This window comes from Bacillus sp. THAF10, assembly GCF_009363695.1.
Classification (GTDB): Bacteria; Bacillota; Bacilli; order Bacillales; family Bacillaceae_I; genus Sutcliffiella_A.
This window is the reverse complement of record NZ_CP045403.1, coordinates 4,037,573-4,087,834: the sequence shown is the minus strand read 5'-3', so window position 1 is coordinate 4,087,834 and position 50,262 is coordinate 4,037,573. Positions and strand designations below refer to the sequence as shown.

General features: G+C 39.8%; 47 protein-coding genes and 4 tRNA genes (1 of these 51 running past the window's edge). 46 read left to right on the top strand and 5 right to left on the bottom strand.

Annotated elements, in window-relative coordinates:
* Window positions 1–1,146: 1,146 nt before the first annotated feature.
* The 11 genes from rpmH (at window position 1,147) to FIU87_RS20775 (ending at window position 12,198) form a co-directional block, all read left to right on the top strand.
* On the top strand, window positions 1,147–1,281 hold the full coding sequence (gene rpmH, locus FIU87_RS20825) for a 50S ribosomal protein L34 (RefSeq protein ID WP_078378436.1): 135 nt from the start codon (window positions 1,147–1,149) through the stop codon (window positions 1,279–1,281).
* Window positions 1,282–1,500: 219 nt separating this feature from the next.
* Window positions 1,501–1,842, top strand: coding sequence for a ribonuclease P protein component (rnpA, locus tag FIU87_RS20820; RefSeq protein ID WP_152446697.1), 342 nt, complete (start codon window positions 1,501–1,503; stop codon window positions 1,840–1,842).
* Between the two features lie 259 nt (window positions 1,843–2,101).
* Window positions 2,102–2,884, top strand: a complete 783-nt coding sequence (gene spoIIIJ, locus FIU87_RS20815) for a YidC family membrane integrase SpoIIIJ (protein ID WP_152446348.1) — start codon at window positions 2,102–2,104, stop codon at window positions 2,882–2,884.
* The gene (gene jag, locus FIU87_RS20810; protein WP_152446347.1) at window positions 2,881–3,522 is read left to right on the top strand and encodes an RNA-binding cell elongation regulator Jag/EloR; all 642 of its coding nucleotides are present in this window, start codon (window positions 2,881–2,883) and stop codon (window positions 3,520–3,522) included. Before spoIIIJ ends, jag begins: the two co-directional genes overlap by 4 nt.
* A gap of 869 nt (window positions 3,523–4,391) precedes the next feature.
* The gene (gene mnmE, locus FIU87_RS20805) at window positions 4,392–5,780 is read left to right on the top strand and encodes a tRNA uridine-5-carboxymethylaminomethyl(34) synthesis GTPase MnmE (protein ID WP_152446696.1); all 1,389 of its coding nucleotides are present in this window, start codon (window positions 4,392–4,394) and stop codon (window positions 5,778–5,780) included.
* A 17-nt stretch (window positions 5,781–5,797) separates the two neighbouring features.
* Entirely contained in the window at window positions 5,798–7,687 is a 1,890-nt protein-coding gene (gene mnmG, locus FIU87_RS20800; protein WP_152446346.1) for a tRNA uridine-5-carboxymethylaminomethyl(34) synthesis enzyme MnmG, read from the top strand.
* Between the two features lie 27 nt (window positions 7,688–7,714).
* On the top strand, window positions 7,715–8,431 hold the full coding sequence (gene rsmG, locus FIU87_RS20795; RefSeq protein WP_152446345.1) for a 16S rRNA (guanine(527)-N(7))-methyltransferase RsmG: 717 nt from the start codon (window positions 7,715–7,717) through the stop codon (window positions 8,429–8,431).
* Between the two features lie 85 nt (window positions 8,432–8,516).
* The gene (gene noc / locus FIU87_RS20790; protein ID WP_152446344.1) at window positions 8,517–9,362 is read left to right on the top strand and encodes a nucleoid occlusion protein; all 846 of its coding nucleotides are present in this window, start codon (window positions 8,517–8,519) and stop codon (window positions 9,360–9,362) included.
* Window positions 9,363–9,756: 394 nt separating this feature from the next.
* Window positions 9,757–10,518, top strand: coding sequence for a ParA family protein (locus FIU87_RS20785; RefSeq protein ID WP_152446343.1), 762 nt, complete (start codon window positions 9,757–9,759; stop codon window positions 10,516–10,518).
* The gene (locus FIU87_RS20780; protein ID WP_152446342.1) at window positions 10,511–11,359 is read left to right on the top strand and encodes a ParB/RepB/Spo0J family partition protein; all 849 of its coding nucleotides are present in this window, start codon (window positions 10,511–10,513) and stop codon (window positions 11,357–11,359) included. The genes FIU87_RS20785 and FIU87_RS20780 overlap by 8 nt, the downstream gene beginning before the upstream one ends.
* A 134-nt stretch (window positions 11,360–11,493) precedes the next feature.
* A complete protein-coding gene (locus FIU87_RS20775) occupies window positions 11,494–12,198 on the top strand; it encodes a DUF554 domain-containing protein (protein ID WP_152446341.1) in 705 nt (234 codons plus the stop codon).
* 43 nt (window positions 12,199–12,241) lie between these two features.
* Here FIU87_RS20775 and yyaC read toward each other — a convergent pair whose 3' ends face one another.
* Complete coding sequence (gene yyaC, locus FIU87_RS20770; protein WP_152446340.1) at window positions 12,242–12,871, bottom strand: spore protease YyaC; 630 nt, start codon at window positions 12,869–12,871, stop codon at window positions 12,242–12,244.
* A gap of 136 nt (window positions 12,872–13,007) precedes the next feature.
* Between yyaC and FIU87_RS20765 the strand changes: the two genes are divergently transcribed.
* The 31 genes from FIU87_RS20765 (at window position 13,008) to FIU87_RS20615 (ending at window position 43,535) form a co-directional block, all read left to right on the top strand.
* Window positions 13,008–14,021 carry a YkvI family membrane protein gene (locus tag FIU87_RS20765; protein WP_152446339.1) on the top strand — a complete coding sequence of 338 codons (1,014 nt, stop codon included), beginning with the start codon at window positions 13,008–13,010 and terminating at the stop codon, window positions 14,019–14,021.
* A gap of 69 nt (window positions 14,022–14,090) precedes the next feature.
* Window positions 14,091–14,987, top strand: coding sequence for a mechanosensitive ion channel family protein (locus tag FIU87_RS20760; RefSeq protein WP_152446338.1), 897 nt, complete (start codon window positions 14,091–14,093; stop codon window positions 14,985–14,987).
* Window positions 14,977–15,189 carry a DUF951 domain-containing protein gene (locus tag FIU87_RS20755; protein ID WP_152446695.1) on the top strand — a complete coding sequence of 71 codons (213 nt, stop codon included), beginning with the start codon at window positions 14,977–14,979 and terminating at the stop codon, window positions 15,187–15,189. The genes FIU87_RS20760 and FIU87_RS20755 overlap by 11 nt, the downstream gene beginning before the upstream one ends.
* A 131-nt stretch (window positions 15,190–15,320) precedes the next feature.
* Complete coding sequence (locus FIU87_RS20750; protein WP_152446694.1) at window positions 15,321–16,946, top strand: SLC13 family permease; 1,626 nt, start codon at window positions 15,321–15,323, stop codon at window positions 16,944–16,946.
* Window positions 16,947–17,298: 352 nt separating this feature from the next.
* On the top strand, window positions 17,299–18,399 hold the full coding sequence (gene ychF / locus FIU87_RS20745) for a redox-regulated ATPase YchF (protein WP_152446337.1): 1,101 nt from the start codon (window positions 17,299–17,301) through the stop codon (window positions 18,397–18,399).
* Window positions 18,400–18,851: 452 nt separating this feature from the next.
* Entirely contained in the window at window positions 18,852–19,142 is a 291-nt protein-coding gene (rpsF, locus tag FIU87_RS20740; protein WP_152446336.1) for a 30S ribosomal protein S6, read from the top strand.
* A gap of 45 nt (window positions 19,143–19,187) precedes the next feature.
* Complete coding sequence (ssb, locus tag FIU87_RS20735; protein WP_152446335.1) at window positions 19,188–19,691, top strand: single-stranded DNA-binding protein; 504 nt, start codon at window positions 19,188–19,190, stop codon at window positions 19,689–19,691.
* 65 nt (window positions 19,692–19,756) lie between these two features.
* Window positions 19,757–19,996, top strand: a complete 240-nt coding sequence (gene rpsR, locus FIU87_RS20730; RefSeq protein WP_047969622.1) for a 30S ribosomal protein S18 — start codon at window positions 19,757–19,759, stop codon at window positions 19,994–19,996.
* Between the two features lie 146 nt (window positions 19,997–20,142).
* Complete coding sequence (locus FIU87_RS20725; RefSeq protein ID WP_152446334.1) at window positions 20,143–21,081, top strand: YybS family protein; 939 nt, start codon at window positions 20,143–20,145, stop codon at window positions 21,079–21,081.
* A 25-nt stretch (window positions 21,082–21,106) separates the two neighbouring features.
* Window positions 21,107–23,077 (top strand): DHH family phosphoesterase, encoded by a 1,971-nt coding sequence (locus FIU87_RS20720; RefSeq protein WP_152446333.1) that lies wholly within the window; start codon window positions 21,107–21,109, stop codon window positions 23,075–23,077.
* A complete protein-coding gene (gene rplI, locus FIU87_RS20715; protein WP_152446332.1) occupies window positions 23,074–23,523 on the top strand; it encodes a 50S ribosomal protein L9 in 450 nt (149 codons plus the stop codon). Before FIU87_RS20720 ends, rplI begins: the two co-directional genes overlap by 4 nt.
* A 62-nt stretch (window positions 23,524–23,585) precedes the next feature.
* Window positions 23,586–24,953 (top strand): replicative DNA helicase, encoded by a 1,368-nt coding sequence (gene dnaB / locus FIU87_RS20710; RefSeq protein WP_152446331.1) that lies wholly within the window; start codon window positions 23,586–23,588, stop codon window positions 24,951–24,953.
* A 303-nt stretch (window positions 24,954–25,256) separates the two neighbouring features.
* Entirely contained in the window at window positions 25,257–26,549 is a 1,293-nt protein-coding gene (locus FIU87_RS20705; protein WP_152446330.1) for an adenylosuccinate synthase, read from the top strand.
* A 461-nt stretch (window positions 26,550–27,010) separates the two neighbouring features.
* Window positions 27,011–27,086 (top strand) — tRNA-Lys (locus FIU87_RS20700).
* A 5-nt stretch (window positions 27,087–27,091) separates the two neighbouring features.
* Window positions 27,092–27,166: transfer RNA gene (locus FIU87_RS20695), tRNA-Glu, on the top strand.
* A gap of 18 nt (window positions 27,167–27,184) precedes the next feature.
* A tRNA-Asp gene (locus FIU87_RS20690) sits at window positions 27,185–27,260 on the top strand.
* Window positions 27,261–27,287: 27 nt separating this feature from the next.
* A tRNA-Phe gene (locus FIU87_RS20685) sits at window positions 27,288–27,360 on the top strand.
* 1,203 nt (window positions 27,361–28,563) lie between these two features.
* Window positions 28,564–30,051, top strand: a complete 1,488-nt coding sequence (locus FIU87_RS20680) for a peptidoglycan DD-metalloendopeptidase family protein (protein ID WP_152446329.1) — start codon at window positions 28,564–28,566, stop codon at window positions 30,049–30,051.
* 373 nt (window positions 30,052–30,424) lie between these two features.
* Window positions 30,425–31,126, top strand: coding sequence for a response regulator YycF (gene yycF, locus FIU87_RS20675; protein WP_152446328.1), 702 nt, complete (start codon window positions 30,425–30,427; stop codon window positions 31,124–31,126).
* A gap of 5 nt (window positions 31,127–31,131) precedes the next feature.
* On the top strand, window positions 31,132–32,967 hold the full coding sequence (walK, locus tag FIU87_RS20670) for a cell wall metabolism sensor histidine kinase WalK (protein WP_152446327.1): 1,836 nt from the start codon (window positions 31,132–31,134) through the stop codon (window positions 32,965–32,967).
* Window positions 32,964–34,292, top strand: coding sequence for a YycH family regulatory protein (yycH, locus tag FIU87_RS20665; RefSeq protein WP_172971146.1), 1,329 nt, complete (start codon window positions 32,964–32,966; stop codon window positions 34,290–34,292). The genes walK and yycH overlap by 4 nt, the downstream gene beginning before the upstream one ends.
* Before the next feature lie 3 nt (window positions 34,293–34,295).
* Window positions 34,296–35,087, top strand: coding sequence for a two-component system regulatory protein YycI (locus FIU87_RS20660; RefSeq protein WP_152446325.1), 792 nt, complete (start codon window positions 34,296–34,298; stop codon window positions 35,085–35,087).
* 6 nt (window positions 35,088–35,093) lie between these two features.
* Window positions 35,094–35,888, top strand: a complete 795-nt coding sequence (locus tag FIU87_RS20655; RefSeq protein ID WP_152446324.1) for an MBL fold metallo-hydrolase — start codon at window positions 35,094–35,096, stop codon at window positions 35,886–35,888.
* Between the two features lie 97 nt (window positions 35,889–35,985).
* Window positions 35,986–37,233, top strand: a complete 1,248-nt coding sequence (locus FIU87_RS20650; RefSeq protein WP_152446693.1) for a S1C family serine protease — start codon at window positions 35,986–35,988, stop codon at window positions 37,231–37,233.
* Window positions 37,234–37,505: 272 nt separating this feature from the next.
* Window positions 37,506–37,697: a CxxH/CxxC protein gene (locus FIU87_RS20645; RefSeq protein ID WP_152446692.1), complete on the top strand. Its 192-nt coding sequence runs from the start codon at window positions 37,506–37,508 to the stop codon at window positions 37,695–37,697.
* A gap of 83 nt (window positions 37,698–37,780) precedes the next feature.
* The gene (gene rlmH, locus FIU87_RS20640) at window positions 37,781–38,260 is read left to right on the top strand and encodes a 23S rRNA (pseudouridine(1915)-N(3))-methyltransferase RlmH (RefSeq protein WP_152446323.1); all 480 of its coding nucleotides are present in this window, start codon (window positions 37,781–37,783) and stop codon (window positions 38,258–38,260) included.
* A gap of 724 nt (window positions 38,261–38,984) precedes the next feature.
* Window positions 38,985–39,383, top strand: a complete 399-nt coding sequence (locus FIU87_RS20635) for a hypothetical protein (protein WP_152446322.1) — start codon at window positions 38,985–38,987, stop codon at window positions 39,381–39,383.
* Between the two features lie 779 nt (window positions 39,384–40,162).
* Window positions 40,163–40,546 (top strand): helix-turn-helix domain-containing protein, encoded by a 384-nt coding sequence (locus tag FIU87_RS20630; protein WP_152446321.1) that lies wholly within the window; start codon window positions 40,163–40,165, stop codon window positions 40,544–40,546.
* Between the two features lie 5 nt (window positions 40,547–40,551).
* Complete coding sequence (locus tag FIU87_RS20625; protein WP_152446320.1) at window positions 40,552–41,382, top strand: ImmA/IrrE family metallo-endopeptidase; 831 nt, start codon at window positions 40,552–40,554, stop codon at window positions 41,380–41,382.
* Window positions 41,379–42,029, top strand: a complete 651-nt coding sequence (locus tag FIU87_RS20620) for a hypothetical protein (protein ID WP_152446319.1) — start codon at window positions 41,379–41,381, stop codon at window positions 42,027–42,029. The genes FIU87_RS20625 and FIU87_RS20620 overlap by 4 nt, the downstream gene beginning before the upstream one ends.
* A gap of 204 nt (window positions 42,030–42,233) precedes the next feature.
* Window positions 42,234–43,535, top strand: a complete 1,302-nt coding sequence (locus FIU87_RS20615) for a hypothetical protein (RefSeq protein WP_172971144.1) — start codon at window positions 42,234–42,236, stop codon at window positions 43,533–43,535.
* A 647-nt stretch (window positions 43,536–44,182) separates the two neighbouring features.
* Here FIU87_RS20615 and FIU87_RS20610 read toward each other — a convergent pair.
* The 3 genes from FIU87_RS20610 to FIU87_RS20600 all read right to left on the bottom strand — a co-directional run bounded on the left by FIU87_RS20610 (window position 44,183) and on the right by FIU87_RS20600 (window position 46,489).
* The gene (locus tag FIU87_RS20610) at window positions 44,183–44,980 is read right to left on the bottom strand and encodes a TIR domain-containing protein (RefSeq protein WP_152446317.1); all 798 of its coding nucleotides are present in this window, start codon (window positions 44,978–44,980) and stop codon (window positions 44,183–44,185) included.
* 368 nt (window positions 44,981–45,348) lie between these two features.
* Window positions 45,349–45,837, bottom strand: a complete 489-nt coding sequence (locus FIU87_RS20605) for a hypothetical protein (RefSeq protein ID WP_152446316.1) — start codon at window positions 45,835–45,837, stop codon at window positions 45,349–45,351.
* Between the two features lie 361 nt (window positions 45,838–46,198).
* Window positions 46,199–46,489 carry a nucleotide pyrophosphohydrolase gene (locus FIU87_RS20600; protein ID WP_253905605.1) on the bottom strand — a complete coding sequence of 97 codons (291 nt, stop codon included), beginning with the start codon at window positions 46,487–46,489 and terminating at the stop codon, window positions 46,199–46,201.
* 559 nt (window positions 46,490–47,048) lie between these two features.
* Between FIU87_RS20600 and FIU87_RS20590 the strand changes: the two genes are divergently transcribed.
* Both FIU87_RS20590 and FIU87_RS21175 read left to right on the top strand, forming a co-directional pair.
* Window positions 47,049–48,272, top strand: a complete 1,224-nt coding sequence (locus FIU87_RS20590; protein WP_253905483.1) for a YHYH domain-containing protein — start codon at window positions 47,049–47,051, stop codon at window positions 48,270–48,272.
* A 10-nt stretch (window positions 48,273–48,282) separates the two neighbouring features.
* Complete coding sequence (locus tag FIU87_RS21175) at window positions 48,283–48,447, top strand: hypothetical protein (RefSeq protein WP_172971143.1); 165 nt, start codon at window positions 48,283–48,285, stop codon at window positions 48,445–48,447.
* 508 nt (window positions 48,448–48,955) lie between these two features.
* On the opposite strand, the gene FIU87_RS21695 is transcribed toward FIU87_RS21175, so the two are convergent.
* Window positions 48,956–49,108: an ion channel gene (locus FIU87_RS21695; RefSeq protein ID WP_152446690.1), complete on the bottom strand. Its 153-nt coding sequence runs from the start codon at window positions 49,106–49,108 to the stop codon at window positions 48,956–48,958.
* 315 nt (window positions 49,109–49,423) lie between these two features.
* On the opposite strand from FIU87_RS21695, the gene FIU87_RS20580 reads away from it, so the two are divergent.
* Window positions 49,424–50,218, top strand: coding sequence for a MerR family transcriptional regulator (locus FIU87_RS20580; RefSeq protein WP_152446314.1), 795 nt, complete (start codon window positions 49,424–49,426; stop codon window positions 50,216–50,218).
* Window positions 50,205–50,262, top strand: partial view of a C45 family autoproteolytic acyltransferase/hydrolase gene (locus tag FIU87_RS20575; protein WP_152446313.1) — the beginning only. 971 nt of this gene lie beyond the right edge of the window; only the first 58 of its 1,029 coding nucleotides appear in the window; its start codon is at window positions 50,205–50,207; its stop codon lies off the right edge, out of view. Before FIU87_RS20580 ends, FIU87_RS20575 begins: the two co-directional genes overlap by 14 nt.

Genomic DNA, 50,262 nt, shown 5'->3' with positions numbered 1-50,262 from the left:
TCTAGATCCCCCTTTCTTTCTGTAAGTAAATAAAAAAAAGTGCTTATCTGTACAAGTTTTGTTCAACAAACTCTTTGTTAGAAAAACACCTGTTGTATGTTTATTCATGTGTATACTGTGTAAAAGATATAATATAGTAGAAAAGTAGTTTTCGACAAAAAACCACCCCTGTGGACAAATACTTACACACACCCTTGGATAACTATCCACATCTTATCCACAATCTGTGGACAACCACTTTTTGACTACAGGTTTATACAGAGTGAAAACACAAATATAATATCAAAAAAAACCTTATGTTGCAATTGCTTTTTCGTATTATCCACAATCACAACAACTTGTGGAGAAAAGTTTTCCACAACACAAGATACTGTGTAAACCTTGTCGATAACTGTTGTGGATGACGAAAAAACTCGAAAAAAGTTATTCACACCCTCCAAAAAACCTTCATGCATTTTTTTATGGAAGATTAGAGAATTTCTGTCTAACAAGATGGTGATCCATCAAAAGGTTCGGTTTCTCATTGGTGAAATGTCATTAGTGGAATGTAAATAGAGATCAAAGGTTTTTAGCGGGTTGATTGAAAAAGAGGAAGGGGAGAAATTTTTCAGTGCTTGTCGAATGGCCAATAATAATGTAAGTTGGACAATAAATATGAAGAGACGGACAATATATTGCTACGCAGCACCGCTAGTTACACGAAAAGCACGCCAACACAATCGCCAAGCACATCAAAAATGCCAGTTTACCCAAAAAGTTTGCTCATGGAGCGCAAAATGCTGATAAAAAAGTCATAAACAAGCTTTTTCCATAATTTTTTCTTGCTGTCCACAACTTCCAGTGGAGGCTCTAACATTAGTCCTTGCATAAGCTTAGCCTCGTGCGGAATTCTACTGCGTCTTTTAGGAACCAAAAAATAAGGGTTGCTTTGTGAGCCGTGGGAATTTATACTAACTAATGGGAAGTTGACATTCCGATAGTATATTCTCTATAATTATAAAGACTGTCTGTAGAATATTGTTTTAGATAGGAAAGCAAGACTTTCCAAGAAGAAGTGCTGAAAAACGTCTTATAAATGTCCTAACGATCATATAGCGGTGTTTTTCACTCACAATTGAAGGGTATCCTCAGGGAGGTGTCATAGTAATGAAAAGAACGTTTCAACCAAATAAGCGTAAACGCAGCAAAGTCCACGGTTTCCGTGAGCGCATGAGCTCTGCAAACGGCCGTAAAGTTCTTGCTCGTCGCCGTCGTAAAGGAAGAAAAGTATTATCAGCATAAGACCACTGAATGTCAGTGGTCTTTTTTATAGTTAAGGAATGTAAATAGAAAAATATAGTGAATTATTGGTTCAAAAGTAGTTGCGTCCAGTTCCATGCGCCAGCGACTAGCAAAACGGGCGCATTGCACTTTTGTTCATATTTCGGTTATTTTTTTGTTTAAAGTTAGAAAGAATGGAGTAGAAGCTCTATTTTTATGTAAAACAGGAGGAGGCACATGGTGAGGAAAGAGCAGCGAATTAAAAAGAATACAGACTTCCAACATGTGTTCCGAAAAGGAAAATCAATGGCAAACCGGCAATTTGTTGTCTATGCGGTGAAAAAGGAAGAACAAGATACATATAGGATTGGGCTTTCTGTTAGCAAAAAGATAGGAAATGCTGTGATGAGAAACCGCATCAAGCGACTAATAAGGGAAGCTGTTCATGCATCGAAGGATAAAATACCTGCTGGGGTGGATTTGGTGATTATTGCCCGAAAGCCTACAACAGAAATGAGCTTAGAAGAAATAACGAAAAGCTTGCAACATGTGTTGAAAAGACTTCCGCCACTATCAAAGTAAGCGTAAATGTGTTGGAAGTGTGACATATATTCAATTTGCTTGGCAAAAGTGATAGGATATAATAGGAATGGACTATTTTCGCAACAATGTTACTTCGGCGTATCTAAAAAAACCTGTAAACAACGTTGCTGTCGTGCTCTTTTCGTTGTGATAGATTAAAAATGGTGGCAAAATTTTTTGTCATTAAGGTTAAAAAAGTAATCTTCTAGAAATGAGCATAAGAATTATTTTTTTTGTGGAAAAAAGGAGGAAAAAGAGGTTGAAGAATCGAATATGGCTACTGATGGCCCTCATCGGACTTGTAGTCTTTCTTACAGGCTGTACAGAAATCAACCAGCCAATTACGAAAGAAAGCGAAGGCTTCTGGAACGAATACGTGGTTTATCCACTTTCTTGGCTAATAACGTACTTTGCGAACTTGTTAAATGATGACTATGGTTTATCTATTATTATTGTTACGCTTTTAATTAGATTTGCGATCCTTCCATTAATGATTAAACAAACGAAGAATGCCAAAGCAATGCAGGCACTACAACCTGAGATGAAAGCTCTTCGTGAAAAATATAGCTCTAAAGATCAAAAAACACAGCAAAAGCTCCAACAAGAAACAATGGGACTATTCCAAAAGCATGGAGTAAATCCTTTAGCGGGATGTTTCCCATTACTTATTCAAATGCCAATATTAATCGGGTTCTTCCATGCGATTACTCGTACAACAGAGATTGCGAACCACAATTTCTTATGGTTTGACCTTGGCGATCCAGATCCATTCTTCCTATTACCTGTAATTGCTGGTATCACAACATTCATTCAGCAAAAGATCATGATGGCTGGTATGGATAACAACCCGCAAATGGTGATGATGCTTTGGATTATGCCAATTATGATCGTCGTATTTGCAATTAACTTCCCAGCAGCACTTTCCCTATACTGGGTAGTCGGTAATATCTTTATGATTGTGCAAACATACTTTATTAAAGGACCAGAGCTGAGAAAAGCGAAAGAAGCAGCTGCTGGAACTGCAGGAGGAACGAAAAAGTGAAAGAAATAACTGCAACTGGTCCAACAGTCGAGGAAGCCGTTCAATCTGCTTTAGCTCAACTAAACACATCAAAAGACCGTGCAGAAATTACTATCGTTGAGGAAGGCAAAAAAGGGCTCTTCGGATTGTTTGGCTCTAAACCGTATATCGTTACTGTCAAATTGAAGCAAGACCCTGTAGAAGAATCAACGAATTTCCTTAAAAAAGTTCTAACTGAAATGAATATTGTCGCGGAGCTTGATGTCAAAGTCGATGGCCGCAACATTTTCATGGGCATCAGTGGAGAGAAGACGGCACTTGTCATTGGCAAAAGAGGACAAACCCTTAACTCCCTGCAATATTTAACACAAATCGTTGCTAACCGTTATTCCGATCAATATCTATCCGTCACGATCGATGCAGAGGGGTATCGGGAAAAAAGAAGAGAGACTTTGGAGCAACTTGCAGAACGCCTGGCACAAAAAGCGCTTAAAACGAAGCAAGATGTGCATCTAGAGCCAATGCCTTCGTTCGAACGGAAAATCATGCACGCCATTCTTTCATCCTATTCGGATGTAGAAACCTATTCCGTCGGCAAAGAACCAAACCGCTCCCTCGTCATAACTCCAAAAAAAGCAATGCTAAACAAAGTAAAATAAAGTAGCTAAAGGAGCTGTTTAGAAAGTCATTAATTAGTTGACTTTCTGAACAGTTCTTTTTTTGTTAACTGGGTGTAAAGACGCTGGTAATTTCCGCAAAATGGCTCCGCGTCCTGCGGGGCGATGCTGGAGCCTCCTCAGGCTTTGCCCTGTGGGGTCTACAGTCAATCGCTTCATTCCCGCGGGAGTCTACGCCTTTTGCTCCAATCACCAGCTAGAAACTTCTTTAGATATTTAAGCCTCCAAATGCCACTTATTCAAATTGAAAACCCTCTAATCGGTACACTTCCTTATTATGATGTAAGAAAAAATCAAAACAATTATTGGAGTCGCGTCCTTTAGTCTTTTTATGTATTTTAAATTGACCATTCCAACTTTCCTTTGACCTTAGAATATGTTATCTACTTAGGCCACTTGTTTGCCTGTGAAGAGCTGAGTTAATGGTGATTGTTTGATTAGAATGCACTTTTAAGCTGATGATTGGAGCAAAGGCGCCGACTCCTGCGGGGAAAGAGCGGCAGGGTGGAGACCCCGCAGGCATAGCCGAGGAAGCTTCACGCCGCCCCGCGGAAAGCAAGCCATTTGCGGAAATCATCAGCGGTGATTAAGCTCCAACCTTTCTTAAGATAGTATTCCAGCTATACATTTTGATATAGAAAAAAGAAGAGGGAGAGTTTTATTGTTATTCACATGTGGATAAGTTAGAATAAAAACAAAGAAAAAGACTGGACGGGAAATAATTTGTGGATAACTGTCGAACAGCAATACTTTCAAACAAACTAAAATTATGCTAACCTTAATTAGTTATAAAAACAGACATAATGCTCAGTTCAATAGATGAATTTTTTGAAAAAATGGAGGTGAATGAAATGTATGAGTTCGATACAATTGCTGCGATTTCCACACCGATGGGGGAAGGAGCAATTGCTATTGTAAGACTAAGTGGGGAGGAAGCCTTCCGAATTATCGATGAAATCTTCCAAACTCCCTCATCAAAAAAAATGTCAGATGCTACCTCTCATACAATTCACTACGGTCATATCGTGGATCCGTCATCCGGAAAAACTATAGAAGAAGTGATGGTTTCTGTTATGAGAGGACCAAAGACCTTCACAAGAGAAGATGTAGTGGAAATTAACTGCCATGGTGGGCTAGTTTCCGTCAACAAATTACTTCAGCTAGTTTTAAGCCGAGGAGCACGCTTAGCAGAGCCTGGTGAGTTTACGAAAAGGGCTTTTTTAAATGGACGAATCGACCTTTCTCAAGCAGAGGCGGTTATGGATTTAATTCGAGCAAAAACCGACAGAGCCATGAACGTTGCTCTAGGTCAAATGGAAGGACGGTTATCACGTTTAATCCAAAAGCTTCGTCAGGAAATCCTAGAAACGCTCGCACATGTAGAAGTGAATATTGATTATCCTGAATATGACGATGTGGAGGAAATGACCCATCAGCTACTATTAGAAAAGTCCTCTTATGTAAAAGTAGAGCTCGAAAAGCTATTACAAACCTCTCAACAGGGTAAGATATTAAGAGAAGGACTTTCCACGGTCATTATTGGAAGACCAAACGTGGGAAAATCCTCGCTTTTAAACAGCTTGGTGCATGAAAACAAAGCAATTGTCACAGATATTCCAGGCACCACACGTGATGTGATTGAAGAATACGTCAGTGTTAGAGGAGTACCACTTAGACTTGTTGATACGGCTGGTATTCGGGAAACAGAGGATATTGTCGAGCGAATTGGCGTCGAAAAGTCGAGGGAAGTATTGAAAAAAGCGGACCTGATTTTGCTTGTATTAAACTACAATGAAGAGTTTTCTCAAGAGGACAAGCAATTGTTTGAAGCGGTTAAAGGAATGGATGTTATTGTCATTATCAATAAAACAGACCTTCCGCAGCAAATTAACCTTGATGCAGTAAAAGAAGCAGCTTCCTCTCATACCGTTATCACGACCAGCTTAAAAGAGGAGCAAGGAATTGACGAATTAGAAGAGGCGATTTCCTCGATGTTCTTCCAAGGTGACCTAGAAGCAGGGGATTTAACCTATGTTTCGAATACTCGACACATTGCCTTGATCACGCAAGCACAGCAGGCGTTAGCAGATGCCATTGAAGGAATGCATAGCGGAGTGCCAATAGACATTGTTCAAATAGATTTAACAAGAACTTGGGAAATACTAGGGGAAGTTATCGGGGATGCGGTTCATGAAAGTTTAATTGACCAGCTGTTCTCGCAATTTTGCTTAGGTAAATAGAATAGGAGGGAACAAACATGGAATATCATGCAGGTTCCTATGATGTAATAGTAATCGGAGCAGGTCATGCCGGGGTAGAAGCGGGCCTTGCTGCAGCTCGACAAGGAGCAAATACATTAATGGTTACCATTAACCTTGATATGGTAGCGTTTATGCCGTGTAATCCATCTGTTGGAGGCCCGGCAAAGGGTATTGTCGTGCGGGAAATCGATGCCCTTGGTGGAGAAATGGGACGAAATATTGATAAAACCCATATCCAAATGCGCATGCTTAACACCGGAAAAGGTCCGGCAGTTCGGGCACTACGAGCACAAGCAGACAAATTTCTCTATCAGCATGAAATGAAGAAAACGTTGGAAAATGAAGAGAATATTACATTACTTCAAGGCATGGTAGAAAAGCTTGTCGTCGAAGATAATGTGTGCAGAGGGGTTATCACGCAAACTGGTGCTCGTTATGATGCGAAAACAGTGGTAATCACTACTGGTACGTTCTTGCGTGGGAAAATCATCTTAGGAGAGCTTCAATACTCTAGTGGTCCTAACAATCAACAGCCATCCATTACGCTCTCGGAGCATTTAGAAGAGCTAGGCTTTGATTTAGTTCGATTCAAAACTGGGACACCGCCACGGGTAAATAGTGCTTCCATCGATTATAGTAAAACCGAAATTCAGCCAGGAGATGATGTGCCGCGTGCCTTCTCCTATGAAACAACCGAATATATCACCGACCAGCTACCATGCTGGCTCACCTATACGAGTGCAGAAACCCATCAGCTTATTGATGATAATCTGCATCGCTCTCCAATGTATTCTGGAATGATTAAAGGAACAGGACCAAGATATTGTCCTTCTATTGAAGATAAGGTGGTCCGTTTTAACGACAAACCAAGACACCAGATCTTCTTAGAGCCAGAGGGAAGAAATACACAAGAGGTTTATGTTCAAGGTCTTTCCACCAGTCTACCAGAGGATGTGCAGCGGAAAATTCTTACGACCATCCCGGGTCTGGAGAATGTTCGGATGATGCGTGCCGGGTACGCCATTGAATATGATGCAATCGTGCCGACTCAACTATGGCCAACGCTTGAAACGAAGAAAGTGCAAAACCTTTACACGGCAGGTCAGATTAACGGAACCTCCGGCTATGAAGAAGCAGCGGGTCAAGGGATGATGGCAGGTATTAATGCAGGGAGACGTGCCCTTGGTAAAGAAGAAGTCATCTTAAGCCGTTCGGATGCCTACATCGGTGTCTTAATTGATGATCTTATCACAAAAGGAACGAATGAACCGTACCGTCTCCTAACCTCTCGAGCGGAATACCGCCTATTGTTACGTCATGATAATGCGGATCTCCGTTTAACAGAGCTTGGGCATGACATCGGCTTAATCTCTCCAGAGCGGTTTGCAAGATTTGAACAGAAAAAGAGGCAAATCGAAGCGGAAAAAGAACGTCTGCAAGCGATCATCATTAAACCAAATGAACAAGTGCAGACCATGATTAAAGAAGCTGGTGGAAGCGAGCTGAAGGATGGGATCCGTGCAGCAGACCTTCTCAAGCGTCCGGAAATGAACTATGAGCATATCCGTCAAGTCGTACCAGCGGAACACGAAATTACGGCAGATGTTGCCGAACAAGTGGAAATTCAAGTGAAATACGAAGGCTATATTCAAAAATCTCTTCAACAGGTAGAGCGCTTAAAGAAAATGGAAAACAAAAAGATACCAGAGAACATCGATTACGATGATATTCACGGGTTAGCAAATGAAGCACGACAAAAGTTGAAAGAGGTTAGACCTTTATCGGTGGCACAAGCATCAAGAATTTCAGGTGTAAATCCTGCCGATGTATCCATTTTGCTTGTCTATTTAGAACAAGGTCGCATTGCTAAAGTATCCAACGAGTAAACCACAGGACAGAAAGGATACGAAAACATGAACAAAGAGCAATTTATTTCCATGCTGAAGGAGAAGGGCATTGACCTTTCTCCTACTCAGCTTTCTCAATTTGATACATATTTCAGACTGCTTGTAGAGTGGAATGAAAAGATGAACCTTACTGCTATTACAAAAGAGGAAGAGGTTTATTTAAAGCATTTTTACGACTCTATTACCGCAGCCTTTTATGTAGATCTAACAAAAGAGCAAACAGTATGTGATGTTGGAGCTGGAGCAGGCTTCCCAAGCATTCCCCTTAAAATTTGCTTTCCGAATCTGCATGTAACCATCGTAGATTCCTTGAAAAAAAGAATTACCTTCTTGGAGCATCTTGCCTCAGAGCTTGGATTAACCAATGTTCAATTTGTTCATGACAGAGCAGAAACCTTTGGACAAAACCCAGCCTATCGCGAAAAGTATGATCTAGTTACTGCAAGAGCGGTGGCGAGATTATCCGTCTTAAGCGAGCTCTGTTTACCGTTAGTGAAGCCAGGCGGCACCTTCATTCCAATGAAAGCAGCCGCAGCGAACGAGGAACTTGAAAAAGGCAAAAAAGCACTGCAAATCCTGGGAGCAAAAATGGAAACGATCCACTCCTTCTTACTCCCAATTGAAGAAAGCGAAAGAAATATTCTCATCATCCAAAAAACAAAAGCAACACCAAAGAAATACCCACGAAAACCAGGAACACCAAACAAACAGCCGTTAGAATGAAAAATTTTTAGGTGGCAAAAAAAGGACTTTATCGTAAGAAAAGCGAATTAGAAAATAGGGATTCTATCCATAAGGTGGTGGAACTATGAAATCTCCGTTCTCTCGTTTTTTTGGTATTGGGGAAAAGGAAGAACAGGAAATAGTAGAAAAAACAGATCATGAAAAAATAATGAAAATTGCTGTCAAAGACATCGTTCCAAACAGATACCAGCCCCGCACGGTTTTTGTTGATGAAAAAATAGAAGAGCTATCACAAACCATCCGAACACACGGCATCATTCAGCCTATCGTTGTTCGTGAGTTCGAAAACAGCAAATATGAAATTATTGCCGGGGAGCGCCGTTGGAGAGCAGTACAAAAGCTTGGCTGGGAGAGTATCCCTGCCATTGTGAAGGAATTTAATGATGCAGAGACGGCATCTGTTGCACTAATTGAAAACCTACAGCGTGAAGAGCTTTCCGCGATCGAGGAAGCCATTGCCTACTCTAAATTACTCGAACTGCATAATTTAACGCAGGAGGCCCTTGCCCAAAGACTTGGAAAAGGCCAATCCACGGTAGCGAACAAGCTGCGCCTTTTAAAACTTCCTTCTGAAATTCAAGATGCTCTCTTGCAGAAGAAAATTACCGAACGCCATGCTCGTGCGCTCATTCCACTAAAGCAACCAGAAAAGCAAGTTGCCGTGTTAGCGGAAATTTTGGAAAAGCAGTTAAATGTAAAGCAAACAGAAGAACGCGTCGTGAGAATACTAGAGAGCGCTAATCCAAAGCCTAAACCAAAACGCAAAGCATTCAGTAAAGATATGCGAATCGCCATGAATACCATAAGGCAATCCTTGACGATGGTAAACGACAGTGGCATTAAGCTTGATTCCCAGGAAGAAGAAACCGAAGAGTACTATCAATTTACTATTCGTATCCCAAAGAAATAAAAAATCCCGTTAATCCGGCTTTTTCATTCCTTGTAAGCTAGTAATCTAGTATAAGGAATAGAAATCCGGATTTTTGTTTTTCTTCTTATTTATTTCCCGAGAAACATTCTTCGACAAGATTCCTTTATATCCGACGAACGTTCTTCGCTTACGCTTTGATTTTATTTATCGGCTGTCTACGCTAACTTTGTTGCTCAGCTTATAGTAAATACTTCCGTAATCAACGTAGCTGTCGTGCAGAAAAAGTCCTAGAGCCGACTTTTTCCTCGTTCCTAGCAACAATCTTTTAGAAAAGAGCCTAATTATCAAAAACAAGTTAACTTTCTGTAAATTCGTGATAAAATAAGGAAGAAATAGAGTAAAAGTATGTTCTTTTTTGAAGGCAGGTGACAGCATGGGCAGAATTATTGCTATTGCTAACCAAAAAGGTGGAGTTGGTAAAACAACCACATCGGTTAACCTCGGCGCTTGTTTAGCCTATATAGGAAAAAAAGTGCTTTTAGTAGATGTAGATCCACAAGGAAATGCCACAAGTGGTGTGGGTGTGGAAAAAGCTGAAGTGAATCAATGTATTTATGATATTTTAGTAGAGGATGTGGAAGCGAAAAAGGCTATCCTTCCTACTAAAGTCGAAAACCTTTCGATAATCCCGGCAACGATTCAGCTCGCTGGGGCAGAAATAGAGTTAGTACCAACTATTTCCAGGGAGGTTAGGTTAAAGCGAGCTTTAGATGATGTGAAGCATCTTTATGATTACATAATTATAGATTGCCCGCCATCTCTGGGCCTTTTAACGATCAATGCCTTAACGTCATCAGATGCCGTTGTGATCCCAGTGCAGTGTGAATACTATGCACTTGAAGGGCTGAGTCAGCTTTTAAATACGGTTCGTCTTGTGCAAAAGCACTTAAATAAAGACCTTATGATTGACGGCGTCTTATTAACCATGCTGGATGCGAGAACAAACCTCGGAATCCAAGTGATTGAAGAAGTGAAAAAGTATTTCCAGGATAAAGTATACCGGACGATTATTCCCCGCAATGTTCGTCTTAGTGAAGCACCTAGCCATGGAGAGCCAATTATCATTTATGATCCAAAATCACGTGGAGCAGAAGTTTATTTAGATCTAGCAAAGGAAGTGGTGACACATGGGTAAAGGATTAGGTAAAGGGATCAATGCTTTATTTCCATCCATTGAAGCTTCCAAGGAAGAAGCCGTTCAAGAAGTAAGTATCAAGGATATTCGCCCCAATCCGTATCAGCCACGAAAATACTTTGAACCAGAAGCAATTGAAGAGTTAAAAGAGTCCATAAAACAGCATGGGATTCTTCAGCCGATAATTGTTCGAAAAAGTATTAAAGGCTTTGAGATTGTCGTTGGGGAACGTCGCTATCGAGCAGCAAAAGCTGCAAAATTAACTAAGGTTCCTGTGGTGGTCCGCAACCTAACAGAGCAACAAATGATGGAACTGGCCTTACTTGAGAACCTGCAGCGGGAGGACCTTACTCCTATTGAGGAAGCTTTTGCCTATCAGTCATTGATGACAAAGCTGGAACTTACTCAAGAGCAGCTAGCTAGCCGACTTGGAAAAAGTAGACCTCATATTGCAAACCATGTTAGGCTCCTGTCTCTTCCGAAGTTTGTCCAAGATCTAATGAATGATGGCAAGCTATCCATGGGTCATGGCCGTGCCCTACTTGGCCTTAAAGGAAAAGAGAAAGTAAAGCCTGTGGTAGAAAAAGTGTTAAAAGAGCATTTAAATGTTCGACAGCTCGAGCAATTCATTCAACAGCTTAATGAGAGTGTTTCACGTGAAACGAAGAAGGAGCCTGAGAAAAAGGATATTTTTCTTCAAGATCAGGAGTCTATTTTGCGAGAACGTTTTGGCACCTCAGTTTTTATTAAGCGCACCAAAAACAAAGGGAAAATTGAAATTGAATTTTTCTCTGAGGATGACCTGAATCGTTTGTTAGAACTGTTAGGACAATCAGAATAAGAATAGATGAAAGCAGACCACCTGATAAGTGGTTTGTTTTTTTGAAGTTGTAAATAGAAAATGTTAAAAATGCGTGTTGATAATGGAAGAGATCAACAGCGTCTCGAAAAGAGTAAAAGAAAAGAGGCTTAAAAGTGGTATTATTAGGAACCATTGTGAATGGAATATGCATTATTCTCGGCACCTTGATTGGGAAGCTTTTTACTCGAATCCCAGAAACGACAAAAGAGACCGTGATGAAGGTAATTGGGCTTGCGGTATTTTTACTTGGTGCTCAGATGGGCTTTAAAAGTAATGAATTTTTAATCGTCATCATTAGCTTGGTGGTCGGCGCTGTAATCGGAGAAGGCTTAAAGCTTGATGACAGGCTGAATAACCTGGGTCATTGGCTTGAGCGCAAAATGGGAACAAATCATCAGCATGGATCAGTGTCGAAAGGGTTTGTGACAGCTACACTTATTTTTGTGATTGGAGCAATGTCTGTGGTCGGCTCGCTTGATAGTGGATTAAGGGGCGACCATCAGGTGCTTTACACAAAATCGATTATCGATGGCTTTACGAGTATTGTGCTTACTACCACACTTGGCATTGGCGTCTTGTTTTCCGCCATTCCTGTAATGCTTTATCAAGGTGGTATCGCCCTGTTTGCTACCCAGATCGATCAGTTTGTCCCTGCCGATTTACTCGGACAACTCATTTCTGAAATTACCGCAACAGGAGGCGTGATGATTATGGCCATTGGGCTGAACATTATTGGCGTTACCGTTATTCGAGTGGCCAATCTGCTGCCAGGTATATTAGTTGCGGCCACACTCGTTTCCATCCTTTATGTCTTTTGAATATGGACTGCCCTCATAGGGGTAGTCCTTTTTTTGTTTGCTCTCATTCTTGTACCTGGGTAAATGGTGGTTCCATATCCTTTTGTGTGAGGATTTCTTTATGCTGCACAAAACGATCGAGCTCCTGGATGGAATCGGATATGACTGTGGCCATTTTCATGACGAGGCTCAGCCTTGTGTTTTGTAGAACAAAAAACTCCATGAAGCCACTCACATTGACAATCCCTGTTATATGAATATCACCAACTGGAGGCAAATCTTTCTTCACTCCGGCACCAGGCATGACCGGACCTTCTCCTATCGTTAGCTGCCCGACACTTTTTAATCTGCCGAGACAGGCATCAATGGCAATGATAAAAGGGTGGAGATGCTTTGTTTGAATAAAGGTAAGCTTTTCTTCTAAATTAACGGCATGAATAGGCTCATCAAGTGTGCCATATACATGTATATGATTAAGCTTTTTATCTGCGAGCTTTGTTCCGACAAGTGGTCCTAATGAATCTCCGGTGGAACGGTCTGTCCCAATACAAACAATCACAACGGGACGATAGATGCGGCTTGTAGGAAGATAGGATTGCAAGGTCAATGCAAGTTCTTTGTAGGCATTGACTTCTTCGTGAGCAATACGAAGATTGCCTCCCTTCTTGTCAAAAAAATTAGATTTAAGATTCATAGGTTCCACTCCTTCATAATAGTAGTAACAGTATACGACTATTGATGGGAAACTATACGTCTACTTTTCGAATTTGATGATTTCGATGATTAGGTAAGATTTGAAATTTTTTCAGGCAATTCAGGAGGGTGAAGCTATGTGGAAAAGTGGTTTTCGCTGGATGTTTTTAATATTAGGAACTGTAATTGGGGCAGGATATGCGTCTGGTCGTGAGCTTTGGGAATTTTTTGGTGCAGAAAGCGGACTGGCTATTCTTTTGTTTACGATTTTCTTTATCATTTCCTGCTATGTGATTCTCCAAATTAGCAAGGAAGAAAAAACCGAACACTTTTCCCCTGTCCTTACAAGGCTTGTTGGAAAAAGAGCCTCCTATTTTTATAACATCATCATGGTGGTTTATCTTTTTACCACAACCATTGTTATGCTTGCAGGTGGTGGATCGGCCCTACAGGTGTTTTCTGTTCCATACTGGGCTGGGATTGGGATTATTAGCGTTTTATTAATTCTATTATTTACATTTGATGTCAAAGGCATGGTAACTGTAAATATAGTAGTGATCCCTATCATTATTATCTCGCTTGCTTACATTATGGTGCAAACCGTTTTAGAACAACCCGATGCGATGACGACTTTTGTGATGAAGCAAAGTAATTGGCCAGCTGGCTTTACCTTCACCGCGCTGAATATTTTGCCGCTTGTGGCGGTGTTATCTGCGATAGGAAGAGAAGTGGAAAGCAAAGGTGAAATGATCGTTGCAAGTGTTGGGAGCGGGGGAATTTTGGGTGTGATCTCGCTATTTTACAACCAAACTCTCATTTCCGTCCAAAGCAAGCTGACCCTTTTTGAAATACCTCTCTTTGCAGTGATTCAAAGCTACCCTTTTTATGTGCTATTCTTTATGACTATTTTGCTCTGGGTTGCCATTTATACAACGGCTGCTTCTGGGTTGTTAGGGCTTGTGACACGGTTTCGGAATGCCGTTTCCCTCCCGCTTTGGGCACTTTGCCTCGTTTTTGTTGCCCTAATGATCCCGTTCACTGCCGTAGGTTTTTCCGTTCTTGTTGCAATACTTTACCCACTATTTGGCCTGCTCAATCTATACCTGCTTGTCTGCATTCTTCTCTATCCGATAAAAAATCGGGAAAATTAAAAACATCCTGTTCGGGATAAGCTATGAAAAAATGAGACTAACCAAAAAACGTAAGAAGAGGGAATGAGCATGGAAATCATAAATCGCGGGATAGAGCAAATGATCGCTTCTGTAGGCGAGGAGAAGCTCTGGATTTCAATTGGGGAAGGGATCGTAAAAATCGTTCTTATTATCCTCGTAGCTGTCATTATTATAAAAATAGGAAAAGCACTTATTTCTAACTTTGTGAAGCTTCGGGAAAAAGGACCGATTCGAATTTCAGAGCGACGAGAAAATACCCTCCTAAGGCTGTTGAAAAATATCCTCACGTATGTGGTGTATTTTGTAGCTTTGGTGATGATATTAGAGGTTATCAATATTGATGTCAGGGCACTTTTAGCAGGAGCGGGAATTGTTGGACTTGCTGTCGGATTTGGCGCGCAAAATCTTGTGCGGGACATCATTACGGGCTTTTTTATTATATTTGAAGATCAATTTTCCGTAGGGGACTATATTCGTACCGGGACTTTTGAAGGCTATGTAGAAGAAATTGGCCTGCGTACCACGAAAATAAAAAGCTGGACAGGAGAATTGCATATCCTTCCGAATGGCAGTATTGTAGAATTAACGAATTTTTCGATTCATAACAGTGTGGCTGTTGTAGATGTAAGCATTGCCTATGAAGGGAAGGTCGATGAAGCAGAGCGGGTTATTTTAGAACTGCTTGAGGAGCTCCCGGAAAAATACACCGATATAATGAAGGTTCCGGAGCTTCTAGGAGTACAAACGCTCGGTAATTCCGAGGTGGTGCTTCGCATTGCCTGTGAAACATTGCCTATGCGCCATTGGTTTATTGGTCGCGCTCTCCGTAAAGAAGTGAAAAATCGCTTGGATGAGGCTGGGATTGAAATACCATTTCCACGTCTTGTCCTTTATAATAGAGGAACAGAGAATGAAAGATTGGAGGGGGAAGATGATGGCAGATAAAGAGTTTGGATTAAATGATGTCGTCGAAATGAAAAAAGCCCACCCGTGCGGAACAAATCGTTGGAAAGTAATTCGGATGGGAATGGATATTCGCATCAAGTGCGAAGGCTGCGACCATACCGTCCTCATGCCAAGAAAAGAATTTACGAGGAAAATCAAAAAAATATTGGTAAGACATGAAAACGGAGAGCTGTCATCTTAGACGGCTCTCTTTTACGTTAAATAGATAAAGCTTGACTAATTTTTCAGATTGTTTATACTGTTCCGTAACATTCGATAAGTGGTTCTTAGAGTAAAATGACACCGCTTTCACCTGGGATTAGGAGGGGTATGATGCAAAAATCAATCGTCAAGCAAGCTTGGGATTTAAGCTGGGAATCGCATGAAAAAGTAAAGCAGCTCTTATTTTTCTCCACTATGAAACAACAGGCTAACAACGAAGATCAACCGCATGAGCCAAGAGCTTTAAAGGAGCGGAACAAACCTTTCAAGACACCTCAATTGATTGGGCTCCTACTAGGTCCGTTATTGTTTGCGTTAACCATGCTGTTTTTCACACCAGATGACCTTTCGTATAGTGGCAGAGCGGTTTTAGCCACGACTCTTTGGGTAGCAGTATGGTGGATAACAGAAGCAATACCTATTCCTGTAACCTCTCTCTTGCCATTAATCCTGCTGCCCTTAACAAAAGCCTTAGAAGAAGATGTGGTTGCTTCCTCTTATGGAGATCCGATTATATTTTTATTTCTGGGTGGTTTCTTAATTGCCCTTGCAATGGAAAAATGGAATTTGCATAAGCGGATAGCTATTTTAATCGTTTCGTTGATCGGGACAAGCCCAAAACGAATAGTGCTTGGCTTTATGGTTGCCACAGGCTTTTTATCGATGTGGGTTTCTAATACTGCTGCTGTGATGATGATGATACCGATCGGAACAGCGATTTTATACCAAGCGGCATCGAATGCAAAAAAAGCCGAAAATCGTCATTTGAATCTCAAAACCTTTGAAAAATCGATTATTTTTGGAATTGGCTTTGCAGGAACCATCGGTGGACTGGGAACCTTAATTGGAACGCCTCCTAATATCATCTTAGCTGCTACGGTTAATAAGCTATATGGCATCGAAATTTCCTTTGCCGAGTGGTTGATATATGCCGCTCCTGTAGTCATCATACTGTTAGGTTGCACCTGGTATTATCTTGTAAACATTGCCTTTCCTGTGAAATTTAAAGAACTACCTGGGGGCAAAGAGCTAATAAAAAATGAACGAGAGCAGCTTGGAAAAATGAGCATGGAAGAAAAAGCAGTGCTCGCTATCTTTGGTTTTGCTGCATTCATGTGGATTACCCGAACGTTTTTATGGGTAGACCTTATTCCTGGTATCAGTGATGCAATGATCGCGATACTTGCAGGAATACTGCTATTCTTGATTCCTTCAAGCAGCGGAGGAAAGCTTCTGGATTGGAGTGTGTCAAAAGAGCTTCCGTGGGGAATTCTCTTGTTATTTGGTGGAGGTCTTGCTATTGCCGCTGGCTTTAAGGAGTCTGGTCTTGCGGATTGGGTCGGACAACAGTTGACCTTCCTAAATGGGCTAAGCTTTATCCTTATTGTCATTTTTACTACACTCTTTGTTTTGTTTTTAACCGAGATAACCTCTAACACAGCAACGGCAACTATGATTTTGCCGATATTGGCATCGCTTGCCCTTGCCTTAAACGTTCATCCATTTGCCTTGATGGTACCAGCTGCGATGGCAGCTAACTGTGCCTTTATGCTTCCGGTAGGAACACCACCCAATGCCATCATTTTCGCCACAGAAAAAATTACCATTAGCGACATGGTACGGGCTGGTTTTTGGATCAATATTTTAAGTGTAATCGTGATTGCTACTGCGGTCGTTGTAATGCTGCCAATCATCATGGATATTAATTTGACGGTATTTCCGAACAGTTTAAAATAAAAAGTGTTAGAGACACTGATGATAATATAAAGTTGTTTTTAACTGTTGATTGGAGCAAAAAGCGTAGACTCCCGCGGGAATGAAGCGATAGACTGGAGACCCCACAGGGCGAGGCCTGAGGAGTCTCACAATTCGCCCCGCAGGACGCGGAGCAATTTGCGGAAATGAACAGCGGCGTATAACAGAGACTAAAATAATGATGCGTGAAAATCCGTAAACCTGCGAAAAAACAACGGCCAAAATCGTTTTTTGCAGGTTTCTTCCTTTTATAAACAACTTGTCTTTTCCTCCCATTCTATCTATAATTGGGAAAGGTTTAAATATGTGTTTACGGAAGTAAGGAGTGGATAAAATGGCTTTAACAGCAGGTATCGTTGGTCTTCCAAACGTAGGGAAATCAACGCTTTTTAATGCGATAACACAAGCGGGGGCAGAAAGTGCCAACTACCCGTTCTGTACGATAGATCCAAACGTCGGGATTGTAGATGTTCCAGACGAGCGTTTGCAAAAATTAACGGAGCTTGTAAACCCGAAGAAAACTGTTCCAACTCACTTTGAGTTTACGGACATCGCAGGAATTGTAAAGGGTGCAAGTAAAGGAGAAGGCCTTGGAAACAAGTTCTTGTCCCACATCCGTCAGGTGGATGCAATTTGTCACGTGGTCCGTTGCTTTGCCGATGACAATATTACGCACGTGTCAGGTGGCGTGAACCCAATCAATGACATCGAAACCATCAACCTCGAGCTTATCCTCGCTGACCTTGAGTCAGTAGACAAGCGTTTAGAGAGAGTTGGAAAACTGGCGAAGCAAAAAGACAAGGAAGCTGTCTATGAGCATGAAGTGCTTGTAAAAGTAAAAGAGGCGCTGGAGAACGAGCAGCCTGCGCGTACAGTAGAAGTAACAGATGAGCAAGTTAAATACTTAAAGGGTATGCATCTTTTAACAAGCAAACCTGTTCTTTATGTTGCTAACGTAGGAGAAGAGGATGTAGCCGATACATCTGACAACGAATATGTGCAGCAGGTGCGTGAATTTGCTGAAAGAGATAATGCAGAAGTCATTACTGTTTGTGCAAAAATCGAGTCAGAAATCGTCGAACTTGATGCAGACGAAAAAGCAATGTTCTTAGAAGAGCTTGGAATTAAAGAATCTGGTTTAGATCAGCTTATTCGTGCCGCTTATAACCTTCTTGGACTTGCAACCTACTTTACAGCTGGTGTACAAGAGGTACGTGCATGGACATTCCGTACTGGCATGAAGGCACCGCAATGTGCGGGAGTTATTCATACCGACTTTGAGCGCGGCTTTATTCGTGCCGAAACGGTCTCCTATGAAGATTTACTTGCTGCAGGTACGCATAACGCTGCCAAAGAAGCAGGAAAGGTTCGTCTGGAAGGAAAAGAGTACATCGTAAAAGACGGCGACGTGATTCATTTCCGTTTTAATGTGTAAAATGGTTTAAAGAACGTGGAGTGGTCAGAAGGTCAACTAATGTTGACTTTCTGGTCAACTTTTCTTCAACCTTGTGGTGATTTTTAAGGGGAAAATGAATCATTTCGGTTTTTTGCCCAGGAGCGTCGGTATATTATAATGAAAATTAATAAGAAAACAGCTTGTTTTGCCTAGAGTTCGTGCCGAAATGACGTTAGTTCGTGCGGAAATGGTCCGAGTTCGTGCCAAAACTACCCGAGTTCATGCCAAAACACACCAAGTTCGTGCCAAAATAAAAATCCCCCTTTCAACCACTCTTTTTCCATCAAGACCGATAACCACCAAACACCCAAAGGACATGTTTGCAAATTGCCCTGTGTTCTGATATAATTCTAATTTGTGAGTAATGATTATTTATAATTGATTGCTCCTTGCCCACATTGGGCCGTTTAGACCAAAAGGAGGTGACTGTGATGAGCAAGTACGAAATTATGTATATCATCCGTCCAAACATTGAGGAAGACGCTAAAAAAGCTCTTGTAGAACGTTTCAACACGATCTTAACTGACAACGGTGCAGATCTTTCTGAAGCAAAAGAGTGGGGCAAACGCCGCTTAGCTTACGAAATCAATGATTTCCGTGACGGCTATTATATGCTTGTAAACGTAGCTGCTGAAGCTGCTGCTGTTCAAGAATTCGACCGTTTAGCTAAAATCAGCGAAGACATTATCCGTCATATCGTTGTGAAAAAAGAAGAAAACTAATCGTGGTCCTCTTAATGGACGTCGTCGCAGGGAGGAGTGGTTCTGATGTTAAATCGCGTAGTATTGGTCGGCCGTTTAACGAAAGACCCTGAATTGCGCTATACCCCAAGTGGAGTGGCGGTTGCTACTTTTACACTAGCAGTTAACCGTACGTTCTCTAATCAGCAGGGCGAACGCGAAGCTGATTTTATTAACTGTGTTGTTTGGAGAAAGCAAGCAGAAAACGCAGCAAACTACTTGAAAAAAGGAAGTTTAGCTGGTGTGGATGGCAGGCTGCAAACACGCAATTATGAAGGCCAAGATGGAAAACGTGTATACGTAACCGAAGTAGTGGCAGAAAGCGTTCAATTCCTTGAGCCTAAAGGTTCAGGTGGTGGAAATGCTCCTCGCCCTAATCAAAATCAAGGCTATGGTTCATCATCTTCGTTTGGGTACGATCAGAACCAACAGCGCAACAATAACAACAACCAAGGTTATCGTGTTGATGACGATCCATTTAAAAATGATGGCCAGCCAATAGATATATCTGATGACGATTTGCCGTTCTAAGAACTTAGAAGGAATCGTTTCATAATAGCTCGAAAAAAAATCCAAAGAAATCGAGGTGAATTATAATGGCAGGTGGACGCAGAGGTGGACGTAACAAGCGCCGTAAGGTTTGTTACTTCACAGCAAACGGAATCACGCACATCGACTACAAAGAAATCGATGTTCTTAAAAAGTTCGTTTCTGAGCGCGGTAAAATTTTACCACGTCGTGTAACAGGAACTAGCGCGAAATACCAACGTAAATTAACGATCGCGATCAAACGCGCTCGTCAAATGGCTTTACTACCATACGTATCTGGTGAGTAATACCATATAAAAAGGAAGGCAGTGAGAGATAATCTTGCTGCCTTCCTTTTTGCTAGCCATAATTGTTCGTAACATTTGATTGTTATAGATTCTTAAGGATAAACTATACATATTGTGAAGTTAACCAGTTAGTGGAGGGATAATTAGTGAAGGAAGCAAAACATATAACCGAAGGAGCAATTATGCTCGGCATCTTTACTCTCTTAATGCTGATGACGCTTTATGTTCCTCTCATTGGACTCATCACCTTTTTGGCAATGGCTGCCCCTATTGTCATTTTCACTGTCAGAAACGGATGGAAAGTGGGAATTTGGCTCCTCATCCCTGCGGCAATTTTGAGTGTTCTCTTAGGCTCTCCGCTGGCATTAGTTTTAAGTATACCGGCAAGTACAGTGGGCTTAATAATGGGGCACCTAATCTCTCAAAAGGCAAATCGTTATGCTATTTTAGGAGCGGCCACCGGCGTCTACCTGATTAATTACATCATTGCTTATGTGGTGGCCATTGTACTATTTAATATTGATATCATGGACATGGTAAATGCATCTGTCAACGAATCGATAGAGGCATCTGTTGCCATAGCTACTGCGTTAGGACAAGAAAATGCCGAAAAAACGATGGAAGCAATGAAGAATATGGTAAAATATACAAATTACCTGCTACCAGCCTTGTTTGTCCTTACTTCCATTACGCATGCGTATTTCACGCAATTAATCACGGTTTTTATCGTCAAACGCTTGAAAATAGAGGTTAGCTCCTTTCCTCCGTTTCGGGAATTGCAGCTGCCAAAGAGCTTGCTATGGTACTATCTTTTGGTCCTACTTATTTCGTTTACACAGCCAGAGGAAGGCAGCACCATGTTTATGGCGATTCTAAACCTAACCTTTATTCTTACGCTTTTATTGACCGTTCAAGGCTACTCATTCGTGTTTTTTTATTGTCATAAAAAGGGTATTCATAAAGCATTACCGATAACGGTTTTAATATTATCCTTTCTAATCACTCCGCTGGTCTATATAATAAGAATGATAGGAATTATTGATATGGGTTTTCCGTTACGAGACAAAATACAACCAAAAAAGTAAATGGTTAATTAGGAGCTGATAATACATGCCTAATTATTTTGAAAAACTTAATTTGCGTTATCCCGTGTATTTGCTTTTTGTGATTGCCTTAATACAACTAGGGATCATTGTGTTTTTCCAATGGCAAATTGGGATAGTAAGCTTTCTGCTCCTAGGCTTGGTTGTTTATCTCTACATCAAGGTCGAACAAAAAGCGAAAAAAGAAATGGAAGCATACATATCCACCCTGTCCTACCGCTTAAAAAAGGTAGGAGAAGAAGCACTAATGGAAATGCCAATTGGAATTATGCTGTACAATGACGACTACCAAATAGAATGGACAAACCCCTTTTTGGCCTCCTGCTTTCACGAGGAAACGCTTGTAGGAAGATCCCTCTATGATGTTGGCGAAAACTTAATTCCATTTTTAAAGCAAGAAATTGAAACAGAGTCCATCTCGCTTCACGACCGAAAGTATAAAGTGGTCATTAAAAAGGCAGAGAGACTTCTTTACTTTTTTGATATTACCGAACAAACGCATATCGAAAAATTGTACGAGGATGAGCGCACCGTACTCGGCATTATTTTTCTAGATAATTATGATGAAGTAACGCAAGGAATGGACGACCAAACGAAAAGCTCCATTAACAGCCAGGTTACCTCCATCATCAATAAATGGGCAATGGAAAATGGCCTATTCTTAAAAAGAACATCAACCGAGCGCTTTATTGTCGTCTTAAATGAACACATCCTTATTCAACTGGAAAAAAGTAAGTTTTCTATCCTCGATGAGGTACGTGAACAAACATCAAAACAAAACATTCCGTTAACGTTAAGTGTAGGGATTGGTACAGGGGTGCCGTCGCTGCCTGAGCTTGGTCACCTAGCACAATCAAGCCTTGACCTTGCCTTAGGACGAGGGGGAGACCAAGTAGCGATTAAACAAACGAACGGTAAGGTCCGTTTCTACGGTGGCAAAACCAATCCGATGGAAAAACGTACCCGCGTCCGTGCCCGCGTCATCTCCCATGCGCTAAAGGAGCTTGTCCATGAAAGTGACAAGGTAATCATTATGGGACACCGCTATCCGGATATGGACGCGCTTGGAGCGGCAATCGGCATTGCCAAAGTAGCAGAATTAAACCAAAAGGATGCCTACATCGTCCTCAACCAAAATGAAATGGACGCTGGTATTCACCGTCTTTTAGAAGAACTAAAAGGCCATGAAGAGCTTTGGAAAAAATTTGTTTCCCCAGAGGAAGCACTAGAAATGGCAAGCAATGACACGCTGTTAGTGGTAGTCGACACGCACAAACCATCACTTGTGATTGAAGAAAAGCTGCTTCATAAAATAGAAAATGTGGTCGTCATTGACCATCACCGTCGTGGAGAGGACTTCATTGAAGACCCACTACTTGTCTATATGGAGCCTTACGCATCCTCCACCGCAGAGCTTGTCACTGAGCTTCTGCAGTATCAGCCAAAGCGCATCAAAATCACGATGCTTGAAGCAACCGCCCTGCTTGCTGGTATAATAGTAGATACAAAAAGCTTCACAGTCCGAACAGGATCGCGTACCTTTGATGCAGCGTCCTATCTACGCTCACAAGGCGCAGATACCATTCTTGTACAAAAGCTATTAAAAGAAAATCTCGACCAATTTGTAAAAAGAGCCAAGCTCATTGAGAGTGCTTATTTATATCGAGATGGCATTGTTATTGCCAAAGGAGTGCCAGAAGAGATTTTTGACCAAGTCATGATTGCCCAGGCAGCCGATACGCTGCTCGCCATGAGTGACATCAACACATCCTTCGTAATCGCACACCGAAGTGACAACCAGGTCAGCATCAGCGCGAGGTCACTTGGCGATGTGAACGTGCAGGTAGTAATGGAAAGCCTCGGAGGCGGAGGTCACCTGACGAACGCGGCCACACAGCTAAATACGACCCTAGAAGAAGCAGAAGTAGAATTAAAACAAGCAATCACTGAATACTTAGAAGGAGGTTCCAAGGAATGAGGGTAATATTTTTAAAAGATGTAAAAGGAAAAGGAAAAAAAGGGGAAGTAAAAAACGTAGCGGACGGCTATGCCCATAATTTTCTACTAAAACAAGGGTTGGCGATGGAAGCATCAAGTGGTAACCTTAAATCATTGGAAGCTCAAAAAAACAAAGAAGCAAAAGAAGCAGAACAAGAGCTCGAAAATGCTAAAAAACTTAAAGAAACACTAGAAAAGCTTACCCTGGAGTTCCAAACAAAAGCAGGGGAAGGCGGCCGATTATTCGGTTCCATCACCACCAAACAAATTGCTGAAGAGCTTCAAAAGAAGCATAAAATAAAGATCGATAAACGCAAAATGGAACTAAACGATGCCATCCGCGCATTAGGCTACACCAACGTACCCGTAAAACTGCACACAGAAGTTACCGCAACCCTAAAGGTTCACGTAACCGAACAGAACTAAAGGATGCTCGGCATACGCCGAGTTTTCTTTATGAATTATTCTAAAAGGGAGGAGGAGCAAGGATGAATGATTTGTTTACAGAAAGAATACCACCGCAAAATATTGAAGCAGAACAAGCAGTAATCGGAGCCATTTTTCTGGAGCCACAAGCGCTAACACTGGCAGCTGAGCTAGTCATGCCAGATGACTTTTACCGTGCATCTCACCAAAAAATCTTCGACTGCATGTTAAACCTATCGGACCGCGGCGAGCCTGTCGACCTTGTAACCGTCACTTCAGAGCTTGCAAACCTAAAGCTCCTTGAGGAAGTCGGCGGCGTTTCCTACTTGAGTGACATTGCCGGCTCGGTCCCTACAGCAGCCAATATCGAATACTACGCGAAAATCGTCGAAGAAAAATCGATTCTCCGTCGCCTCATTCGCACAGCAACCAATATCGCCCAAGAAGGCTACACCCGTGAAGACGAAGTAGCAGGCCTTCTAAATGAAGCGGAAAAGCAGATTCTAGAAGTGTCCCAGCGAAAAAACTCCGGTGTGTTCCAAAACATTAAAGATGTACTCGTCAAAACCTACGATAACATCGAAACCCTTCATAACCGTAAGGGAGAAATCACCGGTATCGAAACAGGCTTCACGGAGCTAGACCGAATGACCGCGGGCTTTCAGCGAAACGATCTCATCATCATTGCTGCCCGTCCTTCCGTGGGAAAAACGGCGTTCGCCCTAAATATCGCCCAAAACGTTGCCACGAAAGCTCGTGAAAATGTTGCCATCTTCAGTCTCGAGATGGGAGCAGAGCAGCTTGTCATGCGTATGCTTTGTGCCGAGGGCAATATTAACGCCCAAAACCTTCGTACAGGTCAGCTCACCGCAGAAGACTGGAGCAAGCTGACGATGGCGATGGGAAGCCTGTCTAATGCGGGCATCTACATCGACGACACACCTGGTATCCGCGTGAGTGAAATTCGCTCCAAATGCCGTCGCTTGAAGCAGGAAAGTGGACTAGGAATGATCCTGATTGACTACCTTCAACTTATCCAAGGTAGCGGTCGTGGCGGTGGCGAAAACCGTCAGCAGGAGGTTTCCGAAATCTCCCGTTCCCTAAAAGCACTAGCAAGGGAACTAGAAGTCCCAGTTATCGCCCTGTCCCAGTTATCTCGTGGTGTAGAGCAACGTCAAGACAAGCGCCCAATGATGTCTGACATTCGTGAATCCGGAAGTATCGAGCAGGATGCCGACATCGTAGGCTTCCTCTACCGTGATGATTACTACGACAAAGAATCCGAAAACAAAAACATCATTGAAATCATTCTAGCCAAGCAACGTAACGGCCCAGTTGGAACGGTCTCGCTCGCATTCGTAAAAGAATACAACAAATTCGTCAACCTAGAACGACGATTTGATGATGAATCCGTCCCTCCAGGGGCATAATAAAAAGCATCTGCATCTTGTGGATGCTTTTTTGTTGTGCGTTTTTGTTAAAAGCTTAATTAGAGACTGTTGTTGATTGTAGCAGAGGCGGAGACTCCATCGCCCCGGAGGACGCGGAGCTATTTGCGAAAATCAATAGTGTTCATAAGATAAGATAATTAATTATTCACGAACAAATATATGTAATAGGAATTTAATGTTCGTGTTTTCGGTTGACTTTCTCATGTTCAGCTGATAAACTTACTGTGGTTTGAAAAAAGTAATAGTTACTAAAGTCTACATAACAGTGGAGGTGTACGAACTATGGCATCAGTAGTCGTAGTAGGAACACAATGGGGAGACGAAGGAAAAGGGAAAATTACCGACTTCCTTTCAGAGAATGCAGAGCTAATCGCACGTTACCAAGGTGGTAACAATGCAGGTCACACAATCAAATTCAATGGTGAAACGTATAAATTACACTTAATTCCTTCTGGGATTTTTTACAATGATAAAATTTGTGTTATCGGAAACGGCATGGTTGTCGACCCGAAAGCATTAATTGCAGAGCTAAAATACTTGCACGACCGCGGAATTAACACAGACAACCTCCGCATTTCTAATCGCGCACACGTTATCTTGCCGTACCACTTAAAGCTTGATGAGGTAGAAGAAGAGCGCAAAGGTGCCAACAAAATCGGCACAACGAAAAAAGGAATCGGCCCTGCCTACATGGATAAAGCAGCTCGTGTAGGAATTCGTATTGCCGACCTTCTTGATCGTGAAACATTTGAAGAAAAACTAACGCACAACCTTGCAGAAAAAAACCGTCTGCTTGAAAGAATGTACGAAACAGAAGGCTTCACACTTGAAGAAATCTTCGAAGAATACTATCAGTACGGACAGCAGTTCGCAAAATACGTAACAGACACGTCTGTTGTCTTAAACGATGCCCTTGACGAAGGCCGCCGCGTTCTTTTTGAAGGCGCTCAAGGCGTTATGTTGGATATCGACCAAGGAACATACCCATTCGTAACCTCCTCCAACCCAGTTGCAGGTGGCGTGACGATCGGTTCTGGTGTTGGTCCGTCTAAAATTGAGCACGTAGTTGGCGTAGCAAAAGCATACACCACTCGTGTTGGTGATGGCCCGTTCCCAACGGAATTAAACAACGAAATTGGCGATCAAATCCGAGAAGTCGGAAGAGAATACGGCACTACCACAGGCCGCCCACGACGTGTTGGCTGGTTTGACAGCGTTGTTGTCCGCCACGCTCGTCGCGTGAGTGGAATGACTGACCTATCTTTGAATTCCATCGACGTCTTAACAGGAATTGAAACACTGAAAATTTGTGTTGCTTATAAATATAAAGGCGAAGTAATGGAGTCCTTCCCAGCAAGCTTGAAAGTGCTGGCAGATTGCGAACCAGTATACGAAGAAATGCCAGGCTGGACAGAAGACATTACAGGCGTGAAGAGCTTAAGTGAGCTTCCTGAGAACGCTCGCCACTACATTGAGCGCGTGTCTCAATTAACTGGTATCCCATTGTCTATCTTCTCTGTGGGACCAGATCGCTCTCAGACGAATGTTGTACGTAGTGTGTATGCAACGAGATAATAGATGAAGTGTCGCGTGATGCATGTCTGCATTTTGGATGTGGGATGTGTGCCGCGTGCGTATTGTGCCCCTTTTCCCGAGTTTGGGAGGAGGGGTTTTTGGTATTTAGGTTGGAATGATGCTTTTTTCTATATTAAATAAAGCGGTGCGGAGCAATAATGAGATGTCTAGAGTGTTTCTATTCATCAAAAAAAGCGTGGCGGAGAAGAAACGAGATGTCTAGAGAAGGTTTCTGCATCAAAAAAGATCGGTGTAGTAAAAAAAGTGATGTCTTAGCGCGTTTCTATACTTAGAAAACTGGAACTAGAAAACGAAATGTGATGCAGAGAATATATATATACTCGGTTTCAAAAAAAAACAAAAAAAGCTATTGCACAATACGTCAATAATGTGCTATTATTAAAAACGTCGTCAAAAGACATCTGCTAGATACATAGTTGGTAAGATTGTCGACATGATATGTGCCATTAGCTCAGTCGGTAGAGCATCTGACTTTTAATCAGAGGGTCGAAGGTTCGAGTCCTTCATGGCACACCATTTAAGGCCCATTGGTCAAGCGGTTAAGACACCGCCCTTTCACGGCGGTAACACGGGTTCGAATCCCGTATGGGTCACCAATTTTTATAAAGATATAAGGTCCCGTGGTGTAGCGGTTAACATGCCTGCCTGTCACGCAGGAGATCGCCGGTTCGATCCCGGTCGGGACCGCCATTTTTATACATAACATAGCAAGTTATCGGCTCGGTAGCTCAGTTGGTAGAGCAATGGACTGAAAATCCATGTGTCGGCGGTTCGATTCCGTCCCGAGCCATCTTAAAAAGCAGCACTTCCTTAGGGAATGTGCTGTTTTTTGTTTTATGGCCATTATAGTTATATTTGTTGCTTTATCGTCCCACCCCGGAAAATGTCCGATAAGGCGAGGGTCAAGACCTCTTTTGAGCCCCACGTCCGAAAATTGTCCGATATAAGCGTGCTCAAGACCTCTTTTCAGCTCCACACCCAAAAAATGTCCGATAAAGCGAGGTTCAAGACCTCTTTTGGGCCCCACGCCCGAAAATTGTCCGATAAGGCGCGGGTCAAGACCTCTTTTCGGTCCCACGCCCGAAAATTGTCCGATAAAGCGGGATTCAAGACCTCTTTTGTGCCCCACGTCCGAAAAATGTCCGATAAAGCGGGGTTCAAGACCTCTTTTCAGCTCCACACCCAAAAAATGTCAGATAAAGCAAGGTTCAAGACCTCTTTTCGGCTCCACGCCCGAAAAATGTCCGATAAGGCGAGGGTCAAGACCTCTTTTGGGCCCCACGTCCGAAAATTGTCCGATAAAGCGGGGTTCAAGACCTCTTTTGTGCCCCACGCCCGAAAAATGTCCGATATAAGCGTGCTCAAGACCTCTTTTAGGATCCATACCCAAAAAATGTCCGATAAAGCGGGGTTCAAGACCTCTTTTCGGCCCCACGCCCGAAAAATGTCCGATAAGTCACGGGTCAAGACCTCTTTTCGGCTCCACGCCTAAAAATTGTCCGATAAGGCGCGACTCAAGCCCTCACTTCCGCCTCACCCTCCAATCTTATCCCAACACCCAAGCATTAAAACCACATCATCTCATTTCCCCCAAAAACCACACAAAAAAAACAGCCCGCTCCTCAAAATCGGCCTGTACCCACCTACTCCACACCTATTCAGCTGTCCTACCCCACCCCAACTGTTACTACCGTGTAATAATACAGGATAAAATCTCCACAAAAATCATCCATGACCATCGTTATAACGAAAAAATACCCAGAAAATCACCCATAATAAGGAAAAACCCCTATAAATCGCCTAAATATGACAAAAACAATACAGTTATATTACATCTTTTGTTCTACTATTCTATTAGAATACAGACTTATGGTATGGTAAAGTAGTCGGGAAATTTGAAATAGGTAACATTTGTCCTAGGAAAGGATAGGGATACCTACGACTCTATTAAAACTGTTAATGTAACGGGGAAGAAATCAGGGGGAACTGTACCATGATGAACCGAATAAAACATATACTAACTACATACACAAAAAAACTAAATACTAAACATACATCTAAAGAAAAAGGACTTTCTGTTTTTGCAAAAAGACTGATGGTTTCTACTGTCGCAGCTTCTACGATTACATTAGGTGCGGTCGCTGTTCATGCTAGTGGAAGCTCTCTACTTGGAACAATCTATCATGTCTATGTAAATGGAGAGCGTATCGGTGCTGTGGAAGACAAAGAAGCGTTGGATTCTGCGGTTGACACGAAACTAGAAAAGGCTCAGAAAGAGTACAAGGATTTAGAGCTTACGGTCGGCAACCAGCTAAAGGTGGTTCCTGAAAAAGTGTTCAGACCGGTTGCGAATGATCAAAAAACTATTAACGCAGCTGTTGAAAAAGTAGAAGTGAAGGCAACTGCCTCTGCATTCGTGATTGATGGGAAAGAGGTTGTGCTGCTTAAAAATAAACAAGATGCGGAAGAAGTATTAGAGACACTGAAATTGGATTTTGTCTCTAAAAAGGAATTAAAAGCACTAGAGAAACTCGATAAATCAAAAGAGCTTCCAGAGCTTAAGAATGATGAGTCTCGTTTATTAGACGTAAGCATTGATGAAAAAGTTTCATTTTCTGAAAAAAATGTGGAGCCAAAAGAAATTCTTTCTGTGAAAGAAGCGGTAAAGCTCCTTAAAAAAGGAACAAAAGCAGCAAAGAAATATGAAGTAGCAGCAGGAGATTCTTTAGGAGATATTGCAGAAAAGCATGATTTGACCTCCGAAGAGCTGCTTGAACTGAATCCTGATATTGCGATGGACAGTCTATTGGCTATCGGGAAAACGTTAAATGTTTCATCAAAAGTTCCATATTTAAAAATTATTGTGCAAAAAGAAACATCGAAAAACGAAGAAATTGCGTACGAGCAAGAAGTTATTGAAGATAAAGACCTTCCTAAAGGCGAAACGAAAATTAAGCAACAAGGGAAGAACGGGGAAAAGAATATCGTAGCCATTACCACAAAGGAAAACGGTATAAAGGTTAAAACTGAAATTAAGAAAGAAGAAACCATCAAAGAGCCTGTTAAACACATTGTCATCAAAGGGACAAAGGTGATTCCTTCTCGTGGTACTGGTTCGCTTGCGTGGCCTGCAGTTGGTGGATATGTCTCCAGTAAAATGGGACACCGTTGGGGCAAAATGCATAAAGGCATTGATATTGCCAGACCAAGTGACCGCACGATTAAAGCTGCGGACAATGGGAAAGTCGAATTTGCTGGCTGGGATGGCGGTTATGGAAATAAAGTCATTATCAATCATGGAAATGGCATGAAAACCACCTATGCTCACCTTGACTCTATCAGTGTTTCTGTTGGACAAACAGTTTCCCGCGGCGGAAAGATCGGCGTGATGGGGACTACAGGGCAATCGACTGGCGTTCATTTACACTTTGAAGTACGTGAAAACGGCAAACTGAAAGATCCAATGCAATATTTAAATTAAAACAACCAACCTCTAGCAACTAGGAAGTTTAGCTAGAGGTTTTTGTTATAAAGAAAGGTCTTTTTAAAGAGGATGGTTGAGTAATGAGGTTACTAGCTGTTGACTGTAGCAAAGGCGGAGACTCCCGCGGGAATGAAGCGATTGGCAGGAGACCCCACAGGCGTAGTCGAGGAGGCTCCTGCATCGCCCCGCAGGACGCGGAGCCATTTGCGAAAATCAACAGCGACGTTAATATGAGTGATACCAACCAAATTATCCCGCCATTTTCGTTATAGATGCACTCCTTTGCTGTACATGGTAAAGTAAGTAGTATAATGCTTTCTTAAATATTGAATGATATAAATAGGTAAATGTTGAGAAGGAGCGAAACCAGATGGAAAAGAAGATATTAGTGGTAGACGATGAAAAACCAATTGCAGATATATTAAAATTCAACCTTCAAAAAGAGGGCTATGAAGTGCATTGCGCGTACGATGGAGAGGAAGCTGTCAATAAGGTAGAAGAAGTAAAGCCTGATTTGATTTTGCTTGATATCATGCTGCCGCAACGAGATGGCATGGAAGTGTGCAGAGAAGTTCGTAAAAAGTATGAAATGCCCATCATTATGTTAACGGCGAAGGATTCTGAGATCGATAAAGTTTTAGGCCTGGAGCTTGGAGCGGACGATTATGTTACCAAGCCTTTTAGTACGCGAGAATTGATTGCTCGTGTGAAAGCGAATTTACGTCGCCACCAGCAAAAAACTTCCGATGCGGAAGAGCCATCTGAAATCGCCATTGGCTCCCTTGTGATTCACCCGGATGCGTATATGGTAACAAAGCGCGGGGATATGATTGAGCTGACACACCGTGAATTTGAGCTTCTTCACTATCTTGCTAAGCATATTGGACAAGTGATGACGAGAGAGCATCTGCTTCAGACGGTTTGGGGCTATGATTATTATGGAGATGTGCGAACAGTGGATGTGACGGTGCGCCGCCTACGTGAAAAAATTGAAGACAATCCTTCTCATCCAACGTGGATTGTAACAAGAAGAGGAGTTGGCTATTACCTGCGACAAACGGAGCAGGAATAAGGTTCATGAAAAAAGTAGGTTTTTTTCGATCCATTCACTTAAAGTTTGTGTTGATTTATGTGTTGCTTATTTTAGTGGCAATGCAAATTATCGGGGTGTATTTTGTTAGTAAGCTAGAAAGTCAGCTGGTGGATAACTTTAAAACCTCTTATAGAGAACGAATCAATGTTCTTGCTTATAGTATTGAGCAAGAGCTGAAAAAACAGCGGGATGACACGACGCCAACCATTGAAGAAGATATCCGTACCGTGCTTCAGGACGTGAAGATGGATGATATAGCGGAAATCAGAATCACGAACAATAAAAGCACGGTTCTTGGGACGTCCAATCCCTACAATCAAACGAGTGTTGGAAAAAGAACCACGCAGCTTCTAATCAAACGGGCTTTAGCTGTAGAAGAAGTGCAAGAAAAAATGGCGGTTCATCCCCCCACACTCAATCGATATTTATTGATTGCTAGTCCAGTCAAATCAAATAATCAGGATGTCATTGGTGCCATCTACATCGAGGCGTCGATGGAAAAAGTGTACGAGCAGATGCGGCAGATTAATAGTATTTTTGCTACAGGAACGACGCTCGCTCTTGCTCTGACTGCTGTTCTAGGTGTGCTGCTTGCGCAAACCATTACACGACCAATGTCTGATATGAGAAAGCAAGCGCTGGAAATGGCACGAGGGAACTTTTCCAGGAAGGTTAAAATCTATGGAAATGATGAAATTGGGCAGCTTGCTCTTTCTTTTAACAACCTAACGAAGAAGCTACAAGAGGCACAGGCAACGACAGAAGGAGAGCGAAGAAAGCTTAGCTCTGTTCTCGCCCATATGACCGATGGCGTACTTGCCACAGACAGAAAGGGTAGGATTATCCTTATTAATGAGCCTGCACTTGGCATGCTGAATGTTTCACGTGAAACCGTGCTGAATAAATCCATCATTGAAGTTCTTGGGATAGAAGATACGCATACATTTGAACTCCTCGTTTCAGAACAAGAATCACTCATCTTAGACTTCAGTACCGATAAAAAACCATATATCCTAAGAGCCAGCAACTCTATTATTCAGAAGGAAACTGGCTTTGTTAATGGTCTCATTACCGTTTTACATGATATTACCGAGCAGGAAAAAATTGATGAGGAACGACGCGAATTTGTTGCCAATGTATCTCATGAGCTCCGTACGCCACTGACAACAATGCGTAGTTATCTGGACGCACTCGCAGAAGGAGCGTGGAAGGACGAAGAAATTGCACCAAGATTCTTAGATGTGACGCAAACAGAAACCGAACGAATGATTCGCCTTGTTAATGACTTGTTGCAATTATCAAAAATGGATTCAAAAGACTATCAATTTTACAAGGATCGCGTTGACTTTATTGCCTTTTTCAACCGAATTATTGATCGTTTTGAGCTCTCGAAATCTCAAAACGTTACGTTTGTAAGAAGCCTTCCAAAAGAGGAAATCTTCGTTTCTTTAGATACCGACAAGATTACGCAAGTGCTCGATAATATTATTTCCAATGCGATGAAGTATTCTCCAGAAGGTGGCACCATTAAATTTACGGTGGATATCGAGGAAACGGAACATCAAATCCTAGTGAGCATCAGCGATCAAGGTGTTGGTATTCCAAAAGGCGATATTCATAAAATATTTGAACGCTTTTACCGGGTGGATAAGGCGAGAACCAGAATGCTAGGTGGGACAGGCTTAGGATTGGCGATCGCAAAAGAGATGATACAAGCTCATGATGGCGATATTTGGGCTTCCAGTGAGGAAGGAAAAGGGACCACCATTTACTTTACCTTGCCAATCTCTGAAGAAGAACAAGAGGATGAATGGTCATGAAATATGAAAATATGAAATCCTTAATACTGACAATCCTTGTGATTATGAGCTTAGTTCTTACTTGGAACTTATGGACCTATCAGCCTGACTTTGATTATATCGACAGTGAGCGGGTTATTAGCGACGTGCAAATCAGTGAGACACTGGAGAGCGGTAAGCTCATACAACCAACGATGCTTTTGTTTCATTACGCAGAAGAGCATCATGGCACCATTGATGTGTCGCGCTTTCTCGAGGAATTTAAACGCTGGAATTTATTCGATATTGAATACATGAATATCAATCAAAGCCGTTTTGATGAGTTCATGCATGGAAACAGAAAGATGGAGATTGTGTTTCCAGATGATATTCCGATGCCAACGCTCCGCTATTTAACCGGGTTTTCAGACAATGAAATCAATGTGACAATCAGCCGTATCGTCGTGGATTTTGATGCAGCCTCAGCTGAGGAACCTGTCATTTATTTGGTGAATTACGAAGAGCAACAGGTCTACCAAGCAAAAGTGCAAAACCTGGTATTAAGTGAGCTTGAACGAAACTTTTATCAAACAGGGAGAACCCTACCTGTGTATCTTTCCATTGAAAATCGGGAGGGCAAATATTTATTTTACCCTGCGCTTTCAACAAAAGATGAACAGAAAATGAGTTCCTATAACTATTATATTGATCAGCTAAACCCTGAGGACTTTAAAAATGCCTTGTTCGATGACCCGAGCATTGTGACCAATGATCAATTATTTGATGGCGAGGTTTACCGGGACGATTCGCGACTACTGCGAGTGTTTTCGCAGGATTTAAAGCTGCAGTACGTGAATCCTGGTAATACGCGCATGGGGAACAATATTGATTTTAACGTCATTGAACGCGGCATCGACTTTGTGAATGAGCATGCTGGCTGGTCTGGGCCGATTGAAACGTACAATCTTGATAGCTGGAGCCGTAGTCCGATTGAACATACGGTAACCTTTCGAATGTACAAAGGGGATTACCCTATTGTGAATTTGGATCCTGAGGGAGTGGCGGCAATTACCCAATCCTGGCGCAACAATGAGCTTCGTGAGTATGTTCGCCCATCTTTTGAGTTTGGTCTGGAAATCATTAAAGATACAAAAGAGCTTCCTTCAGGTAACAGAGTGATTCGCCATTTGCAGCAGGCGAACATCGATATTAGTAAAATCGAAGTCCTTAGAGTTGGGTACGACTTAAAGAAGGATCCTAATTCAAATGGAATTCTCGTTCTTGAGCCAGTGTGGATCTACTCAGATGGAAACTCATGGTCAAAAATTACTCTATCAGATAATGATGACCTGGAAGGAGGAAGGTAGGAGATGGATTGGAGAAAGACAAAAACCATCTTTATCATTACGTTTCTCATTCTAAATATTTTTCTTGGTGCAAGAATCATCGAAAAAAGAGACCGCAGCCACCTCGAGCTGTTGGCAGAATCGTCCTTAGAAGAACAATTTCAAATCGATGAAATCACCTATGCAGAGCTGCCAAAAACGCCTTCCAAACAAAGCTATATAAGTGGAAATAGTTATATTTTCTCGGATGAAGATGTAGCTACTCTGCAAGACAAAGGACAGACGGTGGAGCGCGTGGAGGAAACAAAGCTTTTAGCATCTTTAGAAGAACCGTTAAAGCTGCCGGAATCAAATACGAACCAACGCTTAAACACCATTTTCCAAGATCAAGTCTTGTTTGCAGAGGACTATTCATTCTGGGGATTAGACCCACAAGACAATACCTTAACCTTCTTCCAAAAGTATGATGGCAAGGATATTTTCCGCAATTCAAACGGAATGGTAAAGCTGTATCTGAATGAATTAAAAGAAATTACCTCCTATGAACAGACGTTTATCACCAACCTAGAAAAAATGGACGTAGAGCAGGATGTTATTCCGGTTATTGATACGCTAGAAAACCTCTATAAAAGAGGAGACCTACGACCAAGAAGTCATGTTGGTCATATGGAGCTTGGCTATTTTACCCTGCTAGACTCCACCAACTCGCATGTGTTAATACCAACCTGGCATATTGTCATCAACGATAATCAGGACATCTTTGTCAATGCATTTGAGGGATCGACTATTAGAAAAGAAACTAGAACATTGGAGTGAAGTGACATGAGCCTGCATTTTAGCGTGCTAGCAAGCGGCAGCACAGGAAATGCAATTTATGTCGCAACAGAGGAGCATTCTATTTTAATTGATGCTGGTTTGAGCGGCAAAAAAATGCAAGAACTGTTTACAAAGATAGGGAAAAAAATAGAAGACCTATCGGGGATTTTGGTCACCCATGAGCACAGTGACCATATAAAAGGACTCGGCGTGTTGGCGCGAAAATATAAGCTGCCGATCTATGCGAACGAAAAAACCTGGAAGGCGATGGACGGACTAGTCGGTGTCATCCCAACCGAGCAAAAATTTCATTTTGAAATCGAACAAGTAAAAAGCTTTGGTAACCTGGACATCCAATCCTTTGGCGTCTCCCATGATGCAGCCGAGCCCATGTTCTACTCGTTCCACCAGGGAGATAAAAAAGTCGTCGTCATCACCGACACCGGTTATGTGAGCGACCGCATGAAGGGCATCATCTCGAACGCTGATGCCTATGTATTTGAAAGCAATCATGACGTGCAAATGCTGCAAATGGGACATTACCCATGGAGCATCAAACGCCGTATCCTCAGTGATGTCGGCCACGTATCCAACGAAGACGCAGCCCTTGCGATGGCAGATGTGATGGGCGACAAAACAAAACGTATTTATTTGGCGCATTTAAGTCAAGATAATAACATGAAAGATCTAGCGAGAATGTCTGTACAACAAACCCTCGCCACTCAAGGAGTCATGGTGGGCGAGCAAGTGGAATTGTACGATACAGACCCAAAAGTTCCAACTGCGCTAGCTTTCGTGTAACAGTCTTAGGCTTATAGCGCCTTTCTTTTTGCCTTTTTGACTGTTACAGAAAGCGAGTGGGTTGTTGGACATCGCTGTGACAGAAAGGAAGATCATCATGGGCTATTACGACAACCAAGATCGTTTTAAATTCAAAAAGCAAAAAGGAAACAGAGGAAGATTTTTTATACCTGGATTAGTAGGATTCATATTGGCGGCCCTGCTATTATTTGTCGCCTTTCCAGCACTCTCTAACCGAGCAACACCAGATGTCAGGCAAAATCAAACAGAGTCCGGCCAAACCCTCCCAGAACCAGGAGAAGGCGGCACAACAGCGGAAATTCGCAATGTCTCGGTAAATGTTGAATCCGCCGTCACCAAGGCAGTCGACCAAGTAGCAGAAGCAGTAGTCGGCGTCATCAACATGCAAAACGCCAGCTTCTACAATGACACCGAGGCCGAACAGGACGAAGAAGGCGAAGCAGGAACAGGCTCTGGCGTCATCTATAAAAAAGACAATGGAAAAGCCTATGTAGTCACCAACTACCACGTCATCGCAGGTGCAGGGCAGGTAGAGGTTAGTCTCATCGACGGAACAAGGGTACCGGCAGAATTACTTGGCGAAGATCCACTAACAGATTTAGCGGTACTTGTCATGGATGACGAAATGACCACCAAGGTAGCAGACTTCGGAAACTCCGACACCGTACGAACCGGTGAGCCTGTTATCGCCATCGGGAACCCCCTTGGTCTTCAGTTCTCAGGATCTGTAACCCAAGGTATCATCTCCGGAACCGACCGCAGCATTCCAGTGGACGTGAACGGCGACGGCACCCCTGACTGGCACGCAGACGTCATGCAAACCGATGCCGCCATCAACCCAGGTAACAGCGGCGGCGCACTCATTAACATCCAAGGAAAAGTGATAGGCATCAACTCGATGAAAATTGCCCAAAGCGCTGTAGAAGGAATCGGCCTTGCCATTCCGGTCAACTCAGCCATCCCGATCATCAACGACCTCGAGCAGCACGGAAAAGTAAAACGACCATACTTCGGTGTTAGCATCGGCTCCTTATCTGATGTGTCCAGCTACCACTGGCAGCAAACCTTAAAGCTGCCAAAAGAAGTCCATGCCGGCGTATACGTCACAAGTGTTGCACCGAACTCCCCAGCAGGGAAAGCCGGTTTGAAGGAATACGACGTGATTGTTGGGCTTGACGGGGAAGAGGTCAAAGATGTAATCGGCTTAAGGAAACATCTCTACAACGAAAAGAAGGTAGGCGACCAAATGGAGGTCATCTTCTATCGCGGCAAAGAAAAACAATCCACAACCGTTGATTTGACGGAAGAGTCGATGGGAGAATAAAGATAGGAGGGGAGCCGAGCCGGGTTTCCCTCTATTTTCATGCGGTTAATTAATGAGTATTTGTAAAGCTTAAGTACTACTTGGACAAAATGTGGCTACGTCTAGCTCAATGCGCCAGCGACTAGCAAACTTCCCTCGCCTCCTTACGATAAGGCAACATCGAATCGCTTCGCTCTTCGTGTTTTCTTTATCTCATACGGCTCAGTCCAGTTTGTACGTCGCAAAGCGGGCGCATTCCGCTTTTGAACTTTGTGGATAAATGGTATCCTAATATGAGAAATCGGAAAAATGAAAGGACTGTGGATAAGATGAAATGCTGTCACGAGCATATCGAACTAGCAATGGAAATGTACATAGATCAACACGAAGAAGCACCAACACTAGAAATGCTACCAGAGGAAGAAAAGTTATCAACAACCTGTGAATTCTGTAATCAAGCTGCAATATATATGGTGGGGAACTAATATTCGCCCACTAAATGTGGATAGAAATTGTTGATATGTGGATAACTTTTGTGGATAAACTGTTTGCAAAGCGGGGATGACATGTGAATATCTCAATAATCACAATAGGAAAACTAAAAGAGAAATATCTAAAGCAAGGAATAAACGAATATTTAAAGCGCTTAAGCGCCTACGCAAAAATAGAAATTATCGAGCTTCCCGACGAAAAAGCACCAGAGCAACTGAGCGATGCTGAGATGGAACAAGTGAAAAATAAAGAGGGCGAACGGATCCTTGGAAAGATTTCGGATGACACGCATGTGATTGCCTTGGCGATTGAAGGGAAGCAGCGTTCTTCGGAGGAGCTGGCGAAGGAAATGGACAGGCTGGCGACTTATGGGAAGAGTAAGATTGCGTTTGTGATTGGTGGATCATTGGGCCTGAGTGGTGATGTGATGAAGCGGGCGAATGATACGCTGTCGTTCTCGAGAATGACGTTTCCGCATCAGTTGATGAAACTTATCCTTTTGGAGCAGATTTACAGAGCATACAGAATTACTAGAGGGGAACCGTACCATAAATAGAGCCAAAAAAATCTGAAGATAAGGAGGCATTGTGTCTTTTGAATCTGATAATTCACCCGCTTCTAGGTAAAGTAAATGGATAAGCGTAAACGTATTAGATATGTTAACTTCGGTAAAATCAAATTCTAATGTAATCTTATCAATGGAGCGGGAGTGACCTTTTAAATGTTCAACAGAGATATTATTTAGTAGCAGTTGAAAGAGATGCTTTTGCTTATCCCTAGTTGCATGTTGTAACACCTCCATATACTTTTCTAGTAACATTCTTATCAGATCAGGTGAAATAAATTTGGAATCGGATGAACTTAGGTGAATGCTAAGTTCATTTCTTTTGTGTTCTAATTCCGCTTTTTCTGTTGCTATCTTTTGTAGACGTTCTTGAAGAATGGCAACGGGAAAGAGATTTTTTTCAAATGCTTCCATATATCTCTCCTGCATTGCATTTACTTCAATTAGTTTGTGTTCTAAGACTTCAATTTCATATTCATTTTTAGTTTCTATGGTAGCTTTGACGGTTTGCTTATTTAAAGCTTAAATTGTTTTAGTGAATTGCTTTGTATCACTTAAAAAGCCTACTAATCGATTAATCACCATTTCTTCGGCATCGTAAGCTCTAATTGAATTTGATTTACATGCTGAAGAACCTTTATTATAAAAATTTCCACATAAAATACCAGAGCAAATTAATTTTGAAAATTATGCATATGTTGCTCCTGACTATGATTTGAATGGAAAGAAAATTAAAAATAAGGTTAAAGGGGTTTTTCATCGCCTTGCTATTACAGCAATTCCAGAGAAAGGGCATTCTTACATCTTATTAAGTTGCTTAGACAGCGAAAAAGTAATTTACATAGACTTATTTAATCAATTACAAAGTTCACCTATAGATAAAGTGAAGTTTTATATATCTCTTATATTACCATTGTATTCTGAAAATATGGTATTAAGCCCAAGTTTATGGAACAGTTGGGACGAAGAAACACAAATGGCGTACACCTTCTATGCAAATTTGAAGGATAAAGATTTTATTATATATAATAAAATGAATGGAATGATACTGCGTAAAGCAGCTAAAATGCCGGGATTTAGCTACGAGGAAAGAAATAAAATAAACCTATTCTAGCTACTAAATTAGAAACAAATTGTGGACTTAATAGAGAAATTAGCCTAAAAACTAATTACAGGTGGTTTTTATGTAATTCCCCCATCGAAAATTTTCCCTTGAAAAAGTACAGGTAATAAAAGGGTTAAATGTTAATTGGAACTACGATAGAAGTACAATTAAAACCTTGTAACAAATAATGAAAAGATTCTCTTCTTCAACTTAACTTCTGTTGAACAAGAAAAAGAGAAAATAGATCTATTTGCTGCGCAGTACAACGATACGATTCAATAGATTAATGTGATCTTCAACAATCGACGTGTTTGTGGATAATCAAAAGCCAAATCCCTCCCCAAAAAACAGAGGGAATAGGCCTTTCTTTATAAATTCTTAACTTAGTAAATACAATTTTTCCTTTACGAGAAGCAATATTATAAGGAACGATCAAATAAAGTAGGATAGAACCATTTCCTCAATATAAAGGTACGGGAAAATCCCTTACCTTTATATTGAGGCCACCAAGTGAAGCACGGTAGAGGAATTGTTGAAAATCTCAATTTAATTAGTCCATTTTCTTGACATAGTATCACTGTCCTCATGTATCCATTTTTTAATTGCCAAATACAAATATTATTAGGTATTTTTATGTTTATATGTGGAAAACTTAGATAAACGGAATAATAAATATAAATATAAATTTATCCGATAAAAAATTTCTAATTAAGCATGTATTCGTATACACAATTTAATTTAAATATTGTATACTGTAAGTGAATGGAGTGTTTTTATATCTAAAAAACATGTTCTATAAATTAGAGGTGAAAAAGATGAATATTAGTTCAGTAGTAGCTGATTATTTAAGGAATTGGTTAAAAGAAAATGATAAATCTTATAGTTGGTTAGCAAATGAGTTGAAGGTTAGTAAGTCATTAGTACAGCATTTGCTTAGCGGAGCAAGGACATTTACTTCTGAACGAATTTTGCAGGTTTCAGATGTACTCGGTATTTCGGTTGAAGAATTATTAAATGAAGAGAAGAAGAAAAGAGGGTACTCAGTTCAACTAAGAGGGAAAATTTCCACCAGAGAGGGAGAAAGTGCATTAAATAATGTTATTTTTTCCTGTTTAAAAGATGATGAAATATACTATGCAAACGAAATTTTTAAAAAAGGGATAAAGGGTTAATAAAAATGGGGTATCAACCAGTAAGTAATGCAGACCGGGTAGGTGAGGCATTTGCCCTTCAAGTGCTTAGTGAACATTTTGGTGCAGAAATATTTATAGGCTCAAGTATAGAAACAAAAATTGAAGAGTTAGCTTCAGTCGTTTACAAAGTTATTGAAGATCCCGAATTTTATGGGGCTACCATTACTATAGATAGAGGGAATAGAAAGTATGTACTATTAAATACAAAAAAATCATTAAGGTTAAGGTATTTTACTGCTTCTCATGAATTGTGGCATGTATTAGATATACATGAAATGGTAAAAGATGATATAGATCATGAAAGGTCTGCAGAAAGATTTGCAGCAGCTTTAATGCTTCCAGAGTCGTTGGTTCGTTCCCTAGTAAGATCCTATAGTCAAACTAGTAAAAATGATATTGATGAAAAAAAAATGGTGATTCGTATAGCAGATATCTCATCCGCTCCGTATGTAGCAGTAGCCAAGAGACTAGTGGAGCTAAATTTGACGACTAATAAAAGCCTTGCAGAGTATTCAGAGGAAGATTGGATTAATATGCGTGCTGAGCTAAATATTGTAGAAAGTCCTTTAGACAGACATTTGCCTATCAATAGGTTTACTGATTACGAAGAACGAATTGCTCAAGAACTGGAAAATGGAGAGCTAAATTATCTTGAAGCCTCTAAAAAATTAGCCGATGTATCTCCAGAAAAATCAAAAGAATATGCGGAAAAACGTTCAGCTATCGCAAAACAAATTCTTGAGGATTTAGAAGATGAGGATGATGATGACTTTTCTCTTGATATGTTATTTGAGGCTAGAGGTAAAGATAAGTGACTATAAGAGCTGGAAAAGTGATTGTCGATACAAATATACTAATGAATGCATTAGATTTTAGAAAATGCAATGTTTATGATTGGATAGATGAAGTTTATGAGGAAATTTTCGTTCATATTGAAGTAGTTAATGAATTTAGGATTGAGACAGAACAAAAAGCAATTATTGCAGAAATAAAAAAAAGAGGGTGGAATTTGTTTGATCACAATGATCAAACTTGCTTACCAAATAATCAAAAAACATTGTATTGGAAATATGTCAATAATGCTAGCGAAGGATTTGAAAATTTAAAGACGAAAAAAGAAGCACAAAAAAGAATACCAAAAACAAGTAGTAATTTAGGTGAAATACATTCGTTAGCTTTGGCACAATTAATCTCAGCAAACATCATAAACAGTAACGATTATGAGATTCGTGAAGTTATTGAAGATGAAAAAATTCTGGTATATTCTACGGACATAGAACGCGATATATTTATAGAACAAGATACCGTTGAAGATTTTTGTACATATTGTGTTCAAGGAAGAATAGCAAAACCTTCTGATGTGATAAAATTCTTTAGGGTATGTCATGCCAACGATGACAAAGAAAAATTAAGTGATAAATTAGCATCATTAAAACAAAGACTAGTTGAGCATATTAAATAGAAGATAACACGTAATTGATAGAATCAAAGATCAATAGATTATTAATTAAAAAGTTTATGAGAATAGATGAGAGTATTACTACTCTCGTCTATTTTTTGCCTTTTATTTAACTACGTGTGGTGTATTACGAAGGGGTGCTATGGTTAAAAACATATAATTATATTGTGTGTAAACTTATTCATCCAAGAAACTGGAGTGAAACAAATGCAATTTATAAAGTTGACTGAAAAAAGGGGGATTACTCTACAGAGTAGTATCCCAAAAAGAGAGCTAATCAAAGCTTATGGAGCGTGTCAATGGTGGCTGTCTAAAAATTGGTTAAATCAAAAGAGAATCCAGCACCCTATACAAAAGATATGGCAAAGTTCTGGATGGGCTTCTGATACTGAATTGTATTTGATTGGTAATACCATACTAAAACTGCGTGATCAAGGAACTAAACGAGATGCTTTTGAGGGTAAAAAGAAAGAATTTTTGGGGAAACAATCGGCAAATTATTTGGGATACTTATTTGAACTTCTAGTAAGCAATCTGTTTATAGAAGGGGGCAATAAGGTAAACTTATTACCGCCATCGGCAGTAGGGTATGATCTTGACGTGATAACTCCAAAAGGAACACAAATCCAAGTTTCGTGTAAAGTAGTTCAATCTTCTCAAAAGCACAAAATTTTTCTACAGGAAGTAAGTAAATTAAAAAACAATTTTGTAAAAGCAACGCAAAGTTTAAGATTAAATGGGTCCTTTTTTGTTGCAGAAATTAATAAAATTCATTCTGAGCTTCCTTCAAAGGAATACATTAAGAAATGTTTAAGATCTTCTATAATTGTGCCTGAGTATTTTATTTATGGTGAAAATACATTTCTTTCTGGTAAGAATCCTATACCTTCATATGCAAAAGGTTTCTCGATTAATATGCCAAGTTATTCATTCACTGCAGCATCTAAAATTGACAAAAAATATGAATTAGATCGCATTAAATCAACTGTAAACAAAGCAAATAAGGGTTTCAAGGAACTTACTGTCAAGGATAAGGTCAATCTCACTGTTATTCGGATACCCCAGTATCTTTCGATTGAATCAGCAAAGGCGTATATCGAAAGTGAATTCGCTAAGGGTATTTTTAGAAACACATCGGCAATATTATTTTTACAAACGCATGTAGTAAATAATATAAAAAAGAAAAATCATCAAGAGGTTTTAATTAATACTTCTTTTCAGTTTGTCATTAATCCTTCTAGTGTTGTTGTCTGGCCACTTTCTGATACTTTACATATGGCTCAGCCATTAGGTACAGTTTCTACAACTACACCTCCAATTCAAATAATCGATCAAAAACTTGAGCAAGATATGTATATAGAAACTGATTATATTGAAAGTATCATTGTTCCTTTAGGCACTCCAATGGGAGGTTCTAATATAGCAGGTGTAAGAAGAATTGTTCAGTGGGAAGGAACGGATTTAGCTATGGAAATGTTTCCGATACCAACGGAACTACAACTGCTTTAATAATTTTTTCAAAATCTCACTAACCCCTAAATCTATTAGAACATGATGAATTTATAGGTAAATTTATTAGTTTTTATACATTACATATAGGTTTCAATAGTTCAATTATATTTTAATGGATTAACTATAAAAAAGGCTGACATATACTTATTCAATCTGAGAATTAGATATATATTTGATTTTCATTTTCATCAAAGGTTAACTCATGGTGATTAAGAACATGATTATTAGAAGGAAAACATATTTTAGTTAGAATATCCTTTAACTATATTAACAAGAATTTGGAATCCTTTATTATTAGTATAAGGAAAAAAATTAATTTGACTACCTTTAAGTATAAGAAGCGTCACTATATCTTTAATAATACTGTCTACCGTCATTACTCCACACATTACTATTGTGGAGTAATAGGGAGCATTGAGTAAAACAATACTCAATGCTCATTTTTTTGCCTCTTAAATAACCACGGTGAACCGTATCATAAGTAGATAAGCTTTAATATTAAAACAAAAGGTCTGGCTAAACGAATTAGTTGACCTTTTTTGAATTTACAAGATGAGATGAATTAGAAACACCACAATGAACCGTATAGTTATTAATATATTTTAAACAGAAAGTTATACTTTAAATCTTTTATTTAAAATATATTATACTAGTTCATCTGCACTTACTTTGTATCCACTTGCTCTAAGCCTTTTAACAAGCTTTAGCTTCCAGCCATCAGAGGAATCAAATTGAACGTAGATTAGACCAGCCAAGTCTGTTGGGATTTCCATTTTACCTGAAGCATCATCTTTAACCATTGCTATAACATTTTGTCTACCTAGTTTACCGATGAAATAGCCCAATTCTAGAATTACATTTTGTCTTGCTCTGAATTTTATTGAGGTTTCTTGTGTTCTTAGAGAACCTATATCATCTGGCGACAAAAGTACCACTGCAAAATTACATACTGATGCGTATTTTTCAAACTTTTCAATTACTGTAAGACCATCATCATTTTTTTCACTCAATATTATTGCTTCCAAATTTAATTTTTCAATAGAACGAGCTACAGCTTGTTGCATACCTAAATCATGACCGTGTACTAAAAACACCTTGTTTAAATTCTCGCTGTAAGGGCTCTCTTGTGGTTCTATGGAAGTATCTTCTGAGAAATTAAATAACTCCATTTCTCTTTTCATAGTATTAAATGTGTTTAATAAACTTCTTTGTCCATCGTTCCAATACTGTATTTCTTTATGTTTTTCAATTGGATAAACCCAAGAGTAAAAATCTGCTGATTGTATCGATTTAATATATTCAGAGTTAGATCCAAAAATATTTTTTGCTACCATTTCTCCTTCTTTTCTTATACTGTCTAAAACACTACCCTCATTAAAAGAAAGCTGTTCGGTTCTTAGAATTAATTCATCTATAAGCTTAATACTGTTTTTTTGATTCATATTAACCCTCCAGATATACGGTTTATAAAAGCTATGACTTTCTATAGTAAAGGATTTTAAGTAATAATAATCTTTCAACATTTTGGTGAAATTAGATTACAAAAGTAGCTCGAAACCTAATAGGTATGATTTTTAAAATAGTAACCATCCTAACCAGCAAGAAAATAAAACATCCCTTCTATCCTCTAGTCAAAAGCGTTTTGAAGGTTTAAGGAAAAGGTAGTTCGACCTGTTTAATCTTTAAAATATAGGGTTAAACACCTGTTTCTCAGACACTATTGTCTAGTCAGCACCTCTTTTGTATAAATTTATGTTTGGAAAGCAATTTGAGATTGATTATAAGTTCTTTTAATAATTAATTAAGGTTACTAAATTAGTTTTAATTCAACCAAAATTTTATAAATTGCAATTATAGTTGCACCTAATTGAGTTATTATAATAGGAATTTCAACAAGTAGTTTCTTTTTAGTTTTTGCTGTCATTATGTTGGATATTAAGTTAGCTAGGCCACTCATAATTCCAATTATTGCAAAGAAAAGAATAATTAATATTAACCAATTTACCAATAAATAAGGGAAGAAATAGTGTAAAATCGCCCATAAAAATAGTAAACCAAGTCCTATTCCAAGGTTATCAAATCCCGAATTTTTCCTTTCATTAAGCTTGTTTAGTTCTATACCAAGCCCCATTACACCAATTAAGATGCATATTGAACTAAATATTATTGTTACTGTACTACCACCTAAATACTCTGGATACATATATATGAATATAGCTAGAAAAATAAAAGAGAATGATAAACCGATTCCAAAAGGAACGTCATCTTTTTTATTAATATTTGCGTTGTTGTTAACCAAATTGTTTCACTCCTATCTACATTTAGTTTAATAGATGATACGGTTTAGAAAATTGATTGTTTCAATTTATTAAATATTTTACCAAAGAGAGAGATTCATTGAATATGATAGTAACTTTAGATGTATTTTTCGAAGAATAAACAAAATGGTTTAAACCCTGTCTCAGAAAGGATTCTAAACTTTGAAGTATGAACGCGGGAGAAAATCAAGAAAATTATAGTACTAGATATTTACATTCAATCTTTAACTCTAGAAAAATTAGTTTATACATATAGACATTATTGAATTTTTTTTAAAAAACAACGTCACAGCCACGCCAACAATTTTATAGAAATTTTAGTCCTTGCAAATTACGAAGAATCTATTTTTCAACAGGGTACTTCCTCCCATTCTTCAAAATCTTTTCTTCCACAATCTCCCTAACATCCAACCCAAGATCTGAACACAACATTAAAGAATAGATTAAAACATCCGCGATATCTTCACGGAGGTTTTCTTTATTTGCATTAAGTGCTTCTTCGCTACTAATCCATTGAAAGTCTTCTAGCAATTCAGCAGCTTCGATAGAAATTGAGATAGCAAGGTCTTTTGGGTTCTCGGAGCTTCTCCCAAATTTCCGGAAATAGTTCACTATTATAATACTTCTTTTCATAATAATCATGTGTGCCCCTAGAGCTAGTTTGACTAACATTTTGCAATTCATAACGGTTATCTGCAATGAAATAGTTAATTAAACTGGTCTCAATATTATAAGTTGCAGATTGATGGAACTTCTCGTGCCCAATTTAAAATAATTGCACTCATACTGGCAACCTCGTTTTTCCCATTTTATAAAATACTAAAAAATTATGTCCCCGCCCTCTAGATTCGACAACTGCTTCTCCTACACAGTGACTATACAAGTACATCACCATCTTTATCCTTCTACACATTATGCATTCGAATAATTTTTCATCTATTGTTAGCATTCTTATTAGAGAAAATAATCAAAATACTCTTACCTCTAGGAAGAGTTATTCATTTTATTTTATCATTTATTGGAAAGAGATGTGGAAAAAAATACAAATTAAAAGTTCGAAACTTAATATTGTAATTAAGTGGAATATAAGTAAAATTAATATTAGAAATGAAATATTTACAATTAATTAGCAGCGATAAACTATATGAGTCTTTGATATTATTAGCTGTATTTTGGGGAGAAGTGATTAGGTTTGAATAAAAATATAACCGCTTTGTGTTTCTTTTTTTCTATTTTATTCATTGCAACAGTTGTAGACGCACACTCAGGAAGAACGGATTCCAGCGGTGGTCACAATTGTAGTGAAAAGTCTATTGCTAAAGGTTTATGTACTGGCTATCATTATCATAATGGTGGCGGAGGCTCATCAAGCGGTGGTGGTACTGCTCCGGCTCCTGTTACTCGACGAGATAAAAATTGTTCTGATTTTGCAACATATGATGAAGTTGTTGAATACTGGAATGCAAAAGGTTACTCAGCTACATATGATCCAGAGAATTTAGATGGATTTGGTAATGGAGTTGTTGACGATGGGATTCCCTGTGAACCACCGACTGGTTATGATAAAACAAAGGTAAATAATAGCCCTGAACAAGCTCAATATAAACAGGATCAACAAGATAATGAAACAGGTGAAGCATCAGGATATGAACAAGGTTATCTGGATGGAATACAAAGTCTTCCAAAAAATAGTACAGCAACTTCTGGTTCTGATGCCTATAAACAAGGCTATGAAGCAGGATATAACAAGGGATATGAAGATGGTAAAAAAGCGTTAGAAGCTGATAAAACAAAGGCATATGAAGAAGGCTATTCTTTGGGGCAAAAACAGGACGAAATAAAAATTCCAAAAGTATATATTTTTAATCAAATTCTAAAAGAGTCATATGAATCAGGTTTCTCTAAAGCTCTCAATGAACGGGTGGAAGCAAAGAAAAATGATCTTATTAATTTAGGATATAAAGATGGAAAAAATGATGTGTACTCACTTCCTGATGACCTCGAAGACATGTACATTAAGGCGTACAAAGAAGGGTATGAAAAAGCCCAAGCTGAGTTACAAGAAGATTATATCAATCAAGGTTATGAAGCGTCTTTTAAAATGATAGATTATGAAAAGCCTTCAATATCTAATGATAAATTTATTGGATGGTATAGAAAAGGCTTTGAATCAAATAAAGAAGTTATTGAAATTCAGAAAATGGCATACGCATTAGGGAGAGAAGGAAACGCAAAAGATATTCCAGCTGAATTTGAAAAAGGAGAAGTAATTTTTTACCATTATTATGAATTAGGTTTTAAAGAATATAAAGAAGAAGTAGAGTCAAATCAGAAGGCGGCAGCTGGAGGAGTCGGTGTAGTTGCATTAGCTTGGTTAGGCAGAAGATTTTATGTTGCAAGAAAAATGATTCGCTAGGGGGATTTATATGGGATTGTATAAAGCTGTATGTTACAAGGTAGAAGACATCTTTGTTAAAGCTTTATCGACAAAGCAAGAACCTAACGTAGTAAGAGAAAAAGTTAGTAAATATCGTACTGAAAAAGAAGTGCACCGTTTACGGAAGAAAGAACAAAAAGCCCAAAATCTGTAGGTTGAATTGAAAATATTGGTGTGGATAAGGTGAGTATTAATAAAACTAGAGGTTGTTTTCCTTGATTGCCAGGTTACTAGGTATAAAGGGTAAAGTAGGTAAGCGACTTCCAAGGAAAGCTGCAGGGAAAGCTACAGGTAAGGCATTTGGGAAATTATTTAAATAATAAAGCTCTTAGAAGTGTTTTTAAATACATATCTTTTAATAGCCTCAAAATTAAATTTTTTTGCCATTTAAGTATACGACCTATTATTGGAATTATGCGATTTTTAACGTGAAAAAAGGCGCAATCTTTATAACTTACTATTGCCAAAAAGTAAAAGAAAAAGATGAAAGTATAAATGATGGGAAATAAAGGAGGGATATAAAACCTCCTTACATGTTTTCATCATTTTTTTGCTTCCTTTAGTCCTTAATAATAGACAACACTCTTTGTAATTCTTGTTCGGATAGTTCATCGATACGTTCTATTTCAGATTTAAGGATCACCACTATCGAACTTTCTGCTTTAACTGAAGGCTTTTAAAAATATGCTGCTACAGAACTTGTAACTAATCCAAAGAAACCGATTCAGAATATCTATTAGAAAAACTGCTATCAATCTGCCAATAATAATTTTAGGAGAAATTTCACCATATCCAACTGTTGTTGATGTTACTATATCTCATCAAACAGCATGGGTATATGTATTAATGAATGGCTCTAGTAATTGAATAGGTATAGATACAACCAATATCAGATCAAATAATATTACTAGCACTTTATCTAGACAATTAGTTTTGAAATTTGATAGATAGGGCTAACCGTTTCAAAAATAAATAAGGTTCTTTAACCAAATCAAGAACAGAGAATATCGTAAGAATTCATTTAAACTTCCTTAAGCGGCTTGCTAACTAGCAAGCTTTTTATTTTGAAATTTTTCTTGACCTTAAAGTAGCTTGAAGCTGTAACATGAATTTTAGGGGGTGTAATTAATTTGAGTAAGTTCATGACTATACAAGATTTTTCTGATCGAACCGGTATCTCTAAAAGTGCGTTAAGGTATTATGAGTCAAAAAATCTACTTCATTCAGTAGGGAGAAATAGCAGTGGGTATAGAGTTTATTCAGATGATCAAGTGGCAACGATTAAGTTGATATCCAGTTTGCGTCTGGCTGATGTCCCGTTAAAAGACATTCAAGTGTATTTAAAAGAAGAGGATGACCATACTCGAAAAAAATTGATGGATCATTGGGTCGAAATGATAAAAGAGAGGCTAGATGTCTTGAATGTAAGCTTGCGGTATTTAGAAAGTGATTCCGCGAAGAATCAAATTTATTTGATTGAAAATGCTGAGGAAACGATTATTTGGTTCTTAGCCGAGTCTGAAACCGGGAAGTTTGGAGAATATTTTATAAAAAGAGGGAAAGAGCTTGCAAAATTAAATGTTCCTGTAAAAAGTTGTTATTTAAGATATGTTTCAGGAAAAGATGTAATTAAAGCTCATATAGGCTTTGGGGTCCCGTATGACATTCAGATTAGCGGACTATCTGAAAGTGCATTAAGAGAAAATATGCCTTCCTGTATATGTATTGCATTGCCCTTTCATGAACCCTTAACCGAAATACAAAAAGGCTATCGAAAATTAATAAATTATGCAAACGAACATAATTGGATTCCAACAGGTTCCATCCTAGAATGGTATCGTGGAGATGACTTCACAAATATCGATTTATTAATGCCTGTCACTCGAGTGGGAAAAAGGGAGGATATGCAAAATGCTTTTAAATAAAGAGTTGGTTGTTAGAATAGTAGAATTGAGCGGGAACTATTATC

Coding starts and splice junctions, on each gene's coding strand:
- rpmH (WP_078378436.1), top strand. CDS start 1,147: ATGAAAAGAACGTTTCAACCAAATAAGCGTAAACGCAGCAAAGTCCAC.
- mnmE (WP_152446696.1), top strand. CDS start 4,392: ATGTATGAGTTCGATACAATTGCTGCGATTTCCACACCGATGGGGGAA.
- mnmG (WP_152446346.1), top strand. CDS start 5,798: ATGGAATATCATGCAGGTTCCTATGATGTAATAGTAATCGGAGCAGGT.
- rsmG (WP_152446345.1), top strand. CDS start 7,715: ATGAACAAAGAGCAATTTATTTCCATGCTGAAGGAGAAGGGCATTGAC.
- noc (WP_152446344.1), top strand. CDS start 8,517: ATGAAATCTCCGTTCTCTCGTTTTTTTGGTATTGGGGAAAAGGAAGAA.
- FIU87_RS20785 (WP_152446343.1), top strand. CDS start 9,757: ATGGGCAGAATTATTGCTATTGCTAACCAAAAAGGTGGAGTTGGTAAA.
- FIU87_RS20780 (WP_152446342.1), top strand. CDS start 10,511: ATGGGTAAAGGATTAGGTAAAGGGATCAATGCTTTATTTCCATCCATT.
- yyaC (WP_152446340.1), bottom strand. CDS start 12,871: ATGAATCTTAAATCTAATTTTTTTGACAAGAAGGGAGGCAATCTTCGT.
- FIU87_RS20765 (WP_152446339.1), top strand. CDS start 13,008: ATGTGGAAAAGTGGTTTTCGCTGGATGTTTTTAATATTAGGAACTGTA.
- FIU87_RS20760 (WP_152446338.1), top strand. CDS start 14,091: ATGGAAATCATAAATCGCGGGATAGAGCAAATGATCGCTTCTGTAGGC.
- FIU87_RS20755 (WP_152446695.1), top strand. CDS start 14,977: ATGGCAGATAAAGAGTTTGGATTAAATGATGTCGTCGAAATGAAAAAA.
- FIU87_RS20750 (WP_152446694.1), top strand. CDS start 15,321: ATGCAAAAATCAATCGTCAAGCAAGCTTGGGATTTAAGCTGGGAATCG.
- ychF (WP_152446337.1), top strand. CDS start 17,299: ATGGCTTTAACAGCAGGTATCGTTGGTCTTCCAAACGTAGGGAAATCA.
- rpsF (WP_152446336.1), top strand. CDS start 18,852: ATGAGCAAGTACGAAATTATGTATATCATCCGTCCAAACATTGAGGAA.
- ssb (WP_152446335.1), top strand. CDS start 19,188: ATGTTAAATCGCGTAGTATTGGTCGGCCGTTTAACGAAAGACCCTGAA.
- rpsR (WP_047969622.1), top strand. CDS start 19,757: ATGGCAGGTGGACGCAGAGGTGGACGTAACAAGCGCCGTAAGGTTTGT.
- FIU87_RS20720 (WP_152446333.1), top strand. CDS start 21,107: ATGCCTAATTATTTTGAAAAACTTAATTTGCGTTATCCCGTGTATTTG.
- rplI (WP_152446332.1), top strand. CDS start 23,074: ATGAGGGTAATATTTTTAAAAGATGTAAAAGGAAAAGGAAAAAAAGGG.
- dnaB (WP_152446331.1), top strand. CDS start 23,586: ATGAATGATTTGTTTACAGAAAGAATACCACCGCAAAATATTGAAGCA.
- FIU87_RS20705 (WP_152446330.1), top strand. CDS start 25,257: ATGGCATCAGTAGTCGTAGTAGGAACACAATGGGGAGACGAAGGAAAA.
- FIU87_RS20680 (WP_152446329.1), top strand. CDS start 28,564: ATGATGAACCGAATAAAACATATACTAACTACATACACAAAAAAACTA.
- yycF (WP_152446328.1), top strand. CDS start 30,425: ATGGAAAAGAAGATATTAGTGGTAGACGATGAAAAACCAATTGCAGAT.
- walK (WP_152446327.1), top strand. CDS start 31,132: ATGAAAAAAGTAGGTTTTTTTCGATCCATTCACTTAAAGTTTGTGTTG.
- yycH (WP_172971146.1), top strand. CDS start 32,964: ATGAAATATGAAAATATGAAATCCTTAATACTGACAATCCTTGTGATT.
- FIU87_RS20660 (WP_152446325.1), top strand. CDS start 34,296: ATGGATTGGAGAAAGACAAAAACCATCTTTATCATTACGTTTCTCATT.
- FIU87_RS20655 (WP_152446324.1), top strand. CDS start 35,094: ATGAGCCTGCATTTTAGCGTGCTAGCAAGCGGCAGCACAGGAAATGCA.
- FIU87_RS20650 (WP_152446693.1), top strand. CDS start 35,986: ATGGGCTATTACGACAACCAAGATCGTTTTAAATTCAAAAAGCAAAAA.
- FIU87_RS20645 (WP_152446692.1), top strand. CDS start 37,506: ATGAGAAATCGGAAAAATGAAAGGACTGTGGATAAGATGAAATGCTGT.
- FIU87_RS20630 (WP_152446321.1), top strand. CDS start 40,163: ATGTTCTATAAATTAGAGGTGAAAAAGATGAATATTAGTTCAGTAGTA.
- FIU87_RS20625 (WP_152446320.1), top strand. CDS start 40,552: ATGGGGTATCAACCAGTAAGTAATGCAGACCGGGTAGGTGAGGCATTT.
- FIU87_RS20615 (WP_172971144.1), top strand. CDS start 42,234: ATGCAATTTATAAAGTTGACTGAAAAAAGGGGGATTACTCTACAGAGT.
- FIU87_RS20610 (WP_152446317.1), bottom strand. CDS start 44,980: ATGAATCAAAAAAACAGTATTAAGCTTATAGATGAATTAATTCTAAGA.
- FIU87_RS20600 (WP_253905605.1), bottom strand. CDS start 46,489: ATGAAAAGAAGTATTATAATAGTGAACTATTTCCGGAAATTTGGGAGA.
- FIU87_RS21175 (WP_172971143.1), top strand. CDS start 48,283: ATGGGATTGTATAAAGCTGTATGTTACAAGGTAGAAGACATCTTTGTT.